Annotated in this window: 59 protein-coding genes (2 of these 59 only partly in view); 55 read left to right on the top strand and 4 right to left on the bottom strand. The window is 35.2% G+C overall.

Annotated elements, in window-relative coordinates; all coding sequences use genetic code 11:
- The 28 genes from PGC14_RS05810 to uvrA all read left to right on the top strand — a co-directional run.
- Positions 1–412 carry the 3' portion of a tRNA threonylcarbamoyladenosine dehydratase gene (locus PGC14_RS05810; RefSeq protein ID WP_039764614.1) on the top strand. Its footprint begins 281 nt before the window's first position, so the window shows 412 of its 693 coding nt (coding positions 282–693); its start codon lies beyond the left edge, outside the window; it ends in the stop codon at positions 410–412.
- 78 nt (positions 413–490) lie between these two features.
- Complete coding sequence (locus PGC14_RS05805; protein ID WP_039764612.1) at positions 491–934, top strand: DivIVA domain-containing protein; 444 nt, start codon at positions 491–493, stop codon at positions 932–934.
- 80 nt (positions 935–1,014) lie between these two features.
- On the top strand, positions 1,015–1,791 hold the full coding sequence (locus tag PGC14_RS05800) for a polysaccharide deacetylase family protein (RefSeq protein WP_039764362.1): 777 nt from the start codon (positions 1,015–1,017) through the stop codon (positions 1,789–1,791).
- A 57-nt stretch (positions 1,792–1,848) separates the two neighbouring features.
- Positions 1,849–2,436 carry a hypothetical protein gene (locus tag PGC14_RS05795; protein WP_039764360.1) on the top strand — a complete coding sequence of 196 codons (588 nt, stop codon included), beginning with the start codon at positions 1,849–1,851 and terminating at the stop codon, positions 2,434–2,436.
- A gap of 70 nt (positions 2,437–2,506) precedes the next feature.
- On the top strand, positions 2,507–3,151 hold the full coding sequence (locus tag PGC14_RS05790; RefSeq protein ID WP_039764358.1) for a single-stranded DNA-binding protein: 645 nt from the start codon (positions 2,507–2,509) through the stop codon (positions 3,149–3,151).
- A 92-nt stretch (positions 3,152–3,243) separates the two neighbouring features.
- Positions 3,244–3,780 carry a CDP-diacylglycerol--glycerol-3-phosphate 3-phosphatidyltransferase gene (pgsA, locus tag PGC14_RS05785; protein WP_039764356.1) on the top strand — a complete coding sequence of 179 codons (537 nt, stop codon included), beginning with the start codon at positions 3,244–3,246 and terminating at the stop codon, positions 3,778–3,780.
- Between the two features lie 46 nt (positions 3,781–3,826).
- Positions 3,827–4,186 carry a phage holin family protein gene (locus tag PGC14_RS05780; protein WP_039764354.1) on the top strand — a complete coding sequence of 120 codons (360 nt, stop codon included), beginning with the start codon at positions 3,827–3,829 and terminating at the stop codon, positions 4,184–4,186.
- Positions 4,187–4,212: 26 nt separating this feature from the next.
- Positions 4,213–5,190, top strand: coding sequence for an AIR synthase family protein (locus tag PGC14_RS05775; RefSeq protein WP_271629772.1), 978 nt, complete (start codon positions 4,213–4,215; stop codon positions 5,188–5,190).
- 16 nt (positions 5,191–5,206) lie between these two features.
- A complete protein-coding gene (locus PGC14_RS05770) occupies positions 5,207–5,878 on the top strand; it encodes a response regulator transcription factor (RefSeq protein WP_271629771.1) in 672 nt (223 codons plus the stop codon).
- 25 nt (positions 5,879–5,903) lie between these two features.
- Positions 5,904–7,307, top strand: coding sequence for a sensor histidine kinase (locus PGC14_RS05765; protein WP_039764351.1), 1,404 nt, complete (start codon positions 5,904–5,906; stop codon positions 7,305–7,307).
- 94 nt (positions 7,308–7,401) lie between these two features.
- A complete protein-coding gene (locus PGC14_RS05760; protein ID WP_039764349.1) occupies positions 7,402–8,625 on the top strand; it encodes a S1C family serine protease in 1,224 nt (407 codons plus the stop codon).
- 223 nt (positions 8,626–8,848) lie between these two features.
- Positions 8,849–10,237: an NCS2 family permease gene (locus PGC14_RS05755; protein ID WP_039764347.1), complete on the top strand. Its 1,389-nt coding sequence runs from the start codon at positions 8,849–8,851 to the stop codon at positions 10,235–10,237.
- Between the two features lie 126 nt (positions 10,238–10,363).
- Positions 10,364–11,074 (top strand): phosphoribosylaminoimidazolesuccinocarboxamide synthase, encoded by a 711-nt coding sequence (purC, locus tag PGC14_RS05750; protein WP_271629770.1) that lies wholly within the window; start codon positions 10,364–10,366, stop codon positions 11,072–11,074.
- A 38-nt stretch (positions 11,075–11,112) separates the two neighbouring features.
- A complete protein-coding gene (purS, locus tag PGC14_RS05745) occupies positions 11,113–11,361 on the top strand; it encodes a phosphoribosylformylglycinamidine synthase subunit PurS (RefSeq protein WP_039764344.1) in 249 nt (82 codons plus the stop codon).
- 3 nt (positions 11,362–11,364) lie between these two features.
- The gene (gene purQ, locus PGC14_RS05740) at positions 11,365–12,060 is read left to right on the top strand and encodes a phosphoribosylformylglycinamidine synthase subunit PurQ (protein WP_039764342.1); all 696 of its coding nucleotides are present in this window, start codon (positions 11,365–11,367) and stop codon (positions 12,058–12,060) included.
- A gap of 6 nt (positions 12,061–12,066) precedes the next feature.
- Positions 12,067–14,259 carry a phosphoribosylformylglycinamidine synthase subunit PurL gene (purL, locus tag PGC14_RS05735; RefSeq protein ID WP_271629769.1) on the top strand — a complete coding sequence of 731 codons (2,193 nt, stop codon included), beginning with the start codon at positions 12,067–12,069 and terminating at the stop codon, positions 14,257–14,259.
- Complete coding sequence (gene purF / locus PGC14_RS05730; protein WP_271629768.1) at positions 14,241–15,665, top strand: amidophosphoribosyltransferase; 1,425 nt, start codon at positions 14,241–14,243, stop codon at positions 15,663–15,665. The genes purL and purF overlap by 19 nt, the downstream gene beginning before the upstream one ends.
- Before the next feature lie 2 nt (positions 15,666–15,667).
- Positions 15,668–16,693 (top strand): phosphoribosylformylglycinamidine cyclo-ligase, encoded by a 1,026-nt coding sequence (gene purM, locus PGC14_RS05725; protein WP_271629767.1) that lies wholly within the window; start codon positions 15,668–15,670, stop codon positions 16,691–16,693.
- A complete protein-coding gene (gene purN / locus PGC14_RS05720) occupies positions 16,690–17,346 on the top strand; it encodes a phosphoribosylglycinamide formyltransferase (protein ID WP_039764338.1) in 657 nt (218 codons plus the stop codon). Before purM ends, purN begins: the two co-directional genes overlap by 4 nt.
- Positions 17,343–18,884 carry a bifunctional phosphoribosylaminoimidazolecarboxamide formyltransferase/IMP cyclohydrolase gene (gene purH, locus PGC14_RS05715; RefSeq protein ID WP_271629766.1) on the top strand — a complete coding sequence of 514 codons (1,542 nt, stop codon included), beginning with the start codon at positions 17,343–17,345 and terminating at the stop codon, positions 18,882–18,884. Before purN ends, purH begins: the two co-directional genes overlap by 4 nt.
- Positions 18,885–18,916: 32 nt before the next feature.
- Positions 18,917–20,179, top strand: coding sequence for a phosphoribosylamine--glycine ligase (gene purD / locus PGC14_RS05710; protein WP_271629765.1), 1,263 nt, complete (start codon positions 18,917–18,919; stop codon positions 20,177–20,179).
- A gap of 78 nt (positions 20,180–20,257) precedes the next feature.
- Positions 20,258–20,416: a rubredoxin gene (rd, locus tag PGC14_RS05705; protein ID WP_011917510.1), complete on the top strand. Its 159-nt coding sequence runs from the start codon at positions 20,258–20,260 to the stop codon at positions 20,414–20,416.
- Between the two features lie 107 nt (positions 20,417–20,523).
- Positions 20,524–21,822, top strand: coding sequence for a hypothetical protein (locus PGC14_RS05700; protein WP_271629764.1), 1,299 nt, complete (start codon positions 20,524–20,526; stop codon positions 21,820–21,822).
- Positions 21,819–24,368, top strand: a complete 2,550-nt coding sequence (polA, locus tag PGC14_RS05695) for a DNA polymerase I (RefSeq protein ID WP_271629763.1) — start codon at positions 21,819–21,821, stop codon at positions 24,366–24,368. Before PGC14_RS05700 ends, polA begins: the two co-directional genes overlap by 4 nt.
- On the top strand, positions 24,355–24,954 hold the full coding sequence (gene coaE, locus PGC14_RS05690; protein ID WP_271629762.1) for a dephospho-CoA kinase: 600 nt from the start codon (positions 24,355–24,357) through the stop codon (positions 24,952–24,954). Before polA ends, coaE begins: the two co-directional genes overlap by 14 nt.
- On the top strand, positions 24,951–25,514 hold the full coding sequence (locus PGC14_RS05685) for a lytic transglycosylase domain-containing protein (protein WP_039763978.1): 564 nt from the start codon (positions 24,951–24,953) through the stop codon (positions 25,512–25,514). The genes coaE and PGC14_RS05685 overlap by 4 nt, the downstream gene beginning before the upstream one ends.
- Positions 25,515–25,595: 81 nt before the next feature.
- Entirely contained in the window at positions 25,596–27,581 is a 1,986-nt protein-coding gene (gene uvrB, locus PGC14_RS05680) for an excinuclease ABC subunit UvrB (protein ID WP_271629761.1), read from the top strand.
- 24 nt (positions 27,582–27,605) lie between these two features.
- Positions 27,606–30,434: an excinuclease ABC subunit UvrA gene (uvrA, locus tag PGC14_RS05675; RefSeq protein ID WP_271629760.1), complete on the top strand. Its 2,829-nt coding sequence runs from the start codon at positions 27,606–27,608 to the stop codon at positions 30,432–30,434.
- A gap of 43 nt (positions 30,435–30,477) precedes the next feature.
- Here the strand turns inward: uvrA and PGC14_RS05670 are convergent, their stop codons facing one another.
- Positions 30,478–31,662: an NAD(P)/FAD-dependent oxidoreductase gene (locus tag PGC14_RS05670; protein WP_271629759.1), complete on the bottom strand. Its 1,185-nt coding sequence runs from the start codon at positions 31,660–31,662 to the stop codon at positions 30,478–30,480.
- Positions 31,663–31,666: 4 nt separating this feature from the next.
- Positions 31,667–32,881, bottom strand: coding sequence for an FprA family A-type flavoprotein (locus PGC14_RS05665; protein WP_271629758.1), 1,215 nt, complete (start codon positions 32,879–32,881; stop codon positions 31,667–31,669).
- A gap of 149 nt (positions 32,882–33,030) precedes the next feature.
- Here PGC14_RS05665 and PGC14_RS05660 point away from each other — a divergent pair, with 149 nt between their 5' ends.
- From PGC14_RS05660 to atpC, 12 genes are all read left to right on the top strand, one after another.
- The gene (locus PGC14_RS05660) at positions 33,031–33,645 is read left to right on the top strand and encodes a hypothetical protein (RefSeq protein WP_271629757.1); all 615 of its coding nucleotides are present in this window, start codon (positions 33,031–33,033) and stop codon (positions 33,643–33,645) included.
- A 13-nt stretch (positions 33,646–33,658) separates the two neighbouring features.
- Positions 33,659–34,696 (top strand): AEC family transporter, encoded by a 1,038-nt coding sequence (locus tag PGC14_RS05655; protein WP_271629756.1) that lies wholly within the window; start codon positions 33,659–33,661, stop codon positions 34,694–34,696.
- 26 nt (positions 34,697–34,722) lie between these two features.
- Positions 34,723–36,258 (top strand): glutamine-hydrolyzing GMP synthase, encoded by a 1,536-nt coding sequence (gene guaA / locus PGC14_RS05650; protein ID WP_307742501.1) that lies wholly within the window; start codon positions 34,723–34,725, stop codon positions 36,256–36,258.
- 82 nt (positions 36,259–36,340) lie between these two features.
- Positions 36,341–36,709, top strand: coding sequence for a hypothetical protein (locus tag PGC14_RS05645; RefSeq protein ID WP_271629754.1), 369 nt, complete (start codon positions 36,341–36,343; stop codon positions 36,707–36,709).
- 8 nt (positions 36,710–36,717) lie between these two features.
- Positions 36,718–37,398: a F0F1 ATP synthase subunit A gene (locus PGC14_RS05640; RefSeq protein ID WP_039763957.1), complete on the top strand. Its 681-nt coding sequence runs from the start codon at positions 36,718–36,720 to the stop codon at positions 37,396–37,398.
- 21 nt (positions 37,399–37,419) lie between these two features.
- Entirely contained in the window at positions 37,420–37,632 is a 213-nt protein-coding gene (gene atpE / locus PGC14_RS05635) for an ATP synthase F0 subunit C (protein ID WP_083931411.1), read from the top strand.
- 106 nt (positions 37,633–37,738) lie between these two features.
- A complete protein-coding gene (gene atpF / locus PGC14_RS05630; RefSeq protein WP_127351764.1) occupies positions 37,739–38,230 on the top strand; it encodes a F0F1 ATP synthase subunit B in 492 nt (163 codons plus the stop codon).
- Between the two features lie 2 nt (positions 38,231–38,232).
- Positions 38,233–38,772: an ATP synthase F1 subunit delta gene (gene atpH / locus PGC14_RS05625; RefSeq protein ID WP_271629753.1), complete on the top strand. Its 540-nt coding sequence runs from the start codon at positions 38,233–38,235 to the stop codon at positions 38,770–38,772.
- 15 nt (positions 38,773–38,787) lie between these two features.
- Positions 38,788–40,311 carry a F0F1 ATP synthase subunit alpha gene (gene atpA, locus PGC14_RS05620; RefSeq protein WP_039763947.1) on the top strand — a complete coding sequence of 508 codons (1,524 nt, stop codon included), beginning with the start codon at positions 38,788–38,790 and terminating at the stop codon, positions 40,309–40,311.
- A gap of 12 nt (positions 40,312–40,323) precedes the next feature.
- Positions 40,324–41,202, top strand: a complete 879-nt coding sequence (atpG, locus tag PGC14_RS05615) for an ATP synthase F1 subunit gamma (protein WP_271629752.1) — start codon at positions 40,324–40,326, stop codon at positions 41,200–41,202.
- Between the two features lie 41 nt (positions 41,203–41,243).
- Positions 41,244–42,647, top strand: coding sequence for a F0F1 ATP synthase subunit beta (atpD, locus tag PGC14_RS05610; RefSeq protein WP_039763939.1), 1,404 nt, complete (start codon positions 41,244–41,246; stop codon positions 42,645–42,647).
- Positions 42,648–42,668: 21 nt separating this feature from the next.
- Positions 42,669–43,082: an ATP synthase F1 subunit epsilon gene (atpC, locus tag PGC14_RS05605; protein ID WP_039763938.1), complete on the top strand. Its 414-nt coding sequence runs from the start codon at positions 42,669–42,671 to the stop codon at positions 43,080–43,082.
- A gap of 56 nt (positions 43,083–43,138) precedes the next feature.
- On the opposite strand, the gene PGC14_RS05600 is transcribed toward atpC, so the two are convergent.
- Positions 43,139–43,651: a hypothetical protein gene (locus PGC14_RS05600; protein ID WP_039763935.1), complete on the bottom strand. Its 513-nt coding sequence runs from the start codon at positions 43,649–43,651 to the stop codon at positions 43,139–43,141.
- Positions 43,652–43,820: 169 nt separating this feature from the next.
- On the opposite strand from PGC14_RS05600, the gene PGC14_RS05595 reads away from it, so the two are divergent.
- The 9 genes from PGC14_RS05595 to PGC14_RS05555 are packed head-to-tail and all read left to right on the top strand — an operon-like array spanning position 43,821 to position 49,532.
- Positions 43,821–44,054 (top strand): DUF5685 family protein, encoded by a 234-nt coding sequence (locus PGC14_RS05595; RefSeq protein WP_271629858.1) that lies wholly within the window; start codon positions 43,821–43,823, stop codon positions 44,052–44,054.
- A gap of 25 nt (positions 44,055–44,079) precedes the next feature.
- On the top strand, positions 44,080–44,658 hold the full coding sequence (locus tag PGC14_RS05590; RefSeq protein ID WP_271629751.1) for a DUF5685 family protein: 579 nt from the start codon (positions 44,080–44,082) through the stop codon (positions 44,656–44,658).
- Positions 44,658–45,233 carry a J domain-containing protein gene (locus tag PGC14_RS13250; RefSeq protein WP_039763933.1) on the top strand — a complete coding sequence of 192 codons (576 nt, stop codon included), beginning with the start codon at positions 44,658–44,660 and terminating at the stop codon, positions 45,231–45,233. The genes PGC14_RS05590 and PGC14_RS13250 overlap by 1 nt, the downstream gene beginning before the upstream one ends.
- A gap of 13 nt (positions 45,234–45,246) precedes the next feature.
- On the top strand, positions 45,247–46,518 hold the full coding sequence (locus PGC14_RS05580; RefSeq protein WP_271629750.1) for a M16 family metallopeptidase: 1,272 nt from the start codon (positions 45,247–45,249) through the stop codon (positions 46,516–46,518).
- An 18-nt stretch (positions 46,519–46,536) separates the two neighbouring features.
- Positions 46,537–46,977, top strand: coding sequence for a dUTP diphosphatase (gene dut, locus PGC14_RS05575; protein WP_039763930.1), 441 nt, complete (start codon positions 46,537–46,539; stop codon positions 46,975–46,977).
- Positions 46,978–47,006: 29 nt separating this feature from the next.
- The gene (locus PGC14_RS05570; protein WP_127351769.1) at positions 47,007–47,243 is read left to right on the top strand and encodes a PRC-barrel domain containing protein; all 237 of its coding nucleotides are present in this window, start codon (positions 47,007–47,009) and stop codon (positions 47,241–47,243) included.
- Entirely contained in the window at positions 47,240–47,830 is a 591-nt protein-coding gene (locus tag PGC14_RS05565) for a hypothetical protein (protein ID WP_039763929.1), read from the top strand. The genes PGC14_RS05570 and PGC14_RS05565 overlap by 4 nt, the downstream gene beginning before the upstream one ends.
- Positions 47,827–48,315: an Lrp/AsnC family transcriptional regulator gene (locus PGC14_RS05560; RefSeq protein ID WP_039763928.1), complete on the top strand. Its 489-nt coding sequence runs from the start codon at positions 47,827–47,829 to the stop codon at positions 48,313–48,315. The genes PGC14_RS05565 and PGC14_RS05560 overlap by 4 nt, the downstream gene beginning before the upstream one ends.
- Positions 48,312–49,532, top strand: coding sequence for an aminotransferase class I/II-fold pyridoxal phosphate-dependent enzyme (locus PGC14_RS05555; RefSeq protein ID WP_039763927.1), 1,221 nt, complete (start codon positions 48,312–48,314; stop codon positions 49,530–49,532). Before PGC14_RS05560 ends, PGC14_RS05555 begins: the two co-directional genes overlap by 4 nt.
- Here the strand turns inward: PGC14_RS05555 and PGC14_RS05550 are convergent.
- Positions 49,474–50,352: an RluA family pseudouridine synthase gene (locus PGC14_RS05550; protein WP_039763926.1), complete on the bottom strand. Its 879-nt coding sequence runs from the start codon at positions 50,350–50,352 to the stop codon at positions 49,474–49,476. The genes PGC14_RS05555 and PGC14_RS05550 overlap by 59 nt on opposite strands.
- A 114-nt stretch (positions 50,353–50,466) precedes the next feature.
- On the opposite strand from PGC14_RS05550, the gene era reads away from it, so the two are divergent.
- The 6 genes from era to gap form a co-directional block, all read left to right on the top strand.
- Positions 50,467–51,369 carry a GTPase Era gene (gene era / locus PGC14_RS05545; protein WP_039763925.1) on the top strand — a complete coding sequence of 301 codons (903 nt, stop codon included), beginning with the start codon at positions 50,467–50,469 and terminating at the stop codon, positions 51,367–51,369.
- A gap of 6 nt (positions 51,370–51,375) precedes the next feature.
- Positions 51,376–52,110: a DNA repair protein RecO gene (recO, locus tag PGC14_RS05540; RefSeq protein WP_039763924.1), complete on the top strand. Its 735-nt coding sequence runs from the start codon at positions 51,376–51,378 to the stop codon at positions 52,108–52,110.
- Between the two features lie 54 nt (positions 52,111–52,164).
- Positions 52,165–53,460: a glycine--tRNA ligase gene (locus PGC14_RS05535; protein ID WP_307189050.1), complete on the top strand. Its 1,296-nt coding sequence runs from the start codon at positions 52,165–52,167 to the stop codon at positions 53,458–53,460.
- Between the two features lie 111 nt (positions 53,461–53,571).
- Complete coding sequence (gene ppdK, locus PGC14_RS05530; RefSeq protein ID WP_271629749.1) at positions 53,572–56,223, top strand: pyruvate, phosphate dikinase; 2,652 nt, start codon at positions 53,572–53,574, stop codon at positions 56,221–56,223.
- Between the two features lie 167 nt (positions 56,224–56,390).
- Positions 56,391–57,413, top strand: a complete 1,023-nt coding sequence (locus tag PGC14_RS05525) for a sugar-binding transcriptional regulator (protein ID WP_039763917.1) — start codon at positions 56,391–56,393, stop codon at positions 57,411–57,413.
- A gap of 69 nt (positions 57,414–57,482) precedes the next feature.
- A protein-coding gene (gene gap / locus PGC14_RS05520; RefSeq protein WP_039763988.1) for a type I glyceraldehyde-3-phosphate dehydrogenase crosses the window boundary here: on the top strand, positions 57,483–57,671 show its 5' end (the start). It continues 825 nt past the right edge of the window; 189 of the gene's 1,014 nt are visible here — the first part of the coding sequence; its start codon is at positions 57,483–57,485; its stop codon lies off the right edge, out of view.

Raw genomic sequence — 57,671 nt, 5'->3', positions numbered from 1 at the left:
TCCAGAAAATGTTGAAAAGTTACTTGGCAATACAAAGATAGATTACATAGTTGATGCAATTGATGATGTCTCTGCAAAGATTGCATTAATTAAATTTGCAATTTCAAGAGAGATAAAAATTATCAGTAGTATGGGCATGGGGAATAGGTTAAATCCATCTTTACTGAGAATTTCTGATATCTACTCTACAAAAAACTGTCCACTTGCTAAAAAGATAAGAAGTATACTGAGAAAGGAAGGAATAAAAAAACTAAAAGTGGTCTACTCCGAAGAGAAACCTCTCAAGCCTGATTACAAGTTTTTAAAGGAAAAGACGCAAAAGGCTCATGTGCCAGGCAGTATTTCATTTGTTCCACCTGTTGCCGGATTTTTAATGGCTTATGAGGTTGTGAAGGATCTACTTGGGTGGTAACCAAATTTGTTGTACAAAGAGCTGTTTTTTGTGTTAAAATATCAAAAAAGGATTGTAAAATGGAGGATACATAAGAAAATGAGTACCTACAAATTTGCAAGAGCGTTTAGAGGATTCAAGCCAAGTTCTGTAATTGAATATCTCAATAACCTTGAGAAAACATACGAAAAGGAAATAAAAGAGAAACAAGAGACAATTGTAGAACTTCAAAAAGAAAATGAGGAATTGAAAAAGAAGCTTAGCAAGCTTGAAGAGGAATTTTCAAAATTAAATGAACAAAAGATTAAAATTGCAGAGCTACTGATTATTGCCCAGGAAAAGGCAGAGAGTATTGTTTCAAAGGCTATAGAAGAAGGAGAAAATAAAAAGAAAGCGTTGCTTGAGGAGATTGAAGAGCATGAAAAGACATTGCAAGGTTTAAAAGAAGAAATAAAAAGGATAAAGAGCGAGCTTCAGTCTGTGATAAGCAAGTTTGAAAATGAAACAGGAAATAAAGGCGAAGAAGAGGAGAGTTCAGATTGAAATATTGAGCTCTCCTCTTTTGCATATTGTTTTCCTATCTTTCATAAACTTACTGTAGAAAAATTATTTTAAAGTGAAGGATGATAAAGGTCATTAATATCTCAAGGATTGTGAGAGTGTTATTTTATTTTATCCTTATAGTGTTTCTTGCAAGTTGTATTTACATTTATTCAGAAGTTGCAATAGAAGTTATAAACCAGAAAAAACTTCTTCCCATCTATTGTGTTGCAAGAAATGATAATAAAATTGCAATTACATTTGATGCTGCTTGGGGTAATGACGATACAAAAGATCTTCTCAAAATTTTAAAACAGTATAAAGCAAAAGCTACGTTTTTCTTGGTCGGTTTTTGGGTAGAGAGATACCCGAAGGATGTACTTGAGATTTGCAAAGAGGGACATGAGATTGGAAGTCACTCTGACAAACATTTACACATGTCTAAACTATCAGAAACAGCTATTATAGAAGACATAAAAAGTTGTGAAGAAAAGATTTCAAAGCTAATTGGCAAAAGACCAGTTGTATTCAGAGCTCCCTATGGCGATTATAACAATACTCTAATCAAGACCCTCACTTCCTTAGGCTATTATGTAATCCAATGGGATGTTGATTCACTTGATTGGAAAGACTTGCCTGAAGATGATATAGCACAAAGAGTATTAAGGAAAGTAAAGAGTGGATCAATAATTTTATTTCACAATAACGCAAAGAACACAAAGTATGCACTTCCAAAGATATTAGGTGAGCTTTCAAAAAGAGGATACCAGTTTGTAACAGTTTCTGAATTAATATACAAAAATAACTATTATATTGATCACCAAGGTATACAAAGAAAGTTAGAAAATACAGTTAAATAAATTAAAACCGCACGGGTCACACTAATATATACACTTCATTTTAAACGAGGAAATGTTATGACAAGAGTGTATGTACTGTCAAACAGTGTGCAATTAAAAGAGTTATTTAAAAATAACTTTGTTGATGTTATCAAAAAAAAGGGTAAAAAAATATTAGAGATAGATTTGGCAAAGAACCGTAATAAAAAAGAAAACCTTGTATTATTAGTATCACAACTCAAATTGCTTTTTGATTATATCATTTTGTACTCAGATTGTCCAGAGCAGACTGCAAAGATTTGTGATATAATAATTATCTTACAAAATGAGCTTTTAGATGGGCTGTCAAGTGTGTTAAATAAACAACAAGTGGTTTTGCTTTTTTCAGATGACACAGCTAATAGAAATCTCAATGGTATCAGTTCAAAGATTATAGATATAGGTTTTTCGCCACAAAACACTGTAAACATTACCCATTTAGAATATGGACACGACAATAAAGTAACTTTTAATCTATTTTTTCAAAGAGCTGTTGAAGATATTGAAGGAAATTTTGTTATTGAGAAAGAAATAACAGAACATTGCGTATATACCTTAATAGACTATGAACTTTTGTATGTGTATCCTCTTATTACTACATTGAAGGTTTTGTTTCAATTAATTTGAAAGTCTAAAAACGCAACTTTTTGAATAGGATAAAAATAAGCTAAAAAAATACGAAGGGATGAGATTAATTATGCCTCAAAATCCTTTAGATAATAATAGAGTTTACTTATGTGGCAAGGTAGCAACTCCACTTAATTTTAGCCATGAGAGTTTTGGTGAGAAATTTTTCACATTTAAGCTTGAAGTACCAAGGCTTTCTCAGCAAAAGGATGTATTGCTTGTTACAATTTCAGAGAGACTTTTGATTAACGTAAACCTTGATGAAGGAAGCCTTATAGAAGTAATTGGCCAGTTTAGGTCTTATAATAATCCTTCAAATATTGGTAATAGGCTTATTCTCACTATTTTTGCAAGAGATATAAAAAATGTAGAGACCATTGACCCAACCAGAAATATAAATGAGATATTCCTAAATGGGTATGTATGTAAAAAACCTCAATATAGAACAACTCCATTGGGCAGAGAGATAACTGACATATTACTGGCTGTAAACAGGCTTTATGGCAAATCAGATTATATTCCCTGTATTGCGTGGGGTAGAAATGCAAAATATGCAAGTACCTTCCAAATAGGTGATAATATAAAAGTATGGGGAAGAGTCCAGAGTAGAGATTATCAGAAAAGATTAGAAACTGGCGAAGTTGAGACAAGAACTGCCTATGAAGTCTCTATATTCAAGCTCGAAAAGGTAGAAAATGAGCAGCAAAAAAGCTAAGCATTTCAAAAAGGCCTTTTTGATATGGATATTCTCATAAAAATGTGATAAAATCTTAAAAAGTGACAAAAGAGAATAAAGAGGTGTATTTATTGAACCTTCCCAATGTGCTTACTATTTTAAGATTCTTTTTAATTCCTCTTTTTGTTTTAGTCTTTTTCTCAAGCGTTAAATACAACTATTTGATAGCAATAGGAGTATTTTTGCTCTCAGGTCTTACTGACGTCTTAGACGGGTTTATTGCTCGTCGTTATAATATGGTAACAGAATTTGGAAAGCTGTTTGACCCACTGGCTGATAAGCTTATGATACTTACCGTTTTATGGTGCTTGGCCTACAAGGGTTATGTTCCTTCTATTGTTTTTTACATTATACTGTTTAAAGAACTCTTTATGATTGTAGGCTCAGTCATTTTATATGGAAAAATAAAAATTGTAGTTTCGGCCAACATATATGGAAAGATTGCCACTGTTTTGTTTTACATTGCTATAATATCTCTTCTCTTGAAGATGAAAATATCACTTTACATTTTAGTGATAGCAGTGGTATTTGCAATATTTGCACTTATAGTATACACAGTGAAATATCTAAGTGAATATAAAAAGCTCAAGAGCACCTCCAATGAATAAGAAATTAACGAACGTGAAAAGCTACAAATAGGGAGGTGCTTTTGTTATGAGTGAAAAAAGAGAAAGAAGATATGCAAGCTGGCTTGGCATTATAGTAAGGTTTGTTGTTGCATCTTTTATGATGCTCTTAATGCAAATACTTTATCCAAATTTTGTTTTTAGCAACTGGATGGCTGGAATAGCTTTAATTGCTGCGATATCTGTGGTAACATATATAATTGAGAGGATTACTACATTGTACAGAACACCGATAGGAAGAGGGATTATTGCTTTTTTGGTAACTTTTGCTATCTTATATTTTGCCAATATGTCAGTCCCTGGAATAAAGGTACCTTTTGTTGCAAATTTAATAACCTCTTTTGTAGTTGGAATGTTTGATATATTTTTACCTGACAGAGTATTTTAATTTTGACCAAAAAGGGGGTCTTTTGTTTGAAAATAGGAAAAATTCCTATTGAAATATTAGAGGAGCATGTGTTTGACCAAAAACCGGAAAGAAGTGACATTCTTCTTGCACCAGCTATTGGAGAAGACTCAGCGGCAGTTGATATTAAAAGTGATATTGCTGTTATCACAATGGATCCAATAACAGCAGCAGGCAGTATGATTGGATATCTTTCAGTTGTTGTGGTTTGCAACGATTTGGCTGCAGCGGGTGCTGAGCCAATAGGAGTGCTATGTACCGTCCTTATGCCACCAGAAAGTAGCCAAGAGGAGTTTATTCAAATTTTGCAGGATATAAAAGAGGCTTGCAAAAGGTTTAATATACAACTTTTAGGTGGTCACAGTGAAGTATCGCCCGTTGTTACAAAGCCATTGATTGTGTCAACAGGTTTTGGTAAGGTACAAAGGGACATGCTCATCTCTACCAGTAAAGCAAAAGTGGGTGATAAGATTATCATCACAAAGACATTGGGGATAGAAGGCACATTTATACTATATAATGAAAAAAAAGAAAAGCTAAAAACATTTTTAACTCCAGAGGAAGTTTCAGAAATAGAGAATTATATCAACAAGCTGAGTGTGATTGAAGAAGGCTTGGTTGCGAGAAAATATGCAAGTTCTATGCACGACATCACTGAAGGTGGCCTTTTTGGGGCAATTTTTGAGGTTTGTAAGGCTTCAGGAAAAGGTGCGAGAATCTATGAGGAAAAAATTGTGTTGAGTAGTAGTGTTAAGAAGGTTTCTTCTTTTTATAATTTAAATCCGTATAAACTTATCTCAAGTGGAAGTATGCTGATTACTACTGATAAAGAAAATGAGCTTCTCTATGAGCTCAAAGAGAAAGGGATTGATTGCTGCGTTGTCGGAGAGATTATTGAAGAACCAAAGATAGAGTTTATAAGTTCAAACGGTGATATTATACTTATAGATGAACTACCAATTGATGAAATCTATAAAGTGGTGTAGAAGGGGTAGGAATGAAATGAAGATATTAGTCATTGATGATGATGTAAAGATTTGTGAGGTTATTAAACTGTATTTAGAAAAAGAAGGTTTTGAAGTTGTAATCGCCCACAATGGCAGCGATGGTATAACCATGTTTAAACACGAGATGCCGGATTTAGTCATACTGGATATTATGCTCCCTAAAAAAGATGGGTATGAAGTATGCAGAGAAATCAGAAAAATCAGTAATATTCCAATTATAATGCTCACTGCAAAAGGTGAAACATTTGATAAAGTGTTGGGTTTAGAGCTTGGAGCAGATGATTATATTGTCAAGCCATTTGACCCAAAAGAGCTCATTGCAAGAATAAAAGCTGTGTTAAGAAGAACTCAAGGTGAAGTGAACGACGAAAAAGTGGTTGTTTATCCTAACCTTACCATCAATTTAACTACATACGAGGTAAAGCTAGAGGACAAGATTATAGAGATGCCGCCAAAAGAGATAGAGCTTTTATATTTTTTAGCATCTCATCCTAATAAGGTATTTACACGTGAACAACTTCTTGACCACATATGGGGTTATAATTTTATGGGCGATACCAGAACTGTTGATGTCCATATTAAAAGGATTAGGGAAAAAATAGAAAAAGATAAATACCCTTGGCGTATCAAAACTGTTTGGGGTGTTGGTTATAAATTTGAAATTTAAATTTGCCTTAAGGGTGTGAATTAAATTGAAATCTATATACTTTAAGTTTGTTACTATCTACACGGTTATAATTGTCATGGGTTTTCTAATATTTGGAACAATACTTAACAATCTTACTGAAAATTATTTTATATCACAAAAACAAACTCAGCTTGTCCGTGAAGCTGAAAAGATTGCAACAGGTCTTGCTCTTTGGTATATCACAGGCTTTTTAGAAAGGGATAGGCTTAGATTTGAGATAAATTTTTTACGTGACTATTTAAATGCCTCAATATTAATGATAAACAGAAATGCAAATGTTGTACTAAATTCAGATGAACAAGTTTTTATAAATGATTCAATTCTTCAAAGGATTAGAGATAAGGTATTCAGTGGTAATATCGCTGTTGAGAAGACATTAATAGGGGCTATCGTAAAAAAAGAATATCTTATAATTGGGTATCCTGTTGTAATAAATAATCAAGTAGTTTCTGGACTTTTGCTTATCACATCAACAGACGATATTCGGCAAACACTTAGGATGTACAATAGAATAATATGGCTTATTACATTGTTTGAGGTAATTCTTGTGTTGATTATAACCTATACGCTTACACAGAAAATTATCACCCCAATAAAAAAGCTTGCAAGTGTTTCAAGAAAAATTGCAGAAGGAGATTTTTCAGAAAAGATTCTTATGCCACTTAACAGCAGTGATGAGATTGGGGAGCTTATAGCTTCTTTTAATTACATGACAGAAAAGTTAGAAAACTTAGAGATGATGAGGAAAAGTTTTATATCAAATGTTTCTCATGAGCTAAGATCTCCACTTACATCTATAAGAGGTTTTATTGAAGGTATACTTGATAGGACAATTCCTGATGACAAAAGAGATTTTTATTTAAACTTAGTGAAAGAAGAGGTTATAAAACTTAACAACTTAATAAATCAACTTTTAGAATTGTCAAGACTTGAGTGGGGGAAGATAAATTTAAATTTGAGCACATTTAAGATTTATTCTGTTATAGCAGAAGAACTGATTAAGTTTGAAAAGCGAATTGAAGAGAAAAAGATAGAAGTATTTTTGGAAGTAGATGAAAATCTTGTGGTTAAGGCAGATAGGGATTTGATTAGCAGGGTAGTTCACAACCTTTTGGATAATGCGATAAAGTACAATAAAGTCGGGGGTAAGATATATGTATATTCCGAAGTTGAAAATGGCAAAGCATATATCACAATTCAAGACACGGGCATTGGCATACCTGAAAAGCTTCAAAAACTCATATGGGAAAGATTTTACAAGGTTGATGAGTCGCGCAGCCTTGAAAAGGGCGTAGGTTTGGGACTTTCTATAGTAAAGGAGATTATAAAGCTCCATAAGCAGAATATCTGGGTTGAAAGTGAAGAGGGTGTGGGTACAAAATTTACATTTACTCTTGATTTAAAATAATTTTTATTATTTGTTAACAGTTCGTTAAAAATTTTTTCAAAAACAAGGGGTAAAATTATAAGTGAAAAAATAAAGTATAAGAGGTGAGGATAAGATGTCTGATAAATTTGATTTCGAAACACCAAATTATCAACCTTCTTATAGTCCTATTAACTTTGAGGTTCCAAGAACTATAAAGAAAAAGAAATCTTTAAAAGGGTACTTATTTGCAGGCTTCATTGGCGGCTTGATTGGTGCTCTACTGGTTTCAATAATATTTATGGGATATTTTGGTGTTAACTTTGCTAACTTCAAAAACGATGTAAACTCAGCTATAAGCGGTCTTAACTTGGAAAGTTCAAATAACTCAGCACCTGTTACTAAAACAGTGGTTCTAAATTCAGGTAACGATTCATTTGTTACAGATGTTGCTAAAAAAGTTGGACCAGCTGTTGTAGGTATCAAAAACAAAGGCACTGCATACAACTGGTGGACTGATGAGACACAAGAGGTTACAATTGGTGAGGGCTCAGGTGTTATTATAAGCAAAGATGGTTATATTGTTACAAATAACCATGTTGTATCAGGTGCACGCAGCATTTCAGTAATTCTATCGGGTGAAAAGGAAGTTCCAGCAACAATTGTTGGAACAGATGCACTCAGTGACATTGCAGTTATAAAGATTGATCAAAAATATGTAACATCTGTTGCACCACTTGGAGACTCTTCAAAGGTTAAGGTGGGTGAGTTTGTTGTTGCAATAGGGAATCCGTTAGGTCAGGAGTTTGCTGGTACTGTTACATTTGGTGTTGTAAGTGCTGTCAATAGAAAACTTGACGTGGGAAATGGTATACAGATACCCTTGATACAAACAGATGCGGCAATAAACCCCGGAAACAGTGGTGGAGCACTTGTAAATAGCAGTGGACAGGTAATAGGTATAAACACTGCTAAGATATCTCAAACAGGCGTTGAAGGAATGGGGTTTGCTATACCAATAAACTATGTAAAGCCAATTGTAAATGACTTGATTAAATACAAAAAAGTTTTAAGGCCAACAATAGGTATTTCTGTTATGGAGTACTACGACAGAGCTGGAAATATTGTAGGTTTATATATCTCTAAAGTATATTCAGGCACTGGTGCAGCAAAGGCGGGACTAAAAGAAGGAGATTTAATTCTCCAGATAGATGGTAAAAAGGTAACTACATTTTCAGATATTCAATCAATACTTTCTACTCATAAGATTGGAGATGTGATTACTATAAGGGTATTGCGTGATGGACAAACTAAAGATTTTAAAGTAACACTTGGTGCACCAATAAATACAAATGATTAACAATAAGTGTATAATAAATTGCCAAAAAAGAGACCATCACCAGAGGAAAGATGATGGTCTCTTTTTTTGTAAATAATCATTCCGAATATTATAAATAACTTTTTTAAATTTGTTCACAATTAATTATTGACACTACGGTAATTGCTTTGATAATATGTATTTGTAATGTCCAAACATTCGGATTTACAATTATAAAAATGTTCGAAGAAAGGTGGTATGATTTGTGTTAGAAAACTTATTTAAGCTGAAAGAAAGAAAGACTGATGTAAAAACAGAAGTAATAGCAGGTTTTACAACGTTTATAACAATGGCTTACATAATATTTGTCAACCCCACAATCCTCAGTACAACTGGTCTTGACAAGCAGGCAGTGTTTTTTGCAACATGTATTGGGGCTGCTGTCGGTACACTTATAATGGCACTCTATGCAAATCTTCCATTTGCTTTGGCACCGGGAATGGGGCTTAATGCATTTTTCACATATACAGTGTGCCTCCAGATGAAATACACTCCTCAACAAGCTCTTGCTGCAGTGTTTATATCAGGTATAATATTTGTTCTAATAACTGCTGTAGGTTTGCGACAAGCAATAGTGAAGTCAATTCCACAATCTTTAAAACATGCAATGACTGCAGGTATAGGACTGTTTATTGCTTTTATAGGGTTTATCAACAGTGGGATAGTGGTTATTGACCCAGGTTCGAAACTGCCAAAATTTGGTGATTTTACTGCAGCATTCAATTCTTTTACAAATAATCCTGATATAAACAAGAGTATAATAGCTTCACGTGGTGCACTTGTTGCTGTAATTGGACTTTTGATAATTGGAATTTTGATTGCAAGAAGAGTAAAAGGTGCAATAATAATTGGAATTATAATTACCACAATAATCAGCTTTCCACTGAAAATTGTTGACCTTTCAAAGTTTAAATTTAGTTTAGAAGCATTCAAGGTTTCTGCTTTCAACTTTGATTTTGCAGGACTGTTTTCTGCGCATAACCAAGGTGGAGGAATTGGAGCTGTACTTTTGAGCTTGTTTGCAATAATTTTGACATTTACACTCATTGACATGTTTGATAGTATTGGTACCTTTGTTGGACTTGCTGACAAAGCAGGTATGCTTGACGAAAAAGGTGATATTCCTAATATGGACAGAGCACTTATGTCAGATGCGATAGCTACAATTGTTGGAGCTATATTTGGTACCTCTACTGTAACAACCTATATCGAAAGTGCTGCAGGTATAGAGGAAGGTGGAAGAACTGGTCTTACTTCTCTTGTGACAGGACTTCTGTTTATCCTTGCACTGATTATTGCTCCGTTTATCGGGCTTGTTCCATCCCAGGCTACAGCTCCAGCACTTGTCGCTGTTGGTGTTATGATGATAAGCTCAATAAAGAAGATTGATTTTAACGACTTTGAAGAAGCTCTACCAGCATTTCTGACAATAGTGATAATGCCATTTACTTACAGTATTGCAAATGGTATTTCAGCTGGTATTATATTCTACGTTTTAGTCAAACTTTTAAGAGGAAAAGCAAAAGAGGTTCACCCAATTACTTATGTGCTTGCTATTCTGTTCATCTTAAGATTTATGGTCATCGCCCATTAGAAAAAAAAGGGGAGCAAAGATAATGCTCCCCTTTTAAAACTTAGAATTTTGAATAATTATACATTTTGAAATATCAATAATAAGAGTCTAATATTTGTCAACAGAACTTTAGGAGGTTTTATAATTATGAGTTATCAAATGAAAGGATTGTTATATGAGGGAAAGGCAAAAAAGATTTATGAGACAGACGTTGATGACATTGTTATAATTGAATATAAGGATGATGCAACTGCTTTTGATGGTACAAAAAGAGGTATAATTAATGAAAAAGGTATAGTAAACAACAAAATTTCAAACCATTTTTTCAAATTATTAGAATCTAAAGGTATTCCTACACATTTTATTGAGCAGATAGACGAAAGAAGGACAGCTGTAAAGAAAGTGGAGATAATTCCTGTAGAGGTCATTGTGAGAAATATTGCTGCAGGTTCACTTTGCAAAAGGCTTGGGCTTGAAGAAGGAACAGCCCTAAAAAGGCCAGTTTTAGAGTTTTGCTATAAAAATGATGCACTTCATGACCCTCAAATAAATGAGTATCATATCTTGGCTTTAGAACTTGCAACAGAAGAGGAAATTAACAAAGTTGTGGAATATTCGTTTAAAATCAATCAGATTCTGAGGGAGTATTTGAAAGAGGTAAATATTGATTTGATTGATTTTAAGCTGGAATTTGGAAAATACAAAGGCAGTATAATATTAGCCGATGAAATCTCACCAGATACATGTAGATTTTGGGATATGAACACAAAAGAGAAATTAGACAAGGATAGATTCAGAAGAGACCTTGGAAATGTTGAAGAGGCTTACAAAGAGGTTTTGAAAAGACTTGGGTTGTAAAATACAAGTTTTTTAAAGAAAGGAGATGCAATAAAAAGGTGCTTAAAGCAGAGATTTTTGTATATTTAAAGAAATCTATTTCAGATCCCCCAGGCATTGCTGTTTTGAACTCTTTAAAGAGTTTGGGATTTGAGAATGTTGAAAAGGTTAGGATGGGCAAGTATATAGTTGTATACTTAAATGAAAATGACATTGAAAAGGCAAAAGAAGAGGTAAAACTCATGTGCGAAAAGCTTCTATGTAATCCAGTAATGGAAGAGTATAAGTTTAATATTTCGGAGGAGTAGACAATGAAGTTTGGTGTTGTTGTCTTTCCTGGCTCAAATTGTGACAGTGACTGCTATCATGTTATCAAAGATGTAATAAATGAACATGTTGAATATATATGGCATGATTATAATGAAAAATTGGATTTTGACTGCATAATTCTGCCCGGTGGTTTTTCCTATGGAGATTATTTAAGAGCAGGGGCAATAGCACGGTTTTCAAAAGTGATGCCGAGAATAGAAGAATTTGCTCAAAATGGAGGTCTTGTTATAGGGATTTGCAATGGGTTTCAGATTTTGACAGAAAGTCATCTTTTGCCAGGTGCTCTAATCAGAAACAAAAACTTAAAATTTATATGTTCCGACCAGTATGTTAAAGTTGTTAACAACAAAACTCCGTTTACTAACCTTTATAAAGAAAATGAAGTAATAAACCTGCCAATTGCTCACGGTGAAGGGAATTATGTGGTAGATGAAGCTACTTTACAAGAAATGATAGAGAATGAACAAATAGTCCTACAGTACTGTGACAAAAATGGCAATGTAAATGAAGACACAAACCCAAATGGTTCCATTTTGAACATTGCAGGGATATGCAACAAGGAAAAGAATGTATTTGGACTCATGCCCCATCCAGAGAGAAGTAGTGAAAAGCTTTTGGGTTGTGAGGATGGGAAAAGAGTATTTTTGAGCATCATCAATTATCTGAGGTCGAGGTGAGATATTTTGAAAAAACACCTATATGAAGAGGTTGGGTTGACATATGAAGAATACAAAATGATTATAGATATTTTAGGAAGAGAACCAAATGAATTAGAACTTAATCTTTTTGGTGTTATGTGGTCTGAACACTGCGGATACAAAAATTCAAAGGCGCTTTTAAAACATCTTCCCACAAAAGGGGAGCATATTTTACAAGGACCAGGAGAAAATGCGGGTATTGTTGACATTGGTGATGGATATGCAGTGTGTTTTAAGGTTGAAAGCCACAATCATCCGTCAGCTGTTGAGCCATACGAAGGAGCAGCCACTGGTGTTGGGGGTATAATTCGTGATATATTCACAATGGGTGCAAGGCCAATTGCGCTTTTGGACTCACTAAAGTTTGGTAAACTTGAAGATAGTAGAACTAAGTACTTATTTGAAGGAGTTGTTTCAGGAATTGCAGGTTATGGTAATTGTGTAGGTATTCCAACAGTTGGTGGAGAGACAACTTTTGACCCCATCTATAAAAACAATATCCTTGTAAATGTTATGTGCGTTGGTATTATGAAAAAGGACAAAATTTTTAAAGGTGTTGCAGAGGGAGTTGGCAATTCTGTCTTTTATGTTGGGCATACAACAGGAAGAGATGGTATGGGTGGTGCTACATTCGCATCAACTGACCTTACACAGGAGTCAGAAGAAAGAAGGTCTGCTGTGCAAGTTGGCGACCCGTTTATGGAAAAGCTGCTGCTTGAGGCATGCTTAGAACTTTTCCAAACAGATGCTGTTGTTGGAATTCAAGACATGGGTGCAGCCGGTTTGACCTCATCTACATGTGAGACAGCTGCAAGAGCGGGAACAGGAATTGAAATAGATGTAGCGCTTGTTCCAAAAAGAGAAGAGGGTATGAACCCAATTGAGGTTATGCTTTCTGAGTCGCAAGAGAGAATGCTTGTTATTGTAAAAAAGGAAAAGGAAGAAGAAGTTTATAAGATATTTGAAAAATGGGGACTTCATGCTGTCAAGATAGGAAGAGTCACGGATGATGGGATGTTAAGAATCCTTGACAATGGAAATGTTGTTGCAGAGGTTCCTGCAAAAGCACTTGCCCATGCACCAGCTTATGTAAGAGAGACAAAAGAACCAGAGATTGTAAAAATATCCCAACAGTTTGACATTTATTCCCTTCCTCAGCCTCAAGATTTAAATGAGGCCATATTGAAGATGATTTCCAATCCAAACCTTGCAAGTAAGGAATATATTTATAGGCAGTACGATTACATGGTAAGAACTGATACAATTATAAGACCAGGGCATGATGCAAGTTTGTTGAGAGTCAAAGGTACTAAGAAAGGTATTGCTGTTACAATTGATAGCAACGGACGGTATTGCTATTTAAATCCTTATGAAGGAGTTCAGCTTGTTTTGGCAGAAAGCTATAGGAATATAGTAGCGGTAGGTGCAAAACCTCTTGCTATTACAGATGGGTTAAATTTTGGAAATCCACTCTATCCAGAAATTTACTACCAATTTGTAAAAACAATTGAAGGGTTAAGAGTTGCATGTGAATATTTTGGGACACCAGTTACAGGTGGAAATGTGTCTTTTTACAACCAATCTGAAGAAGGTGCGATTTATCCAACACCAGTAATTGGAATGGTAGGAGTTATTGAAGATGTTGAGAAGGCTGTAGACATATCCTTCAAGGAAGAGGGAGATGTCATTGCGATAATAGGCAAGACTTTAGGTGATATAGGTGCTTCAGAGTATTTAAGTTTTTACCATGGAATTGTTTCTGGAAGAGTACCAAAGCTTGATTTAAAAAAACACAGAGAAACATGTGACAAGGTCTTAGAATGTATCAATCAAGGTTTGTTTAAATCTGTTCATGATATCTCAGATGGTGGATTTGTAATTGCTCTTTTAGAAAGTGCTTTAAAAGGTAAAAAAGGTGCAGAGATTAAAATAAATACTTCTTTGAGAGAAGACTTTTACCTATTTAGCGAGACACCAGGGCGATTCTTAGTCACATTTAAAGAAGAGAATCTTCCAAAGATAAGAGAAATTTTAAACGGTATTGAATTAGAAATAGTTGGTGAAGTAACAGACAAGTTTGAAATACTTGGGCAAATAAATGACAAAAAACTAAAATTAGATTTGAATGAAGTTGAGAGGATATATCAGGAGGCAATACCATGTGTTTTAAAGAATTAGAAGAGTCCTTTAAAGACCACTGTGGTATATTTGGAATATACCGTACTGATAAAAAGCAAGATAGTGCCAAAATTACCTATTTTGGACTATATGCTCTTCAGCATAGAGGACAAGAGAGTAGCGGTATTGCTGTAAATGATTCAGGGAATATCATTTATCACAAAGACAATGGACTGGTTAATGAAGTATTTAATGAGGTGGTTTTAAACCACCTCAAAGGGCACTCAGCAATCGGTCATGTTCGATACTCAACAACAGGAAAAAGTAATAGAGAAAATGCTCAACCACTTGTTGTAAAATACAGAAAAGGCCATATGGCACTTGCTCACAATGGAAATTTAGTAAATGCGCATATTATCAGAGAGAAACTTGAACAAGAAGGTGTTATTTTCCAAACTACTATTGATTCTGAGGTAATTGCCAATTTGATTTCACGAAACAGAATAAAGTCGGAGAATATAGAAGAGGCCATACTCAAAACAATGGATGAGATAAAAGGCGCGTATTCACTTTTGATATTGACGCCAAACAAACTGATTGCGGTAAGAGACCCATATGGGCTGCGGCCGCTTGTTATGGGCAAAATAAACAACAATATTTGTTTTGCGTCAGAGACATGTGCTTTAGATACAGTAGGCGCTGAGTATATAAGAGATGTGGAGCCAGGTGAAATAGTTAGTGTAACTAAGGATGGAATTAAGAGTATAAAATATGGGAAAAGTTTCAAACACTTGTGCGTATTTGAATTTATCTACTTTGCGAGAGCCGATTCGTATCTTGACGGTATTAGTGTTTATGAAATCAGAAAAAAACTTGGTAAACAGCTTTGTAGAGAATCTTATGTTGAGTGTGATATTGTAATTGGAGTTCCAGACTCAGGTACAACGGCTGCTATTGGCTATGCAGAGGAGGCAAAGATACCATTTTCAGAAGGATTTATAAAAAATAGGTATATAGGAAGGACATTTATTAAGCCTCAACAAAGCCAAAGAGAGATAGCTGTCAGGCTCAAGCTAAATCCACTAAAAAGCAATGTAGCTGGAAAGAGGGTTGTGCTAATTGATGACTCAATAGTTAGGGGCACAACCTCAAGGAAGATAATAAAAATGTTAAGAGACACAGGTGCGCGTGAGGTACACCTTAGGATAAGCTCACCGCCTGTCCTCTTTCCATGTTACTATGGGATTGATACACCAGATAGGAATGAGCTAATTGCAGCAAACTACACTCCTCAGGAAATTGCCAAGATTTTAGGTGCTGATTCGCTCGAATATCTCAGTTTAGAAGGCCTAAATAGCGTATTTGACAATAAGCTGCAAAACTTTTGTACAGCTTGTTTTAGTGGTAAGTATGTTACCGAATTACCAGAGAATTTTAATAAATATATCTTCGAAGAGGGTGTTTGAAAATGACCACCTACAAGGATGCAGGTGTTAATATTGAAGAGGGTTATAAAGCAGTAAACCTTATAAAAAACATAGCAAAAGAGACATTTGATTCAAATGTTATAACTGATATTGGCTCATTTGGAAGTATGTATTTGTTAAATATAGAGAATTCAGATTATATCTTGGTTTCAGGAACAGATGGAGTAGGGACAAAGCTAAAGATTGCTTTTTACATGGACAAGCATGATACTGTTGGAATTGATTGTGTTGCAATGTGTGTGAATGATATCTTGTGCCACGGAGCAAAACCTCTTTTCTTTTTAGATTACATTGCTTGTGGTAAGCTGAAAAGTGAAAAGGTAGCAACCATAGTAAAAGGTGTTGCAGAGGGCTGCAAAATAGCAGGATGTTCACTTGTTGGTGGTGAGACTGCTGAAATGCCTGGTTTTTATCGGGAGGAAGAGTATGATTTAGCAGGTTTTGCAGTAGGTCTTGTGAAAAAAGATTTAGCAATTTGTGGTCAAGATGTAAAGGAAGGAGATATTCTAATTGGGCTTGCCTCAAGTGGTGTTCATAGTAACGGTTATTCGCTTGTGAGAAAGGTCTTTGGCATAGATGAGAATCCTAAAGTCCTTACAAAGGTTTATGAGGAACTTAATTTAAGCCTTGGTGAAGAACTCTTAAAGCCGACGAGAATCTATGTAAAGCCAGTTTTAAAGGTGTTAGAAAAAATAAAGATAAAAGGAATTGCACATATCACAGGTGGAGGTTTTTTTGAAAATATTCCAAGGGCTTTTCCAAAAGGGTTTGTAGCAGTAATTGAAAAAGGAACATGGAATATTTTGCCTATATTTAGGTTAATTCAGAAGTATGGCAAAGTGGATGATAATGAAATGTTTTCAACATTTAATATGGGTATTGGAATGGTTTTGATAGTTTCTAAGGATGATGTTGAGACTGCTATGGAGATTTTAAATGAAGAAGGTATAAATTCATATGTAATAGGTACAATTGAAAAAGGCGAAGGCGGAGTTGTTCTAAGATGAAGAAGTTAGCTGTGTTTGTATCAGGTTCAGGTTCTAATCTACAGGCAATTATAGATGCTATCAAAAATGGCGAGATTTGTGCACAAATCTCTTGTGTAATCTCAAATAAAAAGAATGCTTATGCACTTGAGAGGGCAAGACAAAACCGAATAGAAGCATATTATATCTCTAAAAAGGATTTTCCAAGTGAAATTGAATACGAAAAGTATCTTGTCAAATTTCTGAAGGAAAGGAAAGTTGATTACATTATCTTGGCAGGATTTTTGTATATTTTCTCAGAGTATTTTGTAGAAGAGTTCAAAAATCGTATTGTGAATATACATCCATCCCTTCTTCCTGCCTTTGGCGGCAAAGGAATGTATGGACTCAATGTCCACAAAAGTGTGATAGAATATGGAATGAAAGTGACAGGTGCTACAGTCCATTTTGTTGATTCTACTACAGACGGCGGACCCATAATATTGCAAAAGGCCATATATGTAAGAGATGATGACACCCCTGAAAGTTTGCAAAAAAGGGTTTTAGAAGAGGTGGAGTGGAAGATATACCCTGTAGCGATTAAACTTCTTTGTGAGGATAAAATAGAAGTCATTGGAAGAAAGGTTATTATTAAAGACAAAGAAATCTTAAAGAAGGTGGGAATTGAGACATGACTAAGAAAGCTATTATAAGTGTTTATAACAAAGATGGTATTTTGGAGTTTGCTAAAGAACTAAAAAATCTCGGATACGAAATTATTTCAACCGGCGGAACAATGAAGTATCTAAAAGAAAATGGCGTTGATGTAATAAATATAAGTGATGTTACAAATTTTCCAGAGATTTTAGACGGAAGAGTAAAGACACTTCACCCAAATATTCATGCAGGAATTCTTGCAATAAAGGACAACAGGGAGCATGTCAAGACATTAAACGAGCTAAACATATCACCAATTGACATGGTTGTTGTCAACCTCTATCCTTTCAAAGAGACCATTTTAAAAGAAAATGTGGCATTTGAAGATGTGATAGAAAATATTGACATTGGTGGTCCTACCATGCTTCGCGCTGCAGCCAAGAATTTCAAATATACAACTGTCATAATAGACCCTGCTGACTATGGACTTGTATTAAAAGAGATAAAGGAAAATGGTGATGTCTCATTTGATACAAGGTTTTATCTTGCAACAAAGGTATTTGAATACACTTCGTACTACGATTCTATGATTTTTAACTACTTCAGATTTGTAAGAAAAGATAATTCTTTCCCAAAGCAACTTACAGTTCCACTTGAGAAGGCTAAGCAACTAAGATATGGTGAGAATCCTCATCAGCAGGCAAGTTTTTATAAAATAACTTTGCCGTTTATTGAAAAGTCCAATATAGCAAATGCTGAGCAGCTTCATGGTAAGGATCTTTCGTATAACAATATTCTTGACAGTGATAGTGCTATTGAACTTTTAAAAGAGTTTGATGAGCCAACATGTGTTGCAATAAAACACAATAATCCCTGTGGTGTTGCATCAGGTGACAATATCTTTGAGGCATATAAGAAAGTATACAATAGCGACCCAGTGTCTATATTTGGGGGAATTGTAGCATTTAATAGGAAGGTAGATAGACAAACAGCTGAGGAGCTAAAAAAGATATTCCTTGAGATAGTGATTGCTCCTGACTTTGATGAAGATGCACTATCTTTGCTTTCTACAAAAAAAGACCTTCGGATATTGAAACTTCTAACTTTGGATAAAACTGATGTATATTATGATGTTAAGTCAGTAAATGGTGGAATGCTTGTGCAGGAAAAGGACAGGAAATTGCTCAATGAAGATTACCAAGTTGTAACAGAAAGAAGGCCAACAGAAAAGGAAATAGAAGACTTGATATTTGCCTGGAAGGTTGTAAAACATGTAAAGTCAAATGCAATAGTTATTGCAAAGGACAAAATGACATTGGGGATAGGTATGGGACAGACAAATAGAATCTGGGCTGTTGAACATGCAATCTCACGTTCAAGATTTGATTTGAATGGAGCAGTACTTGCGTCAGATGCTTTCTTCCCATTTTCTGATAGTGTTGAAGCAGCAGGCAAAGCGGGAATTACAGCTATTATTCAGCCTGGCGGGTCTATTAGAGATAAAGAGTCAATTGATGCTGCAAACAAATATAACATTGCTATGATATTTACGGGTATAAGACATTTTAGGCACTAATTTTAGACACTAAAAAAGAGGTGTTTCAAAAGATGAGAATCCTGATTGTAGGAAATGGTGGGCGTGAACATGCCATCGCATGGAAGATTTATACTGAAGGTTACAAAGACGTGTTCTGTGCACCTGGAAATGCAGGGATTTGTGAAATTGCAACTTGTGTTGATATAAAGGTAAATGAATTTAGTAAGCTAAAAGACTTTTGCATAGAAAAAGAGATAGACTTTGTAATTGTCGGTCCGGACAATCCGCTTGCAGACGGAATTGTTGATTATCTTGAATCGTTTGGAATAAAGACATTTGGTCCAACAAAAGATGCTGCAATGATAGAAAGTAGTAAGGTGTTCGCAAAAGACCTGATGAAAAAGTACGGTATAAAGACAGCAAGATACAATGTGTTCTACAGCTATGAAGAGGCTTTAACTTTTGTAAATCAAAACGACAAGTATCCTCTTGTAATAAAGGCAGATGGTCTTGCATTGGGCAAAGGAGTGATAATTGCTCAAGACAAACTTGAGGCTTTGAATGCCCTCAATCTTATGATGAAAGAAAAGGTATTTGGTAAAGCAGGAGAAAAGATTGTCATTGAAGACTATTTAAAAGGTGAAGAAATATCAGTTTTTGTCATCTCAGACGGTAAAGACATTGTGCCTTTGACAGTTGCACGAGACCATAAAAAAGCGTTTGACGGTGACAAAGGACCAAATACAGGTGGAATGGGAGCCTTTTCTCCATCAAGGCTTGTTGATAAAAAGCTTTTTGAAGACATCATTGAGAATATTATGCTAAAAGCGATATATGGAATGAGGAAAGAAGGGAGACCGTTTAAGGGTATTTTGTATGGAGGATTAATTCTGACAGAAGAAGGACCAATGGTTTTAGAGTTCAACTCCAGATTCGGTGACCCTGAAGCACAAGCTATTTTACCACTCATGAAAAGTGAACTTTTAGAGATTATGGTAAAAGCTACAGAAGGCAACTTGAAGGGCGTTGAGGCGAGGTTTTCGGACCAGTTTTCAATTTGTGTTGTACTTGCCTCAGAAGGCTATCCTGAAAAGTACGAGACTGGCTTTGTCATTGAAGGTTTAGATAAGCTTGTAAGTGATACAATTGTATTTCACGCTAACACAAAGTTAGATAGTGGTAAGGTTAAAACAGCAGGGGGTAGAGTACTAAACATTGTGAGGGTTGACAATACTCTCAAAGATGCAAAGGCAAAAGTATATGAGGAAATTAAAAAGGTTAACTTTGAAAATATGTTTTATAGAACTGACATAGGTGACAAAGAAATCTTTTAAACCTCCTGTTTAAGGGTAGATTAAATGAGGTATAAATAATGTGTCAAAAAATTTTAAAGCAAGGAGTGGAGGTCTAAATTGGATATTTGGGTTTGTACTATATGCGGCTATGAGTATGATCCACAAAAAGGTGATCCAGAAAACGGCATTCAACCAGGAACAAAGTTTGAAGACTTACCTGATGATTGGGTTTGTCCTATTTGTGGCGTTGGTAAGGATATGTTCGAGAAAAAATAAAAAAGCTTCTAAGACTTGTGCCCTAAGTCGTTTTAAAGTTTGATGACTTAGGGCATTTTTATGATGTATAATAGTTAATATAAACGGACAGAGGAACAAGGGAAAGAATGGTACTTGAAAATCACAGTTATATAGAAATTGATGGACAAATAAAAAGATTAGGGGAAAAACTTGAAAAGACCTCATATGAGTTTTTATTTTATCAAAACAATTTAAGTGTAAATATAAATTTCAACAAACCTACCCAAATAAATAACATAGCAGTGGCAGTAAATATAAAAGATTTTGAAGTCTTGTTCATGCCAAAACTTCAAAAAGGCCAAAATGGTCTTGTCTTTTCACATTCTAATTCCCAGATAGTAGTTTTGAAAAAGGGAAAGAAGTATTTTCTATTAAAAATCTCTGGGTCTTCAACTATAAACAATGTGTACTTTAGGTTTTGTACCAAAGTAAAAGATGGTTTTTTGTATATAGGATTTTTCAACTCATTTGCAATTGACGATGATATAACATACTTTTACTATCAAAATTTGTTGACATCTGTACCTGTTAAAGAAGGTTCAAAAATTAATATAAACATTGAGATTTTTGAAAGAAATTCACTAAATGAGTGTATTTTAAAATCAAATAATATTGTAAAGCATTGTGATATAAAATATGAAGTTCTCCAAAAACCATCTAAAAATTTATTTAAAGCAGTAGATATCGCCAAATACTCAGGAAATGACATTGCTAAAAAGTATAAAATGTCTGCTATAATACCGAGTAGAGTATTTAAACTGTTTTTTTTATATTTCTCCAAAAACCTAACTAATTTTTACTCTGTCTATACATCTACACTACAGACATCAAGTATGTATTATTTAAACCTTTTAAAAAGTTATAAGGTAGCAGCTAAGGACTTAGCTTATCTCAAAAAACAGATAGAAGAACTCATTTTAAACCAAAATGTTTACTATAACTTTTACCATAAAAATATTATGTTAACTGGATTGAGGACATATTATCAACTGCCTTATATTTTATTTTTGTATTTTCAGCTTTGCCTTTTGGGAGGAGAAGAGCCAGCTACACATTTACAAAGAATAATAGAAGAAATTGAATACAATATCGTAAGACCATATAAATTTTTTTCTGACAGAACTTTAATCAATATTGAGAACTTTGAAACACGATTTGACAATCTTCTCTTTCCTCAAGAAACAATGACAATTTATATTTGTTATGAACTTTATAAAACGCTTTTTAAATATTATGAACGTTTGGATTATCAAAGAATAGCGGAGGATTTAAAAAGTCTGTTGATTTTGAATTATAATTTTAATGAGGGATACTTTTATATGAATAACTATTCATACAGAAAGGAAGACACAATTAAACTAACTGAAAGGGTAGATAAAAAATGAAATTGGTCATTTTTGATGGGAATAGTATTCTTTATAGGGCCTTTTTTGCCTTACCAGAATTGACAACGTCCAGTAATATTCCTACAAACGCTATATATGGTTTTTTAAATGTACTTTTAAAATACTTAGATTCAGAAAGGCCAGATTATGTAGCAGTAGCGTTTGACAAAAGAGGCAGAGCTGCTCGAAAAAGTGAATATGAAGAGTACAAAGCCAATCGAAAGCCAATGCCAGATTCTCTACAAATACAGATACCTTATGTGAGAGAAATAATTAGCGCTCTTAACATTCCTATATTGGAATATGAAGGATATGAAGCTGATGACGTTATAGGCACACTTGTAAATAGACTCAAAAACCAGAATTTAGAGATTGTGATAATAACTGGAGACAGAGATACCCTTCAGCTACTTGATAAAAATGTAATTGTCAAGATAGTCACAACGAGGTTTGACAAAACAACTGAAGATTTGTATACTGTTGAAAATGTAAAAGAAAAATATGGTGTCTTTGCGCATCAAATTGTTGACTACAAAGCTTTAGTGGGCGATGCATCAGACAACATCCCTGGTGTTAAGGGAATTGGGGGCAAAACGGCTATAAAGCTTTTAGAAGAATACCAGACCTTAGAGAATATATACCAAAATCTAAAAAACATCAAAGACTCTCTACGAGAAAAGTTAGAAGCAGGTAAAGATATGGCGTTTTTGTCAAAAAAGTTGGCAACTATTATATGCGATTTACCAATTGAAGTAACTCTTGAAGAGTTAAAAACAAGAGAATGGGATAAGAAAAAACTGTATCAAATTTTACTTCAGCTTGAGTTTAAAAGTTTCATAAAAAGACTTGGTTTTTCAGAGGAGATTGAGGAGATAAAACAAGCCGTTCAGCTTCCAAAATTTAATATGAAAAAACTATGTGATATCTCTGAAATAAAGGGCAAAGAAATTTATTTGTTATACTCAGGTGATGAAGGACTTTTTTATATCTATGATCAACTAAGTTCCACTGTCTTTACAACAGCTGACAAAGGAATTGTTGAAAAGCTACTAAAGGACCAAGGTATTCAAAAGGTTGTGTATGATTTAAAAAATATACTCCATAGAGTAGATTTTGGTGATACTTACCAGCTAAAAAATTGTAATGATGTCATGTTAGCTTCATATGTTTTAGACAGTACACGTAGTTCATACGACTTAGAGACATTGTTTATCTCTTATCTCAATACTGATATCTCTGCAATAAAAGAAAACAGATGGGCTAGTGCTACAGTTTTATTAAGAAATCTTTGGGATGAGCTGTCCAAACTTATAGATTTAAATTCATGCCAATACGTCTATGAAAACATAGAAATACCTCTCGTTCCCATTTTATATGAAATGGAAAAAATCGGTTTTAAAGTTGACAAAAACACCTTGCAAGAGTATACAAAAGAGATTGAGAGCAAGCTTTTAAAGTTAGAAACACAGATTTATCAGATAGCAGGTGAGTGGTTTAACATAAACTCACCTAAACAACTCTCATATGTGTTGTTCGAAAAACTAAAACTTCCAGTTGTAAAAAAGACTAAAACAGGATATTCAACAGATGCCGAGGTGTTAGAAGAGCTATATGACAAACATGAGATAGTACCTCTTATCTTGGATTATAGAATGTATACGAAAATACTGACAACTTACTGTCAAGGCCTTATGCAAGCAATCAATCCTGTAACTGGAAGAGTACATTCTAATTTTATTCAAACAGGTACAGCAACTGGAAGACTTGCAAGTGCAGAGCCTAATTTACAAAATATCCCTGTAAAATATGATGAGGGAAGGTTAATAAGAAAAGCATTTATTCCAGAGGAAGGCTACGTCCTGATAGATGCTGACTATTCTCAGATTGAACTTAGGATACTTGCTCATATTTCTGAAGATGAAAGACTAATAAATGCTTTTAAGAATAACCTTGACATTCATTCACAGACAGCAGCAGAGATTTTTGGTGTAGATGTAAGTCAAGTTACCCCAACTATGCGAAGCCAAGCAAAGGCTGTTAACTTTGGAATTGTATATGGAATCTCTGACTATGGACTTTCAAGGGATATAAAGATATCAAGAAAAGAGGCAGCTGATTTTATTAATCGCTATTTTGAAAAGTATCCAAAAGTGAAAGAATATCTGGACAATGTTGTCAAGTTTGCACGTGAAAATGGGTTTGTTTTAACACTTTTTAATAGAAAGAGATATATTAAGGATATAAAGTCTACTAATAAAAATCTCAGAAACTACGCAGAAAGAATAGCAATGAATTCACCTATCCAGGGCAGTGCAGCAGATATCATGAAGATAGCAATGATAAGGGTTTATAGAAGGTTAAAGGAGGAGAATTTAAAATCAAGAATTATTTTACAAGTTCACGATGAGCTTTTGATTGAATCACCATATGAAGAAAAAGAAATAGTAAAAGAAATAGTGAAAACTGAGATGGAAAATGCTGTCTCATTAAAAGTTCCTTTGGTAGTTGAAGTGAAAGAAGGTTTAAATTGGTATGAAACAAAGTAAAGTATTAGGAATTACTGGGAAGATTGGCTCTGGTAAGAGTACTGTTAGTAAAATATTAAAAGAACATTATGGATTTGAGGTTATAGATGCTGATAAGGAATACCATTGGTTACTACAAAATAGCTTAGAATTGAAATTAAAGTTAACACAGAGCTTTGGAGAGGAGATTTTAACAGATGCCAAAATTGACAGAGTTAAACTTAGAAAGGTAGCCTTGAAATGTGACTTTAATATGGAGCTTCTCAATAAGATTACTCATCCATTTATATTTGAAAGAGTAAATTTTTTAATCACAGATGTTTACAAAGACAAGCATATAGTTATTGATGCTGCACTTTTGTTCCAGATAGGACTTGATAAACTTTGTTCGGTCATCTGGTATGTTGAATGTGAAAAAGAAATTATAATTGAGCGAGTAATTAGAAGAAGTGGATATGATGTGGAAGAGGTCGAAAAGTTTTTAGAAAGACAAAGAGATATTGAAAGATACAAGGACTTTGCAAGTAAGATAGTTATAAACAATGGAGACATTGAGAATTTGAAAACTATCATAGAAAAATATCTCAAAGAGGATGGTTTGATTTGAAAAGGAAGGTTGTATTAATTGTTCTGCTTTTACTTTTTCTTTTGTTTTTTGAACCATTTTACTTTTTGATTTTAAAACAGTTGTACCCCTTAAGGTTTACAAGTAGTATCAAGAAGCATAGTAAAGAAATAAATGTAGACCCATATTTAATTTGTGCAATAATAAAAAGTGAAAGCAACTTTAACCAGTTTGCAGTCTCTAAAAAAGGTGCTGTGGGTCTTATGCAATTATCACCTCTTACTGCTAAATGGGTTGCTCATAAACTAAAATTAGACTATAGTGAAGAGAAGTTATATGACCCCGACTACAATATCTTAATTGGTACATGGTATATAAAATACCTCATAGATTACTACAGAAATGATACAAGGCTTGCAGTTGCGGCTTATAATGCTGGTATGACAAATGTAAATAAATGGCTTTATCAAAAAGATAGAAGCACATTTGAGGTGGATGAAATTCCTTTTAAAGAGACAAACCATTTTGTCAGAAGAGTCTTTAAAAGTTATGAAATTTACAAAAAACTATATCAAGACGAATTTGAAAATGGTAACTATTGAGTTTAGAGGCTCACAAATTTTCCCAAACATATGTTTGAAATTCAACTTTTAATGATGTAAAATAAGACTTGGTGATAGAATATGAAAAAGTTTAAGGTTGTTTCAGACTTTAAGCCAACAGGTGACCAACCAAAGGCTATCGAAATGCTTACCGAAGGAATTTTAAAAGGTGAAAAGTTTCAGACACTGCTTGGTGTTACTGGTTCAGGAAAGACATTTACAATGGCTAAAGTAATAGAAAATGTACAAAGACCCACATTGGTTTTAGCTCATAATAAAACACTGGCTGCTCAACTTTGCAGTGAGTTTAGGGAATTCTTTCCTGAAAATGCTGTAGAATTTTTTGTAAGCTATTACGATTATTACCAGCCAGAAGCTTATATACCTGAGACAGATACGTATATTGAAAAAGATTCGTCCATCAATGATGAAATAGATAAACTTCGACACTCTGCAACATCTGCCTTGTTTGAGAGAAGAGACGTAATAATTGTAGCAAGTGTCTCATGTATTTACAGCTTAGGTAGTCCAGAAGACTATTTAAATTTAACGTTATCATTAAGACCTGGGATGATAAAAGATAGAGATGAAGTAATAAGAGAACTCATTAGAATGCAGTATGAGAGAAATGACATTGATTTCAGAAGAGGCAGGTTCAGGGTACGAGGTGATGTGCTTGAGATATTTCCTGCATCAAATACTGAGAGAGCAATCAGAGTAGAGTTTTTTGGAGATGAAATAGAGAGAATTACCGAGTTTGACGTTTTGACTGGTGAGGTAATTGGGAGAAGAAATCATGTTGCAATATTTCCTGCATCACACTATGTCACAACCTCAGAAAAGCTAAAAAGAGCAATTAAGAGCATTGAAGAGGAGCTTGAACAAAGGCTTCAAGAGCTCAGGAGCATGGGCAAGCTTGTTGAAGCGCAAAGGCTTGAACAAAGGACGCGATATGACATAGAGATGCTCCAGGAAATGGGATTTTGCAAAGGAATAGAAAACTACTCAAGACATCTAACAGGAAGACCACCTGGAAGTCCTCCTTACACCTTGCTTGATTATTTTCCAAAAGATTTTATAATGTTCATTGATGAATCGCATGTGACAATTCCTCAGGTAAGGGCTATGTATAATGGAGACAAGGCAAGGAAAGATGCGCTTGTAGAATATGGTTTTAGACTTCCATCTGCATATGACAACCGCCCACTTACCTTTGAAGAGTTTGAAGAGAAGCTCAACCAGGTTATATTTGTAAGCGCAACACCTGGTCCTTATGAACTCAAGAAATCCTCAAGAGTGGTTGAACAAATTATAAGACCCACAGGGCTTGTTGACCCTGAAATTGAAGTACATCCTGTTAAAGGTCAAATTGACCATTTGATTGGCGAGATAAGAAAAAGAGTAGAGAAGAACCAAAGAGTTTTGATTACAACACTTACAAAGAAGATGGCAGAAAGCCTCACTGAATATTTAAAAGATGTTGGTATAAGAGTGAGATATATGCACTCGGATATTGATACAATAGAGCGCATGCAGATAATAAGGGATTTGAGACTTGGCAAGTTTGACGTTTTAGTAGGGATAAACTTGCTGCGGGAAGGACTTGATTTGCCGGAAGTATCACTTGTTGCCATTTTAGATGCTGACAAAGAAGGATTCTTGCGCTCGGAAACTTCTCTCATTCAGACAATTGGACGTGCTGCACGAAACGTTGATGGTAAAGTAATTATGTATGCTGACAGGATTACTAAGGCTATGCAAAAGGCTATTGATGAAACAAATAGACGAAGAAAAATTCAGATAGAGTACAACCAAAAGCACGGAATAGTGCCTCAAACTGTAAGAAAAGGAATACGACAGATTATTGAAGCAACTATCTCGGTTGCTGAAGAGGAAGAAAAATATGAGAGCATAGAAAAGGATATTGTACAGAACATGTCCAAACAAGAAATAGAAGAGTATATAAAAGAACTTGAACAGCAGATGAAAAGATTTGCTATAGAACTTGAATTTGAAAAAGCGGCTAAGATAAGAGATAAAATATTTGAACTAAAGAAATTGCTTTAATGTATTTTCGGAGGAGAATGCAAAATGTCGAAAGAATACATTGTAATAAAAGGTGCAAAAGAGCACAACCTGAAAAATGTTGACTTGAAACTGCCTCGTGACAAACTAATAGTCTTTACAGGTCTTTCAGGTTCAGGGAAATCATCTTTGGCTTTTGACACTATCTATGCAGAAGGACAAAGAAGATATATTGAGTCATTGTCATCATATGCAAGACAGTTTTTGGGTATGATGGAAAAACCAGATGTAGATCACATAGAGGGACTGTCACCGGCTATATCTATTGACCAAAAGACAACCTCAAAAAATCCTCGTTCAACAGTTGGTACAATTACAGAGATTTATGACTATTTAAGACTTCTGTTTGCGAGAGTTGGAAAACCTCACTGCTATATTTGTGGCAAACCAATATCACAGCAGACAGTTGACCAGATGGTAGATGAGATAATGAAATTGCAAAAAGGGACAAAGATTCAGGTCATGTCGCCTATTGTGAGAGGTAGGAAAGGGGAGTACCAAAAACAGTTTGAAGAGCTTAGAAAAAGTGGGTTTGCACGGGTAAGAGTTGATGGTGTAATCTATGAGCTTGAAGAGGAGATAAAGCTTGATAAGAACAAAAAGCACAACATTGATGTTATTGTTGACAGGCTCGTCATCAAAGAAGGAATAGAGTCAAGACTTACAGGTTCGATTGAAACAGCGTTAGAACTCTCAGGCGGAATTGTGACTATTGATATTGTTGGCGACAGAGAAATTGTATTTTCACAAAACTTTGCATGTGTAGACTGTGGAGTTTCGTTTGAAGAAATAACTCCACGTCTTTTTTCTTTTAATACCCCTTATGGGGCATGTCCAACCTGTATGGGGTTAGGATACTTACAAAAGATTGATCCTGACCTTTTAATTCCTGACAAGTCGATGCCTATCGGTCAGGTTGCTATAAATGGATGGAATTTTAGTGAAACAAATTCATATGCCAGAATGGTTTTAGAGTCGTTGGCCAAAGAATACAATTTTAGCTTAAACACTCCTGTAAATAAACTTGACAAAAAGATTCTTGACATCTTTTTATATGGAACAGGAGAAGAGAAGATAAAGATTTACACCCCACGAGGGATTTATTATGCAAAGTATGAAGGACTTGTAAATAATCTTGAGAGAAGGTATAAAGAGACCCAGTCAGAGTATGTAAAACAAGAAATTGAAGAGTATATGAGTACATTCACATGCCCTGATTGTTTGGGAAAAAGACTTAAAAAAGAGGCATTGTCAGTATTAATTGAAGGGAAGTCAATTGCAGATGTTGCTGATATGACAATCTTGGAGGCAAAAGAATTTCTACAAAGCTTAAATCTCCAGGGCAAAGATAAAGTTATTGCAGCACCAATTTTGAAAGAGATTCTGGCAAGACTGGACTTTTTGATAGATGTTGGACTTGACTATCTGACACTTTCACGTTCAGCCGGTACTCTTTCGGGTGGAGAAGCACAGAGAATAAGACTTGCAACACAGATTGGTTCTGGGCTTGTGGGAGTTTTGTATATCCTTGATGAGCCAAGTATTGGTCTTCATCAGCGAGACAACCACAGACTTATAAGAACATTGCAAAAACTTAGGGATTTGGGTAATACCTTGATTGTTGTTGAGCATGATGAGGATACAATTAGAGCTGCTGATTATATAGTTGACATAGGACCAGGGGCAGGGGAGCATGGTGGCAGAATTGTTGCAGCTGGTACATTAGAAGATATAATTTCCTGTGAAGAGTCCATTACAGGGCAGTATCTTTCTGGTAAAAAGAAGATAGAGATTCCTCAAGAGAGAAGAAAACCTGATGGTAGATGGCTTACAATAAAAGGAGCTTGTGAGAACAATCTAAAAAACATTGATGTCAGTTTTCCTGTAGGGCTTTTTACGTGTGTGACAGGAGTTTCAGGGTCTGGTAAAAGCACGCTGGTAAACGAGATACTTTACAAGGCAGCAAGTTCAATACTAAATAAGTCTAAGGAAAAGCCTGGCAAGTACAAAGAAATAATTGGTCTTGAGCATTTTGACAAGGTAATCAACATAGACCAGTCACCAATTGGAAGAACTCCACGTTCTAATCCTGCAACTTATACAGGTGTTTTTGACTTTATAAGAGAGATATTTGCTCAAACACCTGAGGCAAAAATGCGAGGATATAAGGCAGGAAGGTTTAGTTTTAATCTCAAAGGCGGAAGATGCGAGGCTTGTGGTGGAGATGGAATTATAAAGATTGAAATGCACTTTTTGCCGGATGTATATGTACCTTGTGAGGTGTGCAAGGGTAAAAGATACAATAGAGAAACATTAGAGGTAAAATATAAAGACAAAACAATAGCTGATGTTTTAGAGATGACTGTTGAAGAAGCACTTGAATTTTTCAAAAACATTCCACGGATTAAGGCAAAACTTCAGACACTTTATGATGTAGGGCTTGGTTACATCAAACTTGGCCAGCCGTCTACTACACTTTCTGGTGGGGAGGCGCAAAGGGTAAAGCTTGCAACAGAGCTTTCTAAAAGAGCAACAGGTAGGACCTTATACATCTTAGATGAACCCACAACTGGACTTCATATGGATGATGTAAACAAGCTCATAAACGTATTGCAGCGGCTAGTAGATATGGGTAATACAGTTATTGTGATTGAACATAATTTGGATGTTATAAAAGTTGCTGACTATATAATTGATTTGGGACCAGAGGGTGGAGACAGAGGTGGTGAAGTTGTGGCTTTTGGCTCACCAGAAGAGGTTGCAATGTGTGAAAGGTCATACACAGGCATGTTTTTGAAAGAGATTTTAAAAGACAGGATTTATGCAAAAAAATAAAGGGGTATTTACACCGCTTAATGAAAGGTGTAAAGCCCCTTTTTTACTTTATCTCAAGATATTTTTCTATCCATTTTAGGTTGACTTCCTGACCCAAAAATTTACTTATCTGACTGTGTGTTTTTGTGTCATTTATGAGCAGATACCCAATTAATTTCTTGTTTTTGAGCACAAATTTTTTATAAACCATCTTTTCTTTGTTAAGACACTCAAAAAGATTTGATTCTTTTACGTCGATTATGTTTCCAGCAGAGACTATTTCCATTCCAAATGCCTTTAGAAAATAAGGGATAGGTTTTCTTTGATATTCAATATTCTGTCCAAGAATGTTTTTGCCAACCACCTTGCCACTTTCAACTGCAAAAGTCCATGTGCCAGGATTTTGATTGTTAAGATAGGCTACATCTCCACATGCAAACACATCTTCTATTGAGGTTTGCATTCTGGCATTTACTCCAATGCCTTTTCTGGAACTCAGTATTCGTTTATCATTTACAAAATCTGTATTTGGCACAACACCTGCTGAAAAAATTACAATGTCAGATAAAATCTCTTTATTATTTGAAAGAAAGATTACCAACTTGTTGTTTATTTTTTCTATTTTTTCAACTTTGCTATCAAAATTTATATTTATTCCCTTTCTTTTTATCTCTTCTTCAAAAAGCAAAGCACCTACTTCATCTAATTGTTTAGGTAAAAGTCGTTCTGCTATTTCAATTAGAAATACACTTTTACCTTCCAGTGTTGAAGCAAGTTCTAATCCCAAAAGCCCTGCGCCTATAATGGCAACTTCAGGGACTCGGGGAATGATTTCTTTCAATCGTAGAAGGTCTTCGTAGGTCCTCAAAGAAAAAACCTTATCTCTTGCTCTGATATCAACCACATCATCACCCATGTATGGCTTGGCTCCAGAAGCAATTACAAGTTTTTTATATCCTATTTTCTTGTCTGACACAAACACAATCTTGTTGTCAAAATTAACCTTGATCACAGGCGAGTTTAGATAAATTTTTATGTTGTTATCTTCAAACCAGTTTTGTGGTTTTATAAAGAATTTCTCATCAATAGGATTGTAAATATAATAAGGCAGTTTCAATCTGTAATAAGGCAATACCCTCTCATCACTTAGAATACATATTGAAAGATTAAAATCCTTTTTCCTTATCTCTTCTGCAACTGTTAAAGCAGAAACCCCACCACCAATAATCACTACATCAAATTTTTCCATTGCTTTACACCAGCTTTTTCTCTTTTACTTTCTCAGCAAATAGTATACCAAATTCATATGCCTTTTTTAATTCCTCCTCATTGGGCTTGAAATTTACCTTGAGTCCTGGTTCAACTACTTTGAACCTTAACTGTTTTAACCGTGTTTCAATGTTTGAGACAGCTTCTCCGCTCCAACCATATGAACCAAAAGCGGCAGCAATCTTACCTCCATGAACTATTGGGTTTAGCCTAATCAATATTTCATATATTGGTAAAAGAGCATCTGAGTTTATAGTAGGTGACCCAAACAGCACACCTTCTGCCCTGTATATCTTTTCCAATATATCTTCTATTTTGTGCTCAATTGCATTGTACAACAGCACATCTATACCGCTTTGAGTGATCGCTTCAGAAATCTTTTTTGCAAGCATTTCGGTGTACCCATATGCCGAAACATAGACAATAACCACATAAGGCTTTTCTGGTTCTTTTAGAAGCTCTTCTGACCACGATTTATACAAACCCATAAGTTCATCCTTGTAATTTGTCAAGATTGGACCATGACCTGTTGCTATTATGTCAATCTTTAAGTCTTTTATCTTTTCAATTGCCTGAAGTACATAGCTTTTAAATGGAGACATAATTACATCGTAATAGTACTTGTATGCATCCATAAATCCTTCTTTGTCATTATCCATTACCCAGTTGATGTCAAGATTTTCGGTACTATAATGACAGCCAAAAGAATCACAAGTAAAGAGCATACTATCTTCTATAAGATAGGTGTAAATTGAATCAGGCCAGTGTAAAAATGGAGCAGAAATAAATTTCAATGTCTTGTTACCCAAGGATATTTGGTCACCATCGTTTACAACTTGAGAATCAAAACTCTTGTTTGAAATCTTCTTCAAAAACCTCATGGCAGAGCTGCTACCAAATACTTTTATCTTCGGGTTTATCTCAAGCAGACTTTCAATTGAACCAGAGTGGTCCGGTTCTGTGTGATTTACTATGAGATAATCTATCTTTGCGGTGTCAATTATCTCTTTAATATTGTCTAAAAACTGGTCAAAAAATTTATACTTCACATTTTCAATAAGTGCAACTTTCTCAGAGCCAATTACGAGATAAGAGTTATATGTTGTTCCATATTTTGTGTACATTACAATGTCAAAAATACGAAGATTTGGATCTTGTACTCCTACTGAGTATATATTCTCTTTTAATTTTGTGTACATTCTAACTCTCACTCTCCTTGTAAAAAAGTCTCAGTGTATTCAAAGATATTTATACCCCACAATTTTTTTTGTAAACAAATTAAGTGATATAAATTTTTGTTCAGTAATATATTTTAGTAGAAATACAATTAATAGAAGGGAAGAGAAAAATGTTAAGCAAAGTATCTAATCGATTTCTGGCTGTTACAATTTTAGCTATATTTGTTATTGCTTTAGTAGGTATAATTTCAAACAAAAGCTTAGAAAAAACAAAGATGGCATCTTCCGAAATACCGAAAACTACGCAAACCCAAACACAAGAGGTTTCAAAAGTAGATACTCTTAAAGGTTATCTTCAGGTAATAGTGGTAGATAGCAAAACTGGTACACCTGTTGAAGGAGCAAATGTAGTTTTTTCTAACTTAGAGCAGCTATATACAACAGGCAAAGATGGAAAGACACAGCTTATACCTATGAACATTAAATCAACTGGAGGTTTAGGGATTACATCACAGCCTTATGAAGAGGTAGTAATTGGGGTATTTAAACAGGGATATGCAGATTATATCTTATTCAACGCGAAGGTAAGACCTACAACGCAAGACAAGCCACAGCTTAAAGTGATACGAGTTGTAAAAGCTTCTACTGCAACAACCACTCCTGTTTTTGCAATGGAAAAGTATTCTTCTGAGATGGCAAAAGAAGTGATGAATAAAATGAAGGCAAAACTAAATTCACTTGCAAATTCCACACAGGAGATTGAGGAAATAGAAATTAGTGAATAGGGTGCCTTGTAAAATGGCACTTTTTTTTTATATAATAGAGCTTGTACACTTTAAGAATCTTTTTACTGTTGGAAAGGTCTTAACAGCCATGAATCAGGAAGTTTTAATTCTTCTAAAAAATATCCTTTATCTTTTTGCTGTTATCTTTATAGGATTTATTGGTACTAAAATACAATTGTTTTCACCTACTATAAAAGATTCTGTGAGCGAGTTGATTATAAAAGTAACCGCTCCAATCCTATTGTTTACAACCATAAGTAGCAAACCTTATTCTTCAACTGTTGTAAAAAATATCCTCACACTGATAATCTCAGCTTTTATTGGGATAATATTGTTACTTGGGACAGGTTACATAACAGCAAAGTTATTTAAGCTTCAAGGCAAAACATTTTACACACATATATTTTGCTCTGCTTTTGGAAATACTGGTTTTTTGTCATTTCCCCTGTTGTACTCTATCTTTGGTGAAAAGGGTGTGTTTTACGCTGCAAGTTACAATATAATGCATGACTTTTTGGCTTGGTCATTGGGACTCTCAATTATAACAAAGCACAGCAGTGAGAAAACTAAATTTGGTTTTATAAATGCAAATTCAATTGCCATTTTCTCAGCATTTGTAGTGTATTTACTAAAAGGAGCTTTGTCAACTGAAATTTTGAATTACTACAATAGATTTTTTCTCACTATTTACGATGCATTAAATCCATTTGGAAAAACAACCATTTATTTGTCTATGTTTTTTATTGGCTGCCTTTTAGCAGAAGTTTCATTTAAAGATACAGTTAAGACCTATCCTGCTTATGGCATTGTTGCGTTTAAGATGGTGGCTTTTCCTCTATTGATTACATTTTTGACCAAATTCATGAGCTTAGATGACTTTACAAGACTGATTATTATACTCCAAACAGGAATGCCAACTGCAATAATTAGTTCAATAATATCGTATAGATACAAAGCTGATAGTTCATATGCTACACGTACAATATTTATTACAACAATTTTTTCTCTGTTGACAATTCCTCTTCTTGTGTTTATATATTATCATATTTAAAAATCCATAAGAGAGGATGATTGATTTTGCAGCATGAAATTGTTATTGTGTTAGACTTTGGAGGACAATACAATCAGTTAATTGCGCGAAGAGTACGAGAGTGTGGTGTTTATTGTGAAATTTGGCCATATGACACACCCTTAGAGAAGATAATTGAGAAAAATCCAAAAGGAATAATCTTTACTGGTGGACCATCAAGCGTGTATGAAGAAAATGCGCCTGTTGTTGATAAAAAGATATTTGAAATTGGTATTCCAATTCTTGGAATATGCTATGGAAATCAACTGATTGCATCTCTTTTGGGTGGCAAGGTTTCAACTGCTCTATTTAGAGAGTATGGTAAAACGCATATAAAATACAATACAAATTCGCCTTTGTTTACAGGCTTGCCAGAAAACTCAATTTGTTGGATGAGCCATACTGACTTTGTAGAAGAACTCCCAGAGGGATTTGAAATTTTAGCTTCTACTGAAAATTGTGCCATTGCCGCATTTGGCAGCAAAGAAAAAAAGATTTATGGTGTGCAATTCCATCCAGAGGTTGTTCACACTGAGTTTGGGCAAGAAATAATAAAAAACTTCTTGTTCAATATCTGCGGATGCAAAGGTGATTGGAGGACATCGTCATTTATAGAAGAAAAAATAAATGAGATAAGAAAGATTGTGGGCAATCAAAAGGTTGTATGTGCTCTTTCTGGTGGAGTTGACTCTTCTGTTGCAGCAGTGCTTGTTCACAAGGCGATAGGCAAAAATCTTTTTTGCATATTTGTTGACCATGGACTTTTGAGAAAAGGAGAGGCGGAAGAAGTTATAAAAACATTCAAAGGACAGTTTGACATGAATGTAATCAAGGTTAATGCGAAAGAGAGATTTTTAAAAGCTTTGTGTGGTGTCATAGATCCTGAGAGAAAGAGAAAAATAATAGGTGAAGAGTTTATACGTGTTTTTGAAGAGGAGGCTTCAAAACTTGGAGATGTAAAATTTTTAGTGCAAGGTACAATCTATCCTGATGTTGTCGAAAGTGGAGTCGGCAAGGCTGCAACAATAAAAAGTCATCACAATGTTGGCGGTTTACCAGAACATATCAAGTTTGAGAGGATAATCGAACCGCTACGCGAGCTTTTCAAAGATGAGGTAAGAAGGGTGGGAATAGAATTAGGAATTCCAGAAAAGATTGTAAAAAGACAGCCGTTTCCAGGACCTGGCCTTGCAATAAGGATAATTGGTGAAGTTACCGAAGAAAAGCTTGAGATACTCCGGGAGGTTGACTGGATTTTCAGAAGAGAAATTGAGGCGTGTGGACTTGATGAAGAAATTTGGCAGTACTTTGCAGTACTCACTGATATGAGAAGTGTTGGTGTAATGGGTGATGAAAGAACATATGATTACACTGTTGCACTTAGGGCTGTTACAAGCGTTGATGGTATGACGGCTGACTGGGCAAGGATTCCTTATGATGTGTTAGAAAGGGTTTCAAACGAAATTGTAAACACTGTAAGAAAGGTAAATAGAGTTGTATATGACATTACTTCAAAACCACCTGCTACAATTGAGTGGGAATGATGTCAAAAAATTTTTTATAAGGACTTGAATTTTATAATAGATGGGTGTAACATATTTAATAAGTTGATTAGTGGGATGTGATATGAAGGATATTGTAAATCTTGCTTTGAAAGTGCTATGGGGTATAAATCTTATCTTTTGTGCATTGGTGTTTGCTTTTTCTAAAAGCATAGCAGTCTTTCTGATTGTGCTTGGCAGCAGTTTAATATTGCTATTTATCTTATATTCTCTATTGTTACTTTTAAAGTCTGCAATAAAAGGCAAAACTAATTTTGTTTATTTATTACTTCATAGCTTTGCAGTTGTGGCTTTGATAGTATTTTCCACTTTTATTTTTAGGTTCTATAAAGGTGGAGATGTATATCTTGTTTGGACTTTAGTAAATTATCCACTGTTTCTTACAGTTTCATATGCTGTAGCTTATACTTATAAAACGTTGTCAAGGAAGTGAAAGGTAAAATGGGCGAGGGTGTATTGAAGGTTTTGTTCACAATACCAATTGGCAAGGGTATTCCTGTAAGGGTAGCAGTTGTTGAGATGTGGGGCGTGATGGCATTTTTGATTATATTAGCATTTTATCTCACCTCTAATATGAAATTAGTGCCGAGCAGAAAACAGGTCATTGCTGAGTTCATTGTCGACTCAATAAATAAAATCACTAAAAACTTTTTAGGCCATTATTGGCATATATTTGCTCCCTATTTAGGTACACTATTTTTATTCTTACTTGGGCTAAACTTGTTAGGCCTTATAGGTCTTCAACCCCCTACAAGTAATTTAAATGTAACTGCAAGTTTTGGTGTTATGTCAATTTTGGTATTGATAGTTTCAACCATTATTCTCAAAAACCCAATTAGATGGTTTTTGGGGCATTTTAAGCCTATCATTATAATTTTCCCGTTTAAATTCTTAGACTATTTCACAAGAACTCTTTCTCTTTCTGCCCGACTGTTTGGCAACATCCTCGCTGGTGTTACCATAATGGAGCTAATATATCATGGGCTTTTAAAAGCTCATATACCTCCAGTTGGTATACCAGCAGCGTTAAGTTTATATTTTGATATTTTTGATGGTGTTTTGCAAGCAGTAATCTTTACGTTTTTGTCTATGATTTATCTATATGAAGCGCTCGAAGAGTAAAAATTTTTGGAGGTGTTTCAATTGACAGCATTAGCAGCAGGTATTGCAATGCTTGCAGGATTGGGTGTAGGTATAGGCATTGGTATTGCAACTGCTAAAGCAGCAGAATCTGTAGGAAGACAGCCAGAAGCATTTGGAAGAATTTTCCCAATATTTTTGCTTGGTGCTGCTTTGGCAGAGGCAGTAGCTATTTACAGTTTGGTTGCTGCATTTATGTTAATTTCAAAGATTTAAACGCTCTCCAGTTGGGTTGGGGAGCGTCATCTCTTTATTTTCAAAATTAAAAATTGTGGTTAACATATAGATTTCTGCAAAATCCAAAAAGGAGATGAGCATATATATGTTTGACCTTGCAATTTTTGAAAATATGTTCTTCTGGGCAATTATAAACTTTTTGATACTTTACTTAGTTTATAGAAAATTCTTTTTCAAAAAAGTAACTGCCTTTATGGAAAAGCGTTCAAACATGATTCAAGAGCAGCTTGACTTTGCTGCAAAGTCAAAAGAAGAGGCTATAAAATTGAAGGAAGAATATGAAAATATCTTATCTCAGGCACATGCGAAGGCAAACGAGATAGTCCAAAACGCTATGATTGAAGCCCAAAAACAGGCTGACAAGATTATTGAAGATGCCAAGCTTGAGGCAAACAAGATTATTGAAAATGCTCTCAAGCAGCTTGAGATTGAGAAGAAAAAACAAATCAATGAACTTAAAAACCAGTTTGTCTCAATTGCTCTTCTTGCTGCATCTAAGGTTATTGAAAAGAATTTAAACACTGAAGAAAATAGGAAAATGGTTGAGAATATATTTGACGAGGCAGGGGTTGCTTAAAAATGTTGCCAGCAAAAAGATATGCTGAAGGGTTACTTAAGCTTGCTCAAGAAGAGGGAAAGCTTGAGAAGTTTTATGAAGACCTTTTTAAAATATATGACTTGTTTAAGACAAATAAACAGTTTGTAGATGTCTTATTTGACCTTGAGATGAAAGTATCTGATAAAAAAGAGAAGATAAAACAATTTCTTGATGAAAGCATTGATAGATATATTGTCAATCTCATTTATTTGCTAATCGACAAACGAAGAGAGATTTTACTTCCATATATACCTTTTTATTATAAAGAAATGTATGACAAGGCAATTGGTAATGTAGATGTTGAGGTTATTGTAGCAGAAGAAGTTGACGAGGACGTTTTGAGAAAGATATCAAACTGGCTTTTGAAAAGGTATGATGTTAAAAATCCGCGCTTTAAAGTTAAGGTTGATAGAAGTATCATTGGAGGAATAAAACTTTTATTCAACAATATTGAGGTCGACGCTACAATTAAAGGTGCATTGGATTCGATAAAAAAAGAACTTATCCAGAATGCTATTTAGGGGTGATGATTTAAGATGGTTGATGTAACTATAAGACCAGATGAGATTGCCTCAATCATAAAAGAGCAAATAAAAAACTATGAAAAGAAGATAGAAACAAATGACGTTGGCGTTGTGATTATGTCAGGAGATGGTATTGCGAGAATACACGGCCTTGACAATTGTATGGCTGGTGAGCTTTTAGAATTTCCTAACAACGTTTATGGAATGGCGCTTAACTTGGAAGAAGACAATGTTGGGTGCGTTATTTTAGGAAATGACAGGGAAATCAAAGAAGGTACAATTGTCAAGAGAACAGGCAGAGTAGTAGAGGTACCTGTTGGGGAAGAGCTTTTAGGTAGAGTTGTAAATGCCTTGGGTCAGCCTATTGATGGTTTGGGCCCCATCAATGCAACGAAGTACAGACCAGTTGAGAGGATAGCGCCAGGCGTTATTGAAAGAGAGCCTGTTAAAACTCCACTTCAAACAGGCATTATGGCAATTGATGCCATGATTCCAATTGGAAGAGGCCAAAGAGAGCTTATTATTGGAGATAGGCAAACAGGAAAAACTGCTATTGCGATTGATACAATTATCAATCAAAAAGACCAGGGAGTATACTGCATCTATGTAGCGATTGGTCAAAAGGCATCAACTGTTGCGCAGATAGTGCACACATTAAAGGAATATGGGGCAATGGACTATACAATTGTTGTCAGTGCAACTGCAAGTGACTCAGCACCACTTCAATTCTTAGCACCTTATGCAGGCTGTGCAATGGGAGAAGAGTTTATGGAATCTGGAAAAGATGCTCTTATAGTTTACGATGACTTATCAAAACACGCAGTTGCATACAGGGCAATGTCACTTCTTTTGAGACGACCACCTGGCCGTGAAGCATATCCGGGGGATGTTTTTTACCTTCATTCAAGACTTTTAGAAAGAGCTGCAAAGTTAAATAGCCAGCGTGGTGGAGGTTCTCTTACAGCTTTACCTATCATTGAGACACAAGCTGGTGATGTTTCAGCATATATTCCCACAAATGTCATTTCAATAACTGATGGCCAGATATATCTTGAAAGTGAGCTGTTTTACGCTGGTATAAGGCCCGCGATAAATGCAGGTATATCAGTTTCAAGAGTAGGTGGCAATGCTCAGATAAAGGCTATGAAGAAAGTTGCAGGAAGATTGAGACTTGACTTGGCACAGTACAGAGAACTTGAAGCTTTCGCTCAGTTTGGTTCAGAGCTTGACAAATCAACTCGTGAAAGACTTGCCCAAGGTCAGCGAATTGTAGAGACACTAAAACAGCCTCAATACAAGACACTACCTGTTTGGCACCAAGTTGTCATCCTTTATAGTGCAGTAAATGGGTATTTAATGGATATAGAAGTAAATAAAGTTAGAGAATTTAATGAGAAATTAGTCCAATACATCTCTGCAAACTATCCGCAAATATTTGATTCTATAAAAGAGACAAAGGACTTGACGCCTGAGAATGAAGAACTGTTAAAGAAGGTAATTAGTGAGTTCAAAGAGAGATTTAAAAGTAGCAAGTAGGTGAAATTAAAGATGGCAAACAAAACAAGGTGGATAAAGTCAAGGATTAGAAGTGTCAGTGAGACAAAAAAGATTACAAGAGCTATGTATCTCATCTCTGCATCTAAGATGAAAAGGTCACGAGATAGACTTGACAGTACCAGACCATATTTTGAAAAAATAAACGAATTTATGAAAGATCTTGTGATACATGGTATGGAGACAAATCACATTCTCTTTGAAGGGTCATATAAAGAGGGACAAAAAGAGATTGGGGTAATTGTAATTAGTGGTGACAAAGGGCTGTGTGGCGGTTACAATGCAAATGTTATAAGAAGCGCTTTGAATTTGTACGAAAAGATTTCAAAAGAGGGAGAAGTATTATTTTTTCCAATAGGCATTGTTGGAAAAAATTTTTTATTCCGCCATGGTTACAAAGTAGAAGAAAATTTTAATTATCAGACTCAGTCTGTGTCTGTAAAAGTTGCAAAGGTGATTGCACAAAATGTTGTAAAAAAGTACTATAGAGGAGATATTCATGAGCTTTATATCATATATACCAAGCTAATTTCCACAATCAAACAAGATGTAGTTGTAAAGAAACTTCTTCCTCTTGATCCAAGTGAATTTGTGTCTGGTGAGGTTAAGAAAGATGAGACAATAAGATATGAACCAACCCCAACAGATGTGCTTAATGTTGTTATATATGAATATCTAAAAGGTATAATCTTTGGGGCAATGATGGACTCATATGTAAGTGAACTTGCTGCAAGGATGACAGCAATGGACAATGCAACAAAAAGTGCAGATGAAATGATACAAAAACTCGTGTTAAAGCTCAATCGGGAACGCCAGGCAGTGATTACTCAGGAGATATCAGAGATAATAAGTGGTGCAGCTGCTTTGAAATAAGTAACTATTTAAACTTGATTTTAAAGGGAGTGTAGCCAAAGATGGAACAAAATGTTGGTTATGTTGTTCAAATAATTGGTCCTGTAGTAGATGTGAGGTTTGAAAGTGGTAACCTTCCAGCTATTAATAATGCAATTGAGATTCATTTTGATGGAAAGACGCTTGTTGCAGAGGTTGCCCAGCATTTGGGCAATGATACTGTTCGCTGTGTTGCTTTGGGTTCAACTGACGGGCTCAGAAGAGGTGTAAAGGCAATTGATACAGGTGGACCCATTAAAGTTCCTGTTGGAAGAGGGACGTTGGGGAGAATATTCAATGTTTTAGGCCAGCCAATTGACAACAAAGGCGAAGTACAGGCCGCGGACTACTGGCCAATTCACAGAAGTGCACCTTCATTTGAAGAACAGGTGCCTGCAGTAGAGATTTTTGAGACAGGAATTAAGGTTATAGACCTCTTAGCACCATATGCAAAAGGTGGGAAGATTGGTCTTTTTGGTGGTGCAGGTGTTGGCAAGACTGTTCTCATCATGGAGCTTATCAGAAATATTGCAACAGAACATGGTGGATTTTCAATATTCACTGGGGTTGGTGAACGAACAAGAGAGGGAAATGACCTTTGGCTTGAGATGAACGAATCAGGTGTTATAGAGAAGACAGTTTTGGTCTTTGGCCAAATGAACGAGCCACCAGGGGCAAGAATGCGAGTTGCCCTCACTGGTCTTACCATGGCCGAGTATTTCCGTGATGTAGAAGGGCAGGATGTGCTTTTGTTTATTGACAACATTTTCAGATTTATCCAAGCAGGTTCTGAAGTATCAGCGCTGTTAGGAAGAATCCCCTCAGCTGTTGGGTATCAGCCAACACTTGCAAACGAGGTCGGCGCTTTGCAAGAGAGGATAACCTCTACAAAAAGAGGATCAATAACCTCTGTTCAAGCAATCTATGTTCCGGCTGATGACCTCACTGACCCAGCACCTGCTACTACATTTGCTCACCTTGATGCAACAACTGTTTTGTCAAGACAGATTGCTGAGCTTGGTATATATCCTGCAGTTGACCCGCTTGACTCTACATCACGAATACTTGACCCACGAATTGTGGGTGAAGAGCACTATTATGTTGCAAGGACAGTCCAGCAGATTTTGCAAAGGTATAAAGAACTTCAGGATATCATTGCAATATTGGGTATGGATGAGCTTTCTGAAGAAGACAAATTGATTGTCTACAGAGCAAGAAAGATTCAGAGATTTCTTTCTCAGCCGTTCTTTGTTGCTGAAGCTTTCACAGGAAGACCTGGAAGATATGTCAAGCTGAAAGATACAATAAGAGGATTTAAAGAAATAATTGAGGGCAGAATGGACCATATCCCTGAGCAGTATTTCTACATGGTTGGAACAATTGATGAGGTTTATGAGAACTATGAAAAGGACATGAAGGGTAAATAAGTTTTGAGGTGATACTGCAAAATGTCAACATTTGAATTAGAAGTTTTGCAACCTGAGAGAGTCTTTTTTAAAGACAAAGTAGAGATGATAGTTATTCGTGCAATAGATGGAGAAATAGGTATAATGGCAGGACATGAACCAATTGTCACACCCATTGGAATTGGAAAACTTAGGATAAAAAAGGATGGAAAATGGCGCGAGGCAGCAATTGCGGGAGGTATTCTTGAAGTTAACCGAAACAAGGTTGTTATCTTGACTGACGCTGTTGAGTGGCCAGAGGAAATAGACAGACAAAGAGCTTTAGCTGCGAAAGAAAGAGCTGAAAAGAAACTTCAGCAAAAACTTCCGCCAGATGAGTTTGAAAGATATCAGGCAGCTTTGTATAGAGCTATAAACAGGCTAAGAATGATTGAAGAACGTAAAAATGGTGACTAATATAAAAAGTGGGCTGTAAGTTTAATAAAATAGCCCACTTTTTTCTTTTATTTCGTTTATTTTTTCTTTTTACTTTTCTTTTTTTCACCTTTTCCTTCTTTCTTGGTCTTATTGGTAGTCTCTTTTTCTTTTGCAGGCTCGCTATGTTCTTCCTCTTCCTCATCTTCCTTAACTTCTTCGTCTTCTAACAGCACTTCCTCGTCCACATCTAATTCTTCAAAATCTAATGGAGTGTCCACAAGGTCAATTTCTTCATCTGGTAGTTCTGTCAGAATATCTGGTTCTATATCTACAAAGTCGCTTTCGAAATTCTCTGGCTCTGGTTCTTTCAATGCATCTTCTTCTATCTCAGCGTCATCAACAACACCTGTTAAAAGTCTTTCTTCAAAACAAGAATCACACATGTCTTGGTCCTCTGGAATATACTCCTCATGGCAGTATGGACAAAGTTTCATGTTTTCTTCTGTGACCTTTTTTAGCTGCTCTAAATCCCTTTTGCAAATAGGGCAGAGGTCTTCCTCCTCAGGTATTCTGTTTAACTCACATCTTGGACAGTATTTATAACCCATCTTCTTTTTCCCCCTAAAAAAGTTGATTTGCTATCAAGATAATATTAATTAGTCTTATGAAAAAAATCAACTAAATTTTACTTAACAACAGCCTTTATTTTTGCTACTATAAAAACATAAAGAAAATAAAGACGTAAGGGGAAGCTTTCTAAAGTTGTTTGGATATGTCGTGCCGTATAAGCCCGAACTTAAAATACGAGATTACAATTATTATAAAGCAATCTACTGTGGAATATGTCTGCAGACAAAAAAGATTGGTAATATTCCGAGAGTATTTTTAAATTACGATTTTGTGTTTTTATACCTGATTTTAAAAGATCATTTTAACATACAAGAAGAATTCGGCAATACAAGATGTATCGCTCATCCTCAAAAAAAAGGGAGTATTTATCAAATCAAATAAAATTTTAGAGTATGTAAGCGACCAAATGGTGATGTTGAGTTTTTTAAAACTCTATGATGATTATGTTGACGAAAAACGACTTATAAGTTTTACTTTATACAATGTGTTAAGACCATATCTCAAAAAGATAACAAGAATGTATCCTACATCGTTTAAAAAGATAAAAGAACTATTTGAGAAGCAACTTTTGCTTGAAAAATCAGAATGTCAAAACATTGATGAGGTGGCACACAATTTTGGCCAGATTTTGGCTGAGATTTTTGCATACAATAACGATCCAAAGTTAAGAGAGATAGGTTTTTATACTGGTGTTTGGATATACCTTGTTGATGCCATTGATGACTATATTGATGATGTGAAAAAAAAGAGATATAATTGTTTGAAATATCATCTTCAAAGGTGCAAAGAGAACAGTGCTCTATTTGAAAGAGAGATAAGTATCCTTAAAGTGAGTTTAGATAATTATCTTGCCAGATTGAATGGACTTATAAAAGGGTATAATAATCAGTTGTTAGACAATATAGTTCAACTTGGAATGTACTCAAAGACAGAAGAGGTAATAAACAAATTGAAAGCAAACTTTTTTAAGGAGTTGAAGATGTGATGAGAGACCCGTATGAGATTTTAGGTGTGAGAAAAGGTGCAACAAAAGAAGAGATTAAAAAAGCTTATCTTGAGCTTGTTAAAAAGTATCATCCAGATAAATTTAAAGACAACCCACTGCGTGAACTTGCGGAAGAGAAGTTAAAGGAGATTAATGAAGCATATAATATACTTATGAATGATCAATACTCAAGCTATGAGTATTCTACATATGACCAAAATTCTATTTACCAGCAAGCAAGAGATTTAATTGCGCAAGGCAATTTAAGTGCAGCAGAGAACTTGCTCAATCAAAACCCACAAAATGATGCAGAGTGGTTTTACTTAATGGGAATAATATATCAAAAAAGAGGGTGGATAAATCAAGCCTACAGGTATTTTGTTGAGGCATATAGTCGTGACCCCAGCAATTTTGAATACAGACGTGCAAAAGAACAGTTTGAGACAACCTCAAGAAATTACGAATGGTCAGCATATAACAGGGGTTATAGACGCCATGATGACTGTGATATATGTACAATATGTCAGATAATCGCCTGCTGGGAATGTTGTTGTGACAATGACGTTGGTTGCTGAGGAGGTAGAATGGTTGATAAATCTCTACAAACTTGACAACAATCTTCGGCTCGTGTATGAAAAAGTAGATACTGTAAAGACAGTAAGTGTTGGAGCATGGATATTAGCAGGTTCAAGGTATGAGACTAAAAGTGAGAATGGGATTTCTCATTTTATCGAGCATATACTTTTTAAAGGTACAAAAAATAGAAGCTCCAAAGAAATAGTCTATGAAATAGAATCCATAGGTGGGCAAATAAACGCGTTTACTGCAAAAGAGTATACTTGTTTTTATGTAAGAGTATTAGACGAGTTTTTGGAAAAAGCATTTGAAATCCTGTCTGATTTACTTCTAAATCCTCTAATAAATCCAGAGGATATTGAGAAAGAAAAAACTGTTATAATTGAGGAAATTAATATGTCAAAAGATGACCCGGAAGAAATTTTGTACCAAGCATTAAATGATTTGATATGGAAAGGGGAAACGTTATCATATCCAATAATTGGGAAAGAATCTACTGTAAAAAGGATTGACAGAAACAAGATATTAAATTTTATGAGAAAGAGATATAAGCCCGAAAATGTAGTGATTTCAGTGGCTGGCAACTTTGATGAAGCCCATCTTATAGATTTATGTGAAAGATATTTTGGTAGTTGGGAAAGATATTTAAAATCAAAAGACACGAATAACTCATCAGAACCTATCTTCAAAAGGGGAGCAGTTATAAAGTCAAAGAAGAGTGACCAAGCCCAAATTGCAATAGCATTCGAAGGTTTTGGTCAAGAAGATGAAAATGTTTATAAGTTGTTAATAGTTTCAAACATACTTGGTGGTGGCATGAGTTCAAGACTTTTTCAGAAGGTAAGAGAAGAACTTGGACTTGTTTACAGTATAAATTCTTTTGTCAGCACTTATAAAGATGTAGGGACATTAATAGTGTACGCTGGAACAAGCCCAAAGAATGTAGGAGTGGTTTATAAAGAGATTCTTGACCAGATTAAACTCCTGATAAGGGGAAACTTAACTCCTGATGAGGTGGAGGTCGCAAAACAGCAGATAAAAGGAAGTATAATTTTTGGATTGGAGAACACAAGTAGCAGGATGTCAAACCTTGGGAAGAATATGCTACTTTTAAATAGAATAATTGAAATGCAGGAGATAATTAATATGATTAATTCTATTAAATTCGACCAAGTTATGGACATAGTAAGAGAAGTATTGACAAAAGAGTTTTCTGTAGCTGTTGTGGGAAACAAAAAAGAGATAGATAGTAAAATTTTTGAGGAGAGACTTGTAACCGAATGAAAAAGGGGAGGAAGACAGATGATTTTAAAGATAAAAAGGGCAGATGATGCAAAAGATTTACCTTTGCCTCAATACGCTTCAGCTGGTTCTGCCGGGATGGACCTTTTTGCTTGTGTGGAGAATGAAGTGGTCATCAACCCTGGTGAGATAAAGCTTATCAGAACAGGGATATACATAGAGCTTCCAGATGGCTATGAAGCTCAGATAAGACCACGAAGCGGGCTTGCATTAAAATATGGCATTACAATTTTAAATTCCCCTGGAACAATTGACAATGACTACAGAGGAGAGATATGTATAATCTTGATTAATCTTGGGAAAGAGCCGTTTGTAGTAAAAAGAGGTGATAGAATAGCTCAGATGGTGATATGCAAGTATGAAAAGGCGAGAATAGAGGAGGTTTACAAACTTTCTGAAACAGAGCGTGGAGATGGTGGTTTTGGTTCAACCGGTATTTGAACAATTTCGAAAAAGAGGTGGTATCAAGATTGCTTTTGAGTAATATAAAAAATTCAAAGCCTATTGTGTGTCAGCATTCAGGAAAGATTATAGGCAATTCAGATGACATAGAAGTTTTGATTGACGATGATGGAAATATTTGCGGCATAGAGATTAGAAAAAGGCGAAATTTCCGGTGGGAGACAGAATTTATTGGATGGGAAAATATAGTTGTAATTGGTGATGATGTGATAATTGTAAACATAAAAGAGGGGGAGCTTGAATGATACTTCCAACCTCCTTTTTTGGATACTCAAAAGTTGAGGTAAGGGCGTATATTGAAAAGTTAAATGAAGATTTTAAAAACCAATCTTACAAGCTTGAAAACCAAAAAGAACTACTTATAAAAGAAAACGAAAGACTTAAAAAGGAGATTGAGAGGTTAAGTCTTCAGCTGTCTTCCGTACATGTCAAAGACATAAGCTGCTACCAAAGATTTGTTGATGAGTACTTTTTTAATGAATGGAAGGAATATTATTCAAAAAAGGCTTCAGAGGTTGAAGCTGAATATTCAAAAAGCTTAGAAGAGCTTGAAAAAATTAAAGAGAATACACTTAATCACATCTTGTACATAAAAAAGCAGAAAGAAAAAACCATTAAAAAACTAAAAGAGACTGTAGATGATATAGAAAGTTTACTTAATAATGAAGAAGAGTTATCTTTAAGGAAATTGCGAAGAGATTTTTACGTTGACGGTAACCTTATTTTACCATCAGGTATCATTATAAACCATGAAGTGATTGAAAATATGAAGGAAAGAGGATTTTTGATAGAATTTTTGAAACATCTTGCAAAGGAGGATGAAGATATATGAACACAGAAATAAAGGTTTTAGAACTTCTTGAGCAAAACCCAAAGCTCTCTGCAGAAGAAATTGCCATTATGCTAAATGAAAAGAAAGAGGAGATTGAAAGAGTAATTAAAAAGCTTGAAGATGAAAAGGTAATAGTCAAGTATCACACAATTGTCAATTGGGAAAAGACAGAAAAAGAGGTGGTGGAAGCAATAATTGAGGTAAAGGTAACTCCTCAAAGAGGTGTTGGATACGATGCAATTGCAAAAAGGATATACAAATTTCCAGAGGTCAAGGCGGTTTATCTTCTTTCTGGAAATTATGACTTACATGTAATTGTTGAAGGAAAGACAATGAAAGATATTGCCCATTTTGTAGGTTCTAAACTTGCACCGCTTGAATATGTTTTGTCTACAGCAACCCACTTTATAATGAAAAAATACAAAGACGCAGGGGTAATCTTAGAAGATGGTGAGAAGGATGACAGGGAGGTAATAACACCGTGAACTTAGAAAGATTTCTATCAAGGTCTGTTCAAAGTGTTCCACCTTCTGGTATTCGAAAATTCTTTGATATCGTCTCTGAAATGAAAGACGCTCTTTCGCTTGGCGTTGGGGAGCCAGACTTTGTTACACCCTGGAGTATAAGAGATATGGGCATATACTCTATTGAAGAAGGGCATACACATTACACATCAAACTATGGACTACTTGAACTCAGAAAAGAAATCAGCAATTACCTAAAGAGAAGATTTGACCTTAACTACCCCAATTATAGAGAACAAATTTTAGTTACAGTTGGTGCAAGTGAAGCTATTGACATTGCACTAAGAAGTATTATAAATCCTGGCGATGAGGTATTAATTCCTGAACCTTCATTTGTTTCTTATAAACCCTGTACAATTTTTGCAGGGGGTATTCCTGTTGAGGTTCCGACAAAAGCAGAAAATGATTTTAAACTTCGAGCAGATGATATAATTCCTAAAATTACACCACGGACAAAAGCTCTAATACTTTCATATCCAAATAATCCAACAGGCGCAATTATGACTAAAGAGGACTTAAAAGAGCTTGTCGATGTTTTGAAGGATAAAGACATTATTGTTATTTCAGATGAAATATATGCTGAGCTTACATATGAGGGTGAACATGTTTCTATTGCCAATTTTCCAGAGATGAAAGATAAAACAATACTAATAAACGGTTTTTCGAAGGCGTTTGCAATGACAGGTTGGAGACTTGGGTTTGTTGCAGCAAATGAGGTTTTTATAAAAGCAATGGCAAAAGTACATCAGTACATTATAATGAGTGCTCCCACGTTTTCCCAGTACGCTGCAATTGAAGCCTTACGTAGTGGGGCAGCTGAAGTTGAAAAGATGAGAGAGGAGTACAATCGCCGAAGACGATATATGGTGAGTAGGTTCAATAAGATGGGACTTGAATGTTTTGAACCAAAAGGAGCGTTTTATGTCTTTCCCTCAATAAAATCAACTGGACTTTCATCAGAAGTGTTTGCTGAGAAGCTTTTGTATCAGCAAAAGGTAGCCGTTGTACCAGGAACTGCATTTGGAAGTTGTGGAGAGGGGTTTATCAGGTGCTCATATGCATATTCAATAGAAACTATAAAAGAGGCTTTAGACAGAATAGAAAAGTTTGTAACAAATTTTAAAGCTCCAACTCACAGCCAAGAAACTCAGAAAAATAGTGTGGTAGTGGAGCAGTGATATTGTATTGTCTTTCTATTAAGTTAAAATCAAACTTTATTGAATATGCATGAAGCAATAGCGGAAAGTCTTTATATTTTCCTGTTCCATAAAGAACATCACCAACAATAGGATAACCAATTGATGCCAAATGTACTCTTAACTGATGTGTACGGCCAGTAATAGGCTTTAGTTTCAAGATTGAGTAGTTACTTTTGTAGGCAATTACTTCGTAGTAGGTGATTGCATAATCACCATCTTCATTAATTTCTCTTTTTATTCCATCATTTGACCTGCTGATGGGTTTTTCTATAAACCCACTTTTTTTTGTCAAAATTCCATCCACCACAGCTATATATGTTTTCTCAATTGTCCTTTTTTCAAATTCCGAAGAAACTATACTGTGAAAGTAAGAGTTTTTGGCAAATACTACAATTCCAGAAGTGTCTTTGTCTAACCTGTTTATTATATGTGACGTAACTCCTTGAGAATTTAAATACCACTCAACATTATTTGCAAGAGTGTCAAAGTAATGGCCTTTAGATGGATGTGATGGAATACCAGATGGCTTGTTTACAAACAAAAAGAATTGATCTTCAAATAAAATATCAATACTACCTTTTATTGGAACTATATTTGAATAGATATCCTTTAGTTCAAGCTCTATTATTGACTCGGCAGTTGGGTGTTGATTGATTGAAAAAATTGGTGGTATAAACCTTATTTGTCCATTTGATTTTAGCTTGCTTAAAAGGGTTGATGAGAGAAATAACTTTTTTCTTAGAATTTCTTTGTATGTCATATTCAAATCCTCTTTTTTTATGACGTATACAAGTCTCATAATAAATTATTTTTCACCCTTCCTGTTAAAAATTGAACACATATGATATGATAATTTAAAGGGAGATTAAATACAATAATCTTTTTAATAATAAACGATGAGGTGATATCATTAATGGCATTTAAGTCAGGATTTGTAGCATTGATAGGACGTCCAAACGTTGGTAAATCAACGCTAATGAATTACTTTGTGGGAAAAAAAATTTCAATAATCTCACCGAAACCACAGACAACAAGAAATAGCATAAAAGGAATACTGACCCTGAATGATGCACAGGTAATATTTATTGATACACCTGGTGTTCACCCACCTAAGAACAAACTTGGTGAATATATGGTAAAGGTTTCTGAAAAGACCCTAAAAGAAGTAGACTTAATCCTTTATATTATTGAAGCTACTGACAGTGGAATTGGTCCGTGGGATGAAACAATCTTAGAAAAGTTAAAAGAGGTTCAAACGCCTAAGATACTGGTTTTAAACAAGGCTGATTTAGCATCCAAGGAGAATATCGAGATTTTAAAAAGTCTTTTTTCAGGCAGATTAAGTTTTGAATTTATAATCGAGATAGCCGCAATCAATGGGTATAATTGTGATGTACTGTTAGAAAAAATCAAAATGCTATTGCCAGAAGGTCCAAAGTACTATCTTGACGATATGACAACAGATGTGAGAGAGAGCTTTATTGTCTCTGAAATAATCAGAGAAAAGATTTTGTTAAATCTTTCTGAAGAAGTACCACATGGTGTGGGAGTTTCGGTTGAAAGGTTTTCTGAAAGAGAAGATAAGGATATTTTAGATATAGAAGCAACTATCTATTGTGAAAAAGAATCCCACAAAGCAATAATTATTGGAAAAGGTGGACAAATGCTAAAGAAAATTGGAATGCAAGCGCGCGAAGAACTTGAAATGTTATTTGGAATAAAAGTTAATCTTCAGCTCTGGGTAAAGGTTAAGAAGAACTGGCGAGATGATATATCTGCAATGAAGATGCTGGGATATAACCTAAAAGAGGTCTGATGGATAATGAAATTCATAAAGGCAAAAGGCATTGTGCTAAAAGATGTAAATTTTGAAGAGTCAAGCAAGATCTTGACCATCTTAACATCCGAGCTTGGAAAGATCCAGGCACTTTCAAAAAATTGCAGACGAACATTGAGTCCTTTGAGTGCTGTATCACAGCCGCTTATATATTCAGAGTTTGTGTTTACAAAAACAAAGGAGATTTACTCTATATCATCAGCAAGTGTAATTGAATCGTTTTTTGACATTACTCAAAATGTTTACCTTACTATTTACTCCAGTTACCTTATAGAGCTTGTAGACAGTTTCATCCAGATTGAGCAAAAAAACGAGGACGTGCTAAGACTTCTTTTGAACTCACTGTATATGCTGAAAAAAGGGGCAGATCCTGAGACTATATGCAGAATCTTTGAGATTAAAATGTTAATCTTTACGGGATTTTTCCCTCAATTTACCCAATGTGTGAAATGTCAAAAGTCACACCTGAGCCGTATTTTTTTCTCTTTCAAAAATGGAGGTGTTGTCTGCACAGAGTGTAAAGAAGAAGATGATATGGAAGTAAATCTTGAAGTTGTTGAAAAAATCTTAATAATTGCTGCAACAGATTTGAAAAAGCTAAGTAAAATAAGAATTAGTAAAGGTTTGAATGACATATTGAAAACCTTAATGACCACATATATTAAATTAGTATTGCAAAAGGATGTCAAAATCCTTGATTTTTTTAAATTTATAAAATAAAATAGATTCGACTGTACAAAATAAATTGAAGGTGGTAAGGATAGTATGGTAACAATGGATGAGATAGTATCACTTTGCAAACGTCGAGGATTTATATTCCAATCAAGTGAAATATATGGCGGACTGAACAGCTGCTGGGATTATGGACCACTTGGCGTTGAGATGAAGAACAATATAAAAAGGCTTTGGTGGAAAGCAAATGTACAGCTAAGGGACGATGTTGTCGGACTTGACTCAAGTATATTAATGAATCCAAAGGTATGGGAAGCAAGTGGACATTTAACTAATTTTGCAGATCCTATGGCTGATTGCAAGGTTTGTAAAAAAAGATGGAGGACAGACCAACTTTCTGAGTATAAATGTCCTGAATGTGGTGGAGAACTTACAGAAGCAAGGATGTTTAATTTGATGTTTAAAACCTTCATGGGCCCTGTTGAGGATGAGTCTGCAGTTGTTTACTTGAGGCCTGAAACTGCACAAGGTATATTTGTTAACTTTTTAAATGTCCAGCAAACCATGAGAAAAAAACTTCCCTTTGGAATTGCCCAAATAGGAAAGTCGTTTAGAAATGAAATAACACCGGGCAATTTCATTTTCAGGACAAGGGAATTTGAACAGATGGAAATAGAATACTTTGTAAAACCTGGGACAGACGAGTACTGGCACAAACACTGGATCGAACAGAGAATAAATTGGTATTATAAACTGGGTATTAGAAAGGAAAACATAAGAATACGAGAGCATGGGAAAGATGAACTTGCGCATTATGCAAAGGCATGTGTTGATATTGAATATTTATTCCCAATGGGCTGGTCAGAGCTTGAAGGTATTGCAAATAGAACTGACTTTGACTTGTCGAGACATCAGGAATACAGTGGTCAGAATTTGACATATTTTGACGATGAGACAAAACAAAGGTATATTCCATATGTAATTGAACCCTCTGCGGGAGTTGACAGGTCGCTTCTTGCATTTTTAGTTGACGCATATGAAAATCAGAAGATTGACGAGAATGATTCAAGGATTGTACTGCACCTTCACCCTGCTATTGCTCCAGTTAAAGCAGGCATTTTCCCGCTTTTGAAAAAAGAAGAGCTTGTAAAAAAGGCAAAGGAGATTTACAATAACCTCAAATACAAGTGGATTGTCCAATATGATGAAAGTGGCAGCATAGGCAAACGATACAGACGCCAAGATGAGATAGGTACTCCATTTGGAATAACAGTAGACTATCAAACCTTAGAAGACAACACAGTGACTATAAGGGATAGAGATACAATGGAACAGGTAAGAGTTCATATTGAAGAGATAATTCCATATTTGGAAGAAAAGATTGAAATAAAGTTTTAAATAAAATATATTTTCAAACTGCAAAAATATGCTATAATAATTTATGTTGTAGTGCGCGAAATTTTATTTAACATATTTTTCCAATCAAATTTCACATAGGAGGGATTTATATTGAGCAAAAAGAAATATGTGTACATGTTCTATGAAGGGAACAAAGATATGAGAGAGCTTCTTGGAGGGAAAGGTGCTAATCTTGCTGAGATGACAAATCTTGGACTTCCAGTTCCTCCAGGCTTTACCGTAACAACAGAAGCGTGTACAAGATATTACGACGAAGGCGAAAAGATAGCTGAGGAGATTGTAGAAGAAATCTTTGAAAAGTTAGCTGAACTTGAAAAGATTACAGGTAAGAAATTTGGAGATCCAAGCAATCCACTTCTTGTTTCTGTTCGAAGCGGTGCAAGAGTTTCAATGCCGGGTATGATGGACACTATCTTGAACCTTGGTATCAATGATGAAGTTGTCGAAGGTTTGGCAAAGCTTACAAATAATGAGAGATTTGCTTATGACTCATACAGAAGATTTATCCAGATGTTTTCAGATGTTGTTATGGGAATTGAGAAAGGCAAGTTTGAAAAGATACTCGATGAAGTAAAAGAAAAGTATGGTGCAAAGTATGATACAGATTTGACTGCTGAGCACTTAAAAGAAGTAGTTGTAAAGTATAAAGAGCTCTACAAGGCAGAAAAAGGCGAAGACTTTCCACAAGATCCAAAAGTACAGCTTTTAGAAGCAGTAAAGGCAGTGTTCAGATCATGGAACAACCCAAGAGCAATTGTTTATAGAAGACTCAATGAGATTCCTCATGACTGGGGAACAGCTGTAAATGTCCAGATGATGGCATATGGTAACATGGGCAATGACTCTGGTACAGGTGTTGCCTTCACACGAAATCCAGCAACAGGTGAAAAAGAGTTATATGGCGAGTTCTTAATGAATGCTCAAGGTGAAGACGTTGTTGCGGGTATCAGAACACCACAACCAATTTCAGCTTTAAAAGAGACAATGCCAGAAGTTTACCAGCAGCTTGCTGACATTGCAAAGAAGCTTGAGACATACTACAAGGATATGCAAGATATGGAGTTCACAATTGAAAAAGGAAAACTCTATATGCTTCAGACAAGAAATGGTAAGAGAACAGCACAAGCAGCACTTAAAATTGCAGTTGACATGGTTGAAGAAGGGCTTATAACAAAAGAAGAAGCAATGTTGAAGGTTGATCCAAAACAGCTTGACACATTACTTCACCCAACATTTGAACCAAGTGCACTAAAAGCTGCAAAGCCAATTGCAAAAGGCCTCCCTGCATCACCAGGTGCAGCAACTGGTAAGATTTACTTTACAGCTGAAGAGGCAAAAGCAGCAGTTGAAAGAGGTGAAAAGAAGGTTATTCTTGTCAGAACAGAGACATCACCAGAAGACATTGAAGGTATGGTTGCAGCTCAAGGAATACTCACATCACGAGGTGGTATGACATCACATGCAGCAGTTGTAGCAAGAGGTATGGGCAAGTGCTGTGTTGCTGGTTGTGGGGATATATCAATTAATGAAGAGGAGAAATACTTTACGACACCAGATGGCAAAGTATATCGCGAAGGTGATTGGATTTCACTTGACGGCTCAACAGGGTATGTATACGAAGGTGAACTTCCGACAAAAGATCCAGAGCTCACAGGTTACTTTGCAACATTTATGCAATGGGCTGATGAGATAAGAAGACTAAAGGTCAGAGCAAATGCTGATACGCCAAGAGATGCTGCACAGGCAAGAAAGTTTGGTGCAGAAGGTATTGGTCTTTGCAGAACTGAGCACATGTTCTTTGAAGAAGACAGAATACCAGCTATGAGAGAGATGATTGTTGCAAGAACAGAAGAACAGAGAAGAAAAGCATTGAACAAACTTCTCCCAATGCAAAGAGGCGACTTTGAAGCCCTCTTCAGAGAGATGAAAGGTTATCCAGTTACAATAAGGCTTCTTGACCCACCATTGCATGAATTCTTACCAAAAGAAGATGATGCTATAAGAGAACTTGCAAAAGAAATGGGTCTCACATTTGAAGAACTAAAGTCAATTGTTCAAAGCTTGCATGAGCTTAACCCAATGCTTGGTCACAGAGGTTGTCGTTTGGCTGTGACATATCCAGAGATTGCTGAGATGCAAACAAGAGCTATAATTGAAGCAGCTATAAATGTAAAGAATGAGGGAATAGATGTTGTACCTGAGATAATGGTTCCACTTGTTGGTGAACTCAAAGAGCTCAAGTACATCAAAGACATCATTGTTAAAACTGCTGAAAAGATCATGGAAGAAAAGGGTGTAAAGATTGAGTATAAAGTTGGTACAATGATTGAAGTACCAAGAGCAGCACTTACTGCTGATGAGATTGCAAAAGAAGCGGAGTTCTTCTCATTTGGTACAAACGACCTGACACAGATGACATTTGGATTTTCCAGAGACGATATAGGCAAGTTCTTAGATGACTACTTTGAAAAGAAGATATTCGAAACAGATCCATTTGCAAGACTTGATGAAAAAGGTGTTGGCAAACTTATCAAGATGGCCGCAGAGCTTGGACGTAGCACCAGACCAGATATCAAACTTGGAATCTGTGGTGAGCATGGTGGCGATCCATCCAGCATTGAGTTCTGCCACAATGCAGGGCTTGACTATGTTTCATGTTCACCATTCAGAGTGCCAATAGCAAGACTTGCAGCTGCTCAAGCACAAGTAAAATCAAAGATGAAAGCATTTATAGATAAATAATAGTTAGAAGGGGCAAAAAGCAGAGGAGGGTATAAAAGAAGAAGTTGCCTTCCTCTGCTTTTTTTGCATGTATACACTTGAACAAAGCTTTAAAAGTGATATAATTAATAGTGGGACAAAACTATATGTGGGATGGATAAACCTGTCCCTGATGGAGTAATGATGAGATGGAAGATTTTCTTGAGCTTTTAAAAAGAGTAACACCTGAAGTAATAGAAATATTTGAAAGAAGGTATGACATATTAAAAAACGTGAAATATTATCAGCCAATTGGTAGAAGGATGTTAGCTGAAAGGGTAAAGCTTTCTGAAAGAATTGTAAGAAATGAAGTAGACATTTTAAGAAGTCTTGGGCTTTTAACCATAACAGAGAATGGTACATTTTTGACAAATGAAGGAGAAGATATTCTTGAAAAACTTTCTAATATAGTATATGATATAAAAGGGTTAGAAGCTTTAAGAGAGAGGGTAAAAGATATTTTAGGTGCGAAAGATATCATTGTAGTTCCAGGAAATGCTGATACAAATCCATATGTACTGAGGGAATTGGGTATTGCAGCGGGTAAGGTTATTCTCTCCCTCTTACCAGAAGTCAAGATAATTGCCGTTACAGGTGGACAGACGGTAAAAGAAGTTGTTGACAATTTCCCAAGATGCTCTTTTAAAGATATCTTGGTAGTTCCAGCAAGGGGCGGAATTGGACAAGAGGTTGAAAAACAAGCGAATACCCTGGCAGCAAGTTTAGCTAAAAAATTGGGTGGAAAGTATAAGCTTCTCCACCTTCCTGATACGATGGACGAAGAGATATATAAACTGATTGTGAGAAAAGAAGAGGTTCAAGATGTTTTAAATGACATTAACAATGCCGATATGTTGATATTTGGTATAGGCAATGCGATTGAAATGGCAAAGAGAAGAAAATTTGGCGAAGAGATGATAGAAAAACTAAAAGAAGTGGGAGCGATTGGTGAGATTTTTGGTTATTATTTTGACAAAGAGGGCAATATTGTCTATAGTACAACCACAGTAGGTATAAAACTTGAAAAAATTAAAAACATTAAATATATGATAGGAGTTGCGGGTGGCGCGCACAAGGCAGAGGCAATACTTTCATTAAATGGTATAAAACATAACACAATATTTGTCATTGACGAGGGGATTGCACGTAGAATTTTGAGTATAAAAGGGTAGTAACACTGCTGCAATTTTAAGGTTGCTGCAGTGTTAAAAATAAAAAAAAGAGAAAGGATGGTAGGTAAGATGGCTGTTAAGATTGGTATTAATGGTTTTGGAAGAATTGGTAGAAATGCTTTTAAGGCAATTTTGGCAAAATATCCAAATGAGTTTGAGGTTGTTGCGGTAAATGACTTGACTGATCCAAAAACTTTGGCACATCTTTTAAAATACGATTCATGTTATGGTATATTCAATGGGACTGTTGATTATACA

It is taken from the genome of Caldicellulosiruptor sp. DIB 104C, from assembly GCF_028198085.1.
Classification (GTDB): domain Bacteria; phylum Bacillota; class Thermoanaerobacteria; order Caldicellulosiruptorales; family Caldicellulosiruptoraceae; genus Caldicellulosiruptor; species Caldicellulosiruptor saccharolyticus.
Note: the sequence above shows the minus strand (reverse complement) of the source record. Positions and strands in the feature narration are given on the sequence as shown.

What these genes read in the sequence shown, in the direction of transcription:
- PGC14_RS05800 (WP_039764362.1), top strand. Translation starts at nt 1,015, where the DNA reads ATGATAAAGGTCATTAATATCTCAAGGATTGTGAGAGTGTTATTTTAT.
- PGC14_RS05795 (WP_039764360.1), top strand. Translation starts at nt 1,849, where the DNA reads ATGACAAGAGTGTATGTACTGTCAAACAGTGTGCAATTAAAAGAGTTA.
- PGC14_RS05665 (WP_271629758.1), bottom strand. Translation starts at nt 32,881, where the DNA reads ATGTACACAAAATTAAAAGAGAATATATACTCAGTAGGAGTACAAGAT.
- PGC14_RS05655 (WP_271629756.1), top strand. Translation starts at nt 33,659, where the DNA reads ATGGCACTTTTTTTTTATATAATAGAGCTTGTACACTTTAAGAATCTT.
- atpC (WP_039763938.1), top strand. Translation starts at nt 42,669, where the DNA reads ATGTCAACATTTGAATTAGAAGTTTTGCAACCTGAGAGAGTCTTTTTT.
- PGC14_RS05565 (WP_039763929.1), top strand. Translation starts at nt 47,240, where the DNA reads ATGATACTTCCAACCTCCTTTTTTGGATACTCAAAAGTTGAGGTAAGG.
- purH (WP_271629766.1), top strand. Translation starts at nt 17,343, where the DNA reads ATGACTAAGAAAGCTATTATAAGTGTTTATAACAAAGATGGTATTTTG.
- recO (WP_039763924.1), top strand. Translation starts at nt 51,376, where the DNA reads ATGAAATTCATAAAGGCAAAAGGCATTGTGCTAAAAGATGTAAATTTT.
- atpG (WP_271629752.1), top strand. Translation starts at nt 40,324, where the DNA reads ATGGCAAACAAAACAAGGTGGATAAAGTCAAGGATTAGAAGTGTCAGT.
- uvrA (WP_271629760.1), top strand. Translation starts at nt 27,606, where the DNA reads ATGTCGAAAGAATACATTGTAATAAAAGGTGCAAAAGAGCACAACCTG.
- uvrB (WP_271629761.1), top strand. Translation starts at nt 25,596, where the DNA reads ATGAAAAAGTTTAAGGTTGTTTCAGACTTTAAGCCAACAGGTGACCAA.
- purM (WP_271629767.1), top strand. Translation starts at nt 15,668, where the DNA reads ATGACCACCTACAAGGATGCAGGTGTTAATATTGAAGAGGGTTATAAA.
- dut (WP_039763930.1), top strand. Translation starts at nt 46,537, where the DNA reads ATGATTTTAAAGATAAAAAGGGCAGATGATGCAAAAGATTTACCTTTG.
- PGC14_RS05805 (WP_039764612.1), top strand. Translation starts at nt 491, where the DNA reads ATGAGTACCTACAAATTTGCAAGAGCGTTTAGAGGATTCAAGCCAAGT.
- PGC14_RS05760 (WP_039764349.1), top strand. Translation starts at nt 7,402, where the DNA reads ATGTCTGATAAATTTGATTTCGAAACACCAAATTATCAACCTTCTTAT.
- PGC14_RS05600 (WP_039763935.1), bottom strand. Translation starts at nt 43,651, where the DNA reads ATGGGTTATAAATACTGTCCAAGATGTGAGTTAAACAGAATACCTGAG.
- atpA (WP_039763947.1), top strand. Translation starts at nt 38,788, where the DNA reads ATGGTTGATGTAACTATAAGACCAGATGAGATTGCCTCAATCATAAAA.
- PGC14_RS13250 (WP_039763933.1), top strand. Translation starts at nt 44,658, where the DNA reads ATGAGAGACCCGTATGAGATTTTAGGTGTGAGAAAAGGTGCAACAAAA.
- purN (WP_039764338.1), top strand. Translation starts at nt 16,690, where the DNA reads ATGAAGAAGTTAGCTGTGTTTGTATCAGGTTCAGGTTCTAATCTACAG.
- purF (WP_271629768.1), top strand. Translation starts at nt 14,241, where the DNA reads ATGTGTTTTAAAGAATTAGAAGAGTCCTTTAAAGACCACTGTGGTATA.
- PGC14_RS05700 (WP_271629764.1), top strand. Translation starts at nt 20,524, where the DNA reads ATGGTACTTGAAAATCACAGTTATATAGAAATTGATGGACAAATAAAA.
- PGC14_RS05525 (WP_039763917.1), top strand. Translation starts at nt 56,391, where the DNA reads ATGGAAGATTTTCTTGAGCTTTTAAAAAGAGTAACACCTGAAGTAATA.
- PGC14_RS05640 (WP_039763957.1), top strand. Translation starts at nt 36,718, where the DNA reads ATGGGCGAGGGTGTATTGAAGGTTTTGTTCACAATACCAATTGGCAAG.
- PGC14_RS05550 (WP_039763926.1), bottom strand. Translation starts at nt 50,352, where the DNA reads ATGAGACTTGTATACGTCATAAAAAAAGAGGATTTGAATATGACATAC.
- PGC14_RS05535 (WP_307189050.1), top strand. Translation starts at nt 52,165, where the DNA reads ATGGATGAGATAGTATCACTTTGCAAACGTCGAGGATTTATATTCCAA.
- PGC14_RS05660 (WP_271629757.1), top strand. Translation starts at nt 33,031, where the DNA reads ATGTTAAGCAAAGTATCTAATCGATTTCTGGCTGTTACAATTTTAGCT.
- PGC14_RS05790 (WP_039764358.1), top strand. Translation starts at nt 2,507, where the DNA reads ATGCCTCAAAATCCTTTAGATAATAATAGAGTTTACTTATGTGGCAAG.
- PGC14_RS05645 (WP_271629754.1), top strand. Translation starts at nt 36,341, where the DNA reads ATGAAGGATATTGTAAATCTTGCTTTGAAAGTGCTATGGGGTATAAAT.
- purD (WP_271629765.1), top strand. Translation starts at nt 18,917, where the DNA reads ATGAGAATCCTGATTGTAGGAAATGGTGGGCGTGAACATGCCATCGCA.
- PGC14_RS05590 (WP_271629751.1), top strand. Translation starts at nt 44,080, where the DNA reads ATGGTGATGTTGAGTTTTTTAAAACTCTATGATGATTATGTTGACGAA.
- PGC14_RS05670 (WP_271629759.1), bottom strand. Translation starts at nt 31,662, where the DNA reads ATGGAAAAATTTGATGTAGTGATTATTGGTGGTGGGGTTTCTGCTTTA.
- polA (WP_271629763.1), top strand. Translation starts at nt 21,819, where the DNA reads ATGAAATTGGTCATTTTTGATGGGAATAGTATTCTTTATAGGGCCTTT.
- purQ (WP_039764342.1), top strand. Translation starts at nt 11,365, where the DNA reads ATGAAGTTTGGTGTTGTTGTCTTTCCTGGCTCAAATTGTGACAGTGAC.
- era (WP_039763925.1), top strand. Translation starts at nt 50,467, where the DNA reads ATGGCATTTAAGTCAGGATTTGTAGCATTGATAGGACGTCCAAACGTT.
- purC (WP_271629770.1), top strand. Translation starts at nt 10,364, where the DNA reads ATGAGTTATCAAATGAAAGGATTGTTATATGAGGGAAAGGCAAAAAAG.
- atpH (WP_271629753.1), top strand. Translation starts at nt 38,233, where the DNA reads ATGTTGCCAGCAAAAAGATATGCTGAAGGGTTACTTAAGCTTGCTCAA.
- atpF (WP_127351764.1), top strand. Translation starts at nt 37,739, where the DNA reads ATGTTTGACCTTGCAATTTTTGAAAATATGTTCTTCTGGGCAATTATA.
- PGC14_RS05780 (WP_039764354.1), top strand. Translation starts at nt 3,827, where the DNA reads ATGAGTGAAAAAAGAGAAAGAAGATATGCAAGCTGGCTTGGCATTATA.
- PGC14_RS05560 (WP_039763928.1), top strand. Translation starts at nt 47,827, where the DNA reads ATGAACACAGAAATAAAGGTTTTAGAACTTCTTGAGCAAAACCCAAAG.
- atpD (WP_039763939.1), top strand. Translation starts at nt 41,244, where the DNA reads ATGGAACAAAATGTTGGTTATGTTGTTCAAATAATTGGTCCTGTAGTA.
- coaE (WP_271629762.1), top strand. Translation starts at nt 24,355, where the DNA reads ATGAAACAAAGTAAAGTATTAGGAATTACTGGGAAGATTGGCTCTGGT.
- PGC14_RS05770 (WP_271629771.1), top strand. Translation starts at nt 5,207, where the DNA reads ATGAAGATATTAGTCATTGATGATGATGTAAAGATTTGTGAGGTTATT.